This is a genomic window from Pseudomonas sp. PDM01, from assembly GCF_014852325.1.
GTDB lineage: Bacteria > Pseudomonadota > Gammaproteobacteria > Pseudomonadales > Pseudomonadaceae > Aquipseudomonas > Aquipseudomonas migulae.
Window position 1 is genome coordinate 287,240 of the sequence record NZ_JACVBK010000004.1, and the last position, 57,671, is coordinate 344,910.

Sequence of the window (57,671 nt, forward strand, 5' to 3'; positions counted from 1 at the left end):
CAACAAATACTCCACTTGCGAAAATTGCGACTCCGTAAAGGATGCCGTTGAAACAGACTGCGAGTAGACTCTTTTCCCGTTCAGCATCAAAAAGTTTCCGTACAAAATACTTTCATACCACCCCTCCCCGCCGCCATTACCAACGCGTTGCCAATTCGTGTCCCAGCCACTAGGAAACCTTCCACTTTTTACCAGATTGCGACCACGGATTTTTTCTTCACTCATGATGCTCACCTTTCTCTGTTAGCTGCTGTTGTAGTATTCGAAACGCTTCGAATTTGATAGGGCCACTCAGCCGGGCAACAGGTCCATCACAGCATTTGTGTAGTCGTTTCCTCCCGCCTTCGCCAGATAACGAACCTCGACAATGATATCTGTCAAGCTGTCAATCAAGGCCTTCTGTCGCGTGTCGTGCCGTGTAAAGTGCAGTTGCCATCTGGATACCGCACCTGTCCCCTCAAAGGGCAAATAGCGCTCATCACCAAACATCATTTGATGCAAACCGGCATCCTCAATTCCGCGGCTGACGCCTATTTGTTGATGGCTGCGCAGATTTAAAAGAACATACGGTGGCGGCATTTGATCCTTGTCGCCATAAAAGTAATCGAGTATCCCAATGTCTGGTTTAAGCACCGTGGTACTGGCGATTTGCGTCAGTGTTGCGCATACATCCCTGTAAGGGCCAAGTACAACCGGGAGAGTTATCGAAACGCTGACAATCTGGCGACAGTAGTGCCCTGGATAATCGCAGTCAAATAATTGCTGGGTAAATTCAAAGTCGAATTTCCCTGTCTCTTTTATTCCTTTAAGTACGTTATCCCAGTCTTTTTTCGGCTTAATAAATTCGCCCGCTTCAAACAGCTGACGCAGAGAAACTGTCTTGATCAATTCCAGGCGACGCTCGTTTCGACTGAGGAACTCCTTCTCAAGCGACATCAAGTCAAACAGCATGGACTCGCCAGCGCACAAGCCGTAGTAGTTATCCATCCACATATTGGGGCGAATGATCTGCGAATCGAAGTCGCCCATTTCGTACTGAAAACCGGTTTCGGCACTCAGGCACAATCCGGCGACTGCATCGTATGCCTGGAAGTACAGCACAGCCATCTGGCTCAATAGCCAGCGGTACAGTTCGACATTGGTTGAACGGGTTTTATAGAACGAGTACACATCCTGAGCATGAGCGTTGGCTCTTTCAGCATGTTCCAGGCTGGCTCGCGCAGCATAGACCGCATGCATCTGTGCTGCTATTTGCGCGTCCAATACTTGCATTTCACGTTCACCTTGATTGAGCGCCAGTCCCCACTCTTCCGATCTGCGTCCATAGTGAGAGCTGGTTGCTGACCTGTCCGCGGCAATCAGTTCTTTTTCCGCCGCGCCTCCCAGCAATAGTCCCATTGCTCGAAATGAACTGCCGAATATGATGCCGCCGGTACCCGCAGCAAAGCCCATGATCACCATATTCGGCGCATTATTAGCGTAGCCTTCTGCGACGTAAGCCTGGCTCGCATCGCTCATATCAGTCCTGGCTGCCATTTGGTCCTCAAGCGCAGCTACTTCCCCCGCAGACACGTTCTGATCAAGCAACTGGCGATAATGATCGATGCGCCCATCAATCACTTTCTTGCTTTCCTGCAGCGACTTCAGCGACTCTTCCTGTTGTTTCAGCGACTCCTGTTGGATCGCCCTGGCGTAGGCGCCCAGTTCAATTTGCTGCTTTTGCAACTGCTCCTCGAGCAAACTTCGGTCACGTGCTTCCATGCATTGTCGGACTTCGCGGCCAAAACCGATGAGTGTTTGCACTGCGTTTTGGGCCGTGCTCAACATGACCCGGAACCGATAGTGCGGAATATTGCGCCAGCCCCCCGCACTACGGGATGCACCGGACGATCCACCTGCCTGAGCTTGAAGCAACTTCTTCGGGTCTGTCGGTGCAGCAAATAGAGGGATAGACGACTGTTTGCCATCAATCGTCAAGTTATTGCGCATATTGCTAAGGCAGTTGTCGATGTATTTCCAGATACCCAGTACATCTTCATTGGCTGTGGGGCGGAAAACATCTTTTCTAATAATTGAAAAGTCAGTTAACCCGGAAATTCGGGCCGGCAAATTCGCCACCTGTACGTCCAGGGTACGACTGAAATTTTCCAATGCACTGTGAGTGCCGGCCTGGCGACGGGCAAGAATCTTGTCCACACTAGTCGGTTCCCAATGGCTCATAGCCTTCGCTTTGGGAGCATCACCCATCAGAAACAGAGCACGGATATACTGCAGTTTTGCCGCCGCCAGACTGTCGCGGGTCAAATGCCGGTAAAGCGAATCGGCATGGGCAATGATGCACCGTACATAAGCGATAAAAATCGCTTTACGGTAATGAATGCGTTTTGCAAAAGCGATGGCATCGGGGTCCACCAAGTCTTTGGCAACAAAACTGATATCACCCGATTCCAGCAAAGGCCGACAGAGCCAATAACGCTCATTGTTAACCATTGCGCCAGGACGGTTCTCCCGCAGCTGTGGATTAAAAATGTAGTGATACCAGTTTTGTGACTCTCGATAGTTGCGCTCTTCAGCCAGTCGATAGGCGATCAAAAACGGCAGGTGAAAAAATAACTCCCAATAAAACATGCCATGGGCACTGTTGAAGTCCATAGGAATGGTCAATGGATTCGGTGCCTTATCGGGCGACTCCCAAGGCGCGGGCTCGTGAGTAAACTGGGTGGATCTGGACAATACTTCGTCAATGGAAATCGCCGCTTTAGCGACAAGTTTATCGCCAAAGGTAGAGTTAAGCTGGACCCATTTCAACTCGGTACCCAATGGCCGCAGGTCCAGAAACTGCCCTCCGGAACCCTGCTTGCTGATCAATGGCACAGGACTGGTATTTGGCACTTGCAACACTTCCAGCTTATAACGATTGCGACCATACTCTTCGTCGCTGCTTCCCCATACTATGTCGAAGCTCTTGTTGACAGGATTACCTGTCCAGCCATGTTCAATCCAACCAGACTGCCCCCAACCACTCAATTCAACGGTGCCTTTCCAGGTATCCGCCGCAATAATGCCTCCATCAATTATTTTCAGCTCCATCTGCGCTGTCTCTGGTTTCTTTTGCACCTCCAACCTATTAACGGAATTGCCTAAAAACACCTCATTGGCAGCGCTGGACGAACCATAAGCGATAAAAAATCCAGCGCCGCTACGAACGCTACTGGATGACAGCATCCATAGTCTTTCCAGTTGAGCATGAGTCAGCGTAATATCTTTTATCAACTTAACGCCAAACGCCGTACTGACAAAATCAGCCTCGGTAATCGATACCAGTACATCGGCGGTCTCCGCACCTTCATTCTCTAAATGCAAAGAAAAACTAAAGCCTATCTTACCCTGATGATGGCAAGTCAGCTTGATGCCTTTCGCCCCGACTTTTGAAAGCTCAAAATAGGTCATCAATGACAGGACATGTGCACTATTAGCAAACACCAAATGATTCAACGTATAGTCAGGTCTATCAACTTCACACACACCCTGGACCTGCAACACATTAGTAATCACCTCCTCCCCACCGACTATATTCAATCGACTTTTTAAACTTATATTGGTCGATATGTACTTACTGATTAATCCTTCCTGTGTGGAGTCACCTGTTGTGGACACCGATGCCGGAACAAGCGACTGGCGTACGAGGGAACGCTCGTTGATGTGCAACTGATGCTGCAATGCCATGGGATTCGCAAATCGCCCATTGATCAATACTTCGAGACTTTCCTCCTGAGCATCTTGCGGTTCGAACCTTGAGTTCAATGACGCAAACATCCACCCGGGCTTCTCTTCGTCAGCCCTCCACATGGCGTCCTTCGACGACTCGATGGGTACATCCGTTGTCGTAAAGCAAACGGCTAATACATCATCCACGTATTTGCGCGCCCCTCCAAAAGTGACCGCCAGCAGACGTGCGGAATCCTTGGGTACAACCGAGAAGTCCTTTTTTCCGAGACTGATGGGAAGTGACCAACGGCCATTGATCGCCAGCTGGGACAGTTTCATTTCCAGATGCCACTGACCCGGAGCGACTGTACCGTTCTCAAAGTGCAGATCCGGATCACGAATGCCCTCGACATACACGACCATCAACCGTCCAGCAAAATAAACAGGCCGGATGGCCAATACGTCAGGGCCTAGCGGTAGATCAATAGGCAGCCATTCACTCCAGCATGCCGGATGCAGATACTTGCTTTCCTGTTTTAGCTCAACAGTTGCCTTACGCCAATAATAACCGCAGGGTTCTTCCCGACGACGACCTAAAAAATAATACACCGCGTTCTTGAACTGCTCGCTGCCATCTTCGGTTTCATCTATATAAGCAGATATCAGATCGAGATTGCAGGTCTCCACAAACCTTTTAAGGTGTTCATAAAGGGCCTTCTGCACAGCCGTATTACTCACACTGGCTTGTGCAAGATCGTCTTCCAGAGCTTTGAAGGAAGCAGTTTTATTCAGGCGCATCACCGGATTTATATAGTTCTCTGCATAATACTCAAGAGTTGAGTAACCCGCCCAATCACTAATATTGCAATAACGCTTATGCCAGGCTTCCAACTCTTCCTTGGAAAAGTCCCTTTGGTGGCCGGGCTCCATACCACAGTAAATAGCGCCAATATAGACCTGCATTGCAGCAATGGCTTCAGCCACTCGGGACGAGTCCACTAATGAGCTGACTTGAGTATCCAGCAACAAGTATTGAAACAGATCTTCAAGCGAAGACAGCTCTGGAATTTCAGGTTTTGCGGGGGCCACCTTTGCACGATAAAAGTCGGCCAGCGCTTCGCTGCGATACTCATCAAGCACACCAATAATGGACTTTTCCATTTTATAATCCCTTTCGAAATACCTTCTTCGGAATTTGAAAAAAACGCTACCGCAGCATTCAGTTGAATACCATTAATCAATTACCCTAATTCAGGCCACACAATATCGCAGCAGCTTGATCAACCTCGATCAACCACCTCTACAACATAATCTTTCAAGTATTCCGACGTTTCACCACTCACACCCAATACCGCTTTGAACGTTAGTACCCCACTCTCGAGCGGCGGAGAAAACTGCACCCTGAAATGACCGTCCTTAGCGACAATGCCTTTGGCAACTTCAACGTCACCCACATTACTCAACAATCGGATTTCCGCCCCAGGCAAGCCCACCCCATCAACCCAGGACGAAGGCCCTACCTTGGCGTTCATCAGCGGACTGATGATGTGTGGTTTATCGATGAAGTTCGTCACCTTGACATGCGCGTCCGGCGCCCAAGCTGTACTTCCATCGAAATGACGTTGCATTACCGAGAACACATGGGAATCAAGAAGTACCGGTTCTGCCAGCCTCACCGACCAACCACCCTGGGCATTCACACTGGTTTGAGCGAGGCGCGTGTTACTGTTCCGCCCTTCAAATACATTTATTTCCGCGTAGGCACTACCAAAGCCGGTCAGCAGTGGCTGGACTTCAACCGCCTGGTCCCCATCTTCTGGATAGGTCAGGACAGGAGGCGGAGCATCCAGGCGCCCCGGTAGTTCCAGACGCTGGTTAAGGCGGTTGCAGAAGAACGTCAGTTTGAAACTGCCGTTGCGTTCATCAGCACACTTGATCAGCCAGCTGAGCATCAGGTCATCGGGTTTGATCTGTACGTATGCGCCTGTCAGGGGTGTGAAATTCAAGCCCAGTGCCTTGGCGGAAAAATCGCCACTCCAACTCAGCATCGCGCGGGCATTTTCAAGGTCCACGTCTTTTGGCAAGTGAATATCAAGGCGGTATTCATGACCTCTGACAAACAACAGAGGCGCCTCCAGGCAAGGTTTATCAGACTGACTTAGATCGACCCACTCATAACGCCAGTCAATGGCGGGCACTACATCCAGCAAGAACGAAACGGTTTCTTCAACTTTGTCCGTGCGCTGCGCGGTGACCTTGTATTTTCCCGGCTCCTTGGCTTCAAACGGATAGGCAGAGCGCCCATTCTCATCCGTCAAGATAATGGTAGAGGCCCAACGCCCAGCTTCAGGTTCATTGATCGGTTCTACCGTCCATGCAATTGAACAATTGGGCACAGGACGGGCCTGATTATCCGCTTTCTCAAGCACTTTCACCCACAGCAAAGTAGAGGACTCTTTTCCGGCTACCGGATAGAGATAATCCGTCGCCTGGCCGTGTATTACTGCGCCATCGGCCACGTAGAGTTTCAAGGCTTGTTCACTTGCTCCGACCGCGGCGGTGAATGTTTGCATGCCTGATGCTTCAAACCCGGGCACGGTGAACCGAACCACTCCGTTTGCATCAGTCTTGAATGGGCCAAGAGTCTTGCCCCCGTACTTGAGCGTTACATCGACATCGGGCGCGACGGCTCCACTTAACAAAATCACATGGCATCGCAGGATCAGTTCCATCCCTCTTACGGCCATGCTTTCTGCCACCAACAATCTGATGGAAGGCAGACCAACGAACGTTAGATTGCGTATCAGTTTCGGGCTGAGCGTGCTGTAACGAACAAGCAACGTCGCTTTCTCAATGGGTTCCATACTTGTGACGCGCACCCTGGCAATCCCTTTGTCATCCGTTGTCGCCGACAACTTATCGGCTAGGATGCCCAGACCGCCAAACTCCACAGTACGACCGACACCGGGATTGGAGTGATCATCTACCAACTTCACTTCGACAGGGATGAAGTCAACGCCACCCGCCAGATAGTCTCTGGTGTCAACGCGAAGGCTGTCCAGATCAAACCCTAGCGATCGCTCATCACAATCGATCACGACTTCGGCAATCGCTACCTGTTGCAAGCCATAGACGGCTTTCACATGCGCGACTCCCATCCAGCTGCCAGCCTTGAACCGCGCCACGGCACGTCCGTCTTGATCAGTAAAGGATTCTTCATCGAGCAAACCTGGCCGATCGCAGCTCCATCTCACGGTGAGATTTACATAAGGTTTATCGGTCAAGTCACGCACTTTCAACTCGATCAAGGCTACCTGCTCACCGGCATTGGCAATAAGCGGAGTACCGATACAGTTGATCTCTGCAGTATTGCTTTGCCCCAACTCGCCAAACGACTGGTCGTCACCCTTGACCGAGGTTTCGGACAAGGACTCCATCATGTGTTCTGCCGCAGCGCGATAAGCAGTCTTGCCACTGTCAGGCGTTAGCTCGCCCAGCTTGATGATGGCCTTCGCATCGAGGCCGCTGCGCGCAGCCAGACCGCGAATACGCAGCAACGTATCCAAAACATCAAAACTTTGAACAACCGGTCTGGCAGGAAGAAGAAACAGGATACATTCGAGAACTTCCCTTACCCCCCACCTCAACACATGGGCCAGCTGAGTTGCAGCAGAGTCGCGAATCAGCCGCAGATCTTCGGCGGTCAAAATACTCGGCAAACTGTTGACCAGCTTTAAATAGTCCAGCAATCGTTCGGCAGGTTGCTCGGTATGAATCACTGCACGCCGATACAACGTTAGTTTGTACATCGTGTGCAGCGTCAGGTCCTTGGCTTGCAGAAGACCGAACCATTTCCAGTTTTCACGGGTGGTCAGCGTGACCAGCATCGCCGAGCTCAAGTCCAGTTTTTTAACAACTGCCGCGCGACGCATCAAATGCGCCAGCAACGACAATACCTCGTCACCGATCCTGACTTTATCGGCACCTGAAGTCACGGCATTCAAGGCTCGTGCTGCCTCCGTGAGCAAGAGCGGAACGCCACCCTGACTCACCCACTTGAGCAGTGGCAACGTCAAGTCCTGAGAACAATCCAGATAGACGGACAACGTTTCCTGTACCACGGCACTTTGGGCAGCCTGGATTTGCAGCAGTATGGCCAAAATGATCGACACCACACGTTCGGCTTCATCACGATGAAGTTTTTCTTCACTCACCGCGAATTCGATTTCTGCGCGGGCAAGCCTCTCGTATTCCTCCCCGTCATTAGCTGCAGAAGCCATCACCAATCCGCGGGCGTCGACCAATTCTTTCAGTAAATCCAGCCAACCTGCATAGTATAAATTCTGGCTAGTAGGGACACCGGCTTCCAGTAATTTGTCTTCTGTGAACAACACTGGCTGCAAACGTTTATGTAAAGTCTCAAGCAAACTTGTTTCGGCTGCGGTAGGCAATTGCGGTGGTGTCAGAGGTGACACCATTTGAACGACAAAGAGCACGCTCAGATCATTCTCCCGGCACCATTGCACACAATCTGCTGCGGCTCGCATCACGCTTAAAATGTCACCATCTCCCGTGATCCCACTTACCGAGATACGCGCCTCTCCGGTGACTTTCTGAAGTACCCCGCCCGCACCACGATCACTGAGGGTTTCGAGCAACGCGACCATTTCAATTGGGGTAACTTTCAGTAAAGAAGCCAACTTCACAATGCGATAGAGCGATGAAAGAACGGGCAGACTGCGCTTTAACTGCGTGGTCAAATTGTGCCCTTTGGCAACCACTCGAGCCAAGTAACGCCAGGCTTCCTGGTTCAGCCCCAAAGCACTGCATATTTGATCGACGGTGCGCCTGTCCGCACGCGTCTGCGCATCGATAAAAAAAGCACCATCGTCAACTATCAACGGAGCATCAAAGTAAGCCTTTTCGTTAAAAATAGAGTCGAACTGAGCGAGTGCCTTTCCAGTACCAAACAGGGACACTTCGTCAATCATCGCTGTGAATTCTTCAACCGTACATTTGAACTCCTTATGGAACTCCTGAAACAGTCCAATCGCCCGTAGCGTATTGTTGGTAATCCGCAATGGCTTGGGTTTCGGATCAGCGCTACTTTGCAAGTCCAGTCGTTGCTCGGCCCTGTTGGCGGCAACCACCAGTTGATCGCACTGTTGGTGGGACAACTTCAGCCAACGTGCCAGACGCAACATTCGGTTGATGCGTTCCAGGCGATTTTCGCGGGTATTGATCAACTGACGGGTCGAACCTTTTACTGCAGGACTCAAACCCAAGGCAGGATCCTGGCCATCATTGATGAAGACAGAACCAAATTGCGCGGACCCGAAGGATGGATTGGTCAGGATTGTCTGATTTTTTGATCGATTGGTTACGTAGTTTTCGATTGAAAGGAAGGCAGTCAACGCCTCGGCATCAATGGACGTTTTATGGCAAAAGTGCACTGAGTCCAGTAGGTCTGAAGGGGTTGTGTCGAAATTCTCTTTTATGAAATCCTCATACGGTGTACCCAGCGTTATCTTTCGCTGCTTGCCAGCATCAGGCGCTGCATCATCATTTTCGGAAGGTTTGGTCTGGGGAAACTTGAAATTCTCTGTCAGCAATAGCTGCCCCACAGGGCCCACGCAACTGGATTGACGCAGTGCCACATCGGAAGACGCCCCGTGCGCGCCTTTCTGTTTGAAATACGGAGCTGATGGATCAATGGTCCGCACCACCTCACCCAACATTATATTGAATTGCTGGAGCACCTGACTCCACTGCACGAAGTACCACTCGAACGGCATACTGGGGAACGGGTACCGCGACTCCAGCATCAAATCATCAACCACATGATCAGCTTGAAGCGGAACAGAGGCTTCAATGATTGATTCCATGACTTCGTTGACGATCGAGATCGTTCGTTTGACCTGATACAGGCTTGTCGGGTCGAGCCGCATAGTGCCGATATCCGGCCTGCGACTGCTGATTTTAATTGGAGTGCCACCCGCAGCAGCTTCCAGCTGACGGGCCAACTCATACAACCTGACCAGATAAGCGCACGGGCCATTATGTGCATCCGGACTTTGCGAAGGCGTGCAGTTTTCCCAGTCAGGCTTGAACAGATCATCGAATGTCGGCGAGTCTCCTGGCGGCTTGATCCCCGTATAGTGGAGCGGATTGGACGGGCCTTGAAGAACCAACTGATGCTCACTGAATTCGCGAGCAGCATGGACCGCCAGGACAGTGGCCTGTTTCAGGAATCCATGGACGTCCTGTAAGTGCACATCGAACTTTTTTACAATGCCCTGTGACCCCATGTCCAATAGGTCGAATACCGTCCCACCTTCCTGAATGAAACCCTGGCACCGACTCATTACCGAGGGTTCGTCAGTGTCAAGAGTAAGTCTGAAAAGCTGCTCAAGGGCAGGGTTGGAATGGTTATTACTCATTGAACTTCTCCTGCGATCGAGGCTGGGAGGAACGGAATGCGAAAGGCAAATCTGTTGTCGTCTTGAGTTGTTTTTTACGCTGCGTGTGCCGCGACTTCTACCTGTTAAAGCTGACAGTCATGACGAACGGTATTGTTAACGCGACGCGCAATAGAACCCCTTACGGGCTACTCCGCAAAATGATGTTTCTGGAGATTCAATTGACCCGCAGATATCTGAAAGAAAAGTTTGCGGGAGTAGAACTAGGAGGGAGGGGTCAAAACATATATATCGAAAATAAATTCCGCTTTTTCCCCTTTATTGCCTTCAGCCCAATTAAAACCTAAATATATCCGCGTAGGACCTGGATCTACTGGTAACGAAATATCATAAGGCGAATCGACTAAGCCGACGACGTGTTGTCGTTCATCTTCGTAATGGACTATTGCTCCGGCAGTTGCATTCGGAGCCCCATAAAAATAAGATTTCCCACTAAATCTAAGCGGATTGGCTACAAACGTATTTGGTTGAGGTAATGAATCGGGCGGGTAGGGATACGGTTCCGCGGAGTTGAATTCTTTAGGTGGCATGACGCGAGGGGTTACCATGGGTTTCTCCTTTTTGCATGCGGTGCTCCGGGAACAAATGCAGCGCACCATTGTTGTTGCTATTTAGCCTCCTTACTAAAGCGTCTGGCTACTGTCAGAAATAACAGGTAGTTACTCGACACCCCAAAAAATAGCTACCGCCTGTCGGTTTTGATCAATGATCAGCAATGTTCACCGATCCGTAAGACCCACTTGCCAGCAAGACTTTTGTTCCCAAAATTCCCTTCTCTGTTCCATCTGGCCGACAGCCTCGACGACAGCGCGGCTTAAAGTCTCCGAGTTCGGGATGCGCCAGGCCTGCTCGCGAAAGCGATCACAAATGCACCGCAGATTTCAGGCAGACGCCGGCAACGGCTGAAAACTGAAGTACTGCTTCAACGCCTCCACCAATTGCCCAAACTCCGGCGGTGCCCATTGCAGGCTGAACCCGGCGTCATAGTGGTGGGGAGTTGCGTCTTCGTGGCACCACAGGCAGCAGGCCTTGAGGTCGATGACCTGCTGGCAGCCATCGGCCATGGGGATTTTCAGGCGCAGATCAAAATCGGCGCCGATCATCATCGGTAACTGGCTGATGAGCATCAGCCCGTCTTCAGAGACGTTGCCCAGGAAACCAATCGGTTTGTCGGTGACACTGTTGAACACTTTCAGAAAATACGGCAGTTGATGCCGCTCGATCCGGCGGTCAGTGAACATGCTGATTTCGCTACGCAAGGCCCTTAAGCAGGGCCGCACTAATGCTTCGGAACGGGCCTGCCTGCCGTTATCAAACAAGGGCCAGGCAATGAACGCGCTCTCCCCGATCCCGGTGCGGCAGTCCATGAAACCGCTGCCACTTACGCCTGCCGATCACAGGTGTTACGTCGATTTAGAAACCAGGCTCTAAACCGGTTTATTCGACTATAGCTCACCACCGCCGGTGAGCCAGTGGTTGAATGACCGATGCAATCAGAACCGCGTAGGGCGCACCGCTGCCGCACTGCGCAGCGGGTAGTGACCCAGCGACTGCAAGGTTTCCAGCCGGGCGCGGGCGCGGTAGGCGTACTCGCTTTGCGGGTACGACGCCTGGATGAACTGGTAGGTTTGCGCCGCATCCACGAACATTTTCTGCCGTTCCAGGCACAAACCGCGCAGCATCGACACTTCCGGCCACACATAAGGCCGCGCGCGGCTGGCGCGTTCGACTTTGGACAGTTCGAGCGTCACTTGCTCGCAATTGCCACGGTCATAAGCGCTGTAGGCATTATTCAAATGATGGTTCATCGAAAAACGGGTGCAGCCCACGACACTGAGGGCAAGGGCGGCTATGAGCACGAATCGCATGGGGGTTCTCCTGTCTTGAGCTCTGTATCGACCCGTGGGCGAAAATCTTCAGGAATGTTCATTTAAAGATAAAAACGAATAAGTAGTGCAAACGAACAATGACTACACCCCAAGAGCATAGTAGCCTCACTCAGCGCTTGAACTCAGGAGTCTTTGCATGTCCGTCCGTCGTACCAAAATCGTCGCTACCCTTGGCCCGGCCAGTAACTCGCCGGAAGTTCTCGAACAGCTGATTCTGGCTGGCCTGGACGTCGCCCGCCTGAACTTCTCCCACGGCACCCCCGACGAGCACAAGGCTCGTGCGAAGCTGGTGCGTGACCTCGCTGCCAAGCACGGCCGCTTCGTTGCCCTGCTGGGTGACCTGCAAGGCCCGAAAATCCGTATCGCCAAATTCGCCAACAAGAAGATCGAGCTGAAGATCGGTGATCAATTCACCTTCTCCACCAGCCATCCTCTGACCGAAGGCAACCAGCAAGTGGTCGGCATCGACTACCCGGACCTGGTCAAAGACTGCGGCGTGGGCGACGAGCTGTTGCTCGACGACGGCCGCGTGGTGATGCGTGTCGATACCGCCACCGCCACCGAACTGAACTGCACCGTGACCATCGGCGGCCCGCTGTCCGACCATAAAGGCATCAATCGTCGCGGCGGCGGCTTGACCGCTCCAGCCCTGACCGAGAAAGACAAGGCCGACATCAAGCTCGCTGCCGAGATGGAAGTCGACTACCTCGCCGTGTCCTTCCCGCGCGATGCCGCCGACATGGAATACGCCCGTAAGCTGCGCGACGAGGCCGGCGGTACTGCCTGGCTGGTAGCGAAGATCGAACGCGCCGAAGCCGTGGCCGACGACGAAACCCTCGATGGCCTGATCAATGCGTCCGACGCCGTGATGGTGGCCCGTGGTGACCTGGGCGTGGAAATCGGCGACGCCGAGCTGGTGGGTATCCAGAAGAAGATCATTCTGCACGCTCGCCGCCACAACAAGGCCGTGATCGTGGCGACCCAGATGATGGAGTCGATGATCCAGAACCCGATGCCGACCCGCGCCGAAGTGTCCGACGTAGCCAACGCCGTGCTCGACTACACCGACGCCGTGATGCTCTCGGCCGAAAGTGCTGCCGGCCTGTACCCGCTGGAAGCGGTGCAAGCGATGGCGCGCATTTGCGTCGGCGCTGAAAAGCACCCGACCAGCAAGACCTCCAGCCACCGCATCGGCAAAGAGTTCCAGCGCTGTGACGAGAGCATTGCCTTGGCGACCATGTACACCGCCAACCACTTCCCGGGCGTGAAGGCCATCATCGCGTTGACCGAAAGCGGCTACACCCCGCTGATCATGTCGCGCATCCGTTCCTCGGTGCCGATCTACGCGTTCACCCCACACCGCGAAGCCCAGGCGCGTGCCGCAATGTTCCGTGGTGTGTACACCATTCCGTTCGACCCGGCTTCGCTGGCTCCAAATGAAGTCAGCCAGGCGGCAATCGACGAACTGGTCAAGCGTGGCGTAGTGGAAAAAGGCGACTGGGTCATCCTGACCAAGGGCGACAGCTACCACACCACCGGCGGCACCAACGGGATGAAAATCCTGCACGTTGGCGATCCAATGGTCTGAGTTTCAGACCGCTGAAACGCAAAAGCTCCGCAGTTAACGCTGCGGAGCTTTTTTTTGTTTAAAAGCAGTCTGATAGATGGTTTACCGCTTCTTACCTGTCAGATCTGACAGTAGACGCCCTTGCGTTCAGCCCCTTTAATCGACTCCGTCCACCTGCTATCGCTGTCATCAAGGTTTTCTCACGCTTGGCTGTTGCGGCCTGTCATTGGCAGTTCTCTATGGATAACTCACTCCGGAAACTCCAAATAAAGGAATAGAACGATGAGCCAGTACACAGCCCTGACCGCTCGCGCCGACGGTGATCTCGACCCGACATTTGGCGACGATAAAGACGGTAAGAAGATTCTACGTTTCCTCGATGCCCGAGATACTTCAGGCGAATGTATTGTCGAAGGCCCCGACGGCAACATCTATGTCGGCGGCGCCGTCGATGCAGACGGCGATGACATCATTCACAAGTTAGGTATTGCCTGCCTGCACAAAGATGGCACTCCGAACGTCGATTTTGGCAACAAAGGGTACGTAATCGTACGTTTTGGCCCTATGCAGGACACCCATCTGCGGCAGATCCTGTTTGTGACGGTCGGGGGTGAAACAAGAATCCTGCTGTCCGGTATCGATACGAAAAAAGGCGAGGTGGTACTTGCTCGCCTTCATCTCGACGGGCGTGTGGATGAACGCTTTGGCGTGAAAGGTCAGCTAACGGTCAAACTGCCCGCCAACCTTTCCGAGAGCCTTGGTCTGGGCTCTACACCGCTGACGACAACCAGCAGCGGCGCCTCGGGGCCTTGCACGGTGGCGGAGGGGAAAATCTATGTGGTCATGGAAATGTACATGCCGATCTGGATTGCCAGGGTCGCGTTACTGATCCGGCTCAACCCTGATGGCTCGTATGATACCGGCTTCAACAAGAGTGGCTATGTCGCCGTGACCAATCAACACTGGGGCAATAGCACCATCAGCGACATTCTGGTGCGCAACGGAAAAATCACCGTGTGCGGAACACTGGCAGGTCATGGCATGGTGGCTCGTGTGAATGAGGATGGCTCTTTCGACCAGATCTTTGCAGACAAGGGTTTCAAAGTATTCGACAACCTTGGCGTCGCGTTCGAAAGGCTCTCCCCGTACTCCGATAGAAGTGTTCTTGTTGCAGGTTGGGGGTTGACTCCACGCCATGGCGTACTGGCCTGCCTCACCGAAAACGGTGAGTTTGAATCCACATTCAATAACGCAAAGGTGCTGCTTCAATCCCTCGGAGAAGGGGTGATGTTTTTTGGTGTTGGACTGGTTGATGGAAAAATCATTGCATCAGGCAGGTTTTGGCAAGAAGACAACACCCCCGAGTTCGTGGTGGTGCGCTACCTGATTAACGGCAAATTGGATACCGATTTTGGCCGCGGAAAAGGCTGGAGCTCAACCCGATTCGAAAATCATTACACGATCGCTAATACTATGACCTTACAAAAAGACGGGAATGTGCTGGTGCTAGGCGATTGGGGCGGCGGCGTCAGCTACGCAGCGCTCATCGCCCGCTTCCTGAACACCACACCATCGGTGGCAGCAACAGCATGAAGATCCTGCAAGCTGGCGATCCGATCGTCTGAGTGATCAGTTGCTGAAAAAAGAAAGCCCCGCCATATGAATGGCGGGGCTTTTTGGTTTCTGATCCGGAAGATGTGTTGTTCTCGCGGACCCCATCGCTGGCAAGCCAGCTCCTACAAGAGCGGTGATAACCCTGTAGGAGCTGGCTTGCCAGCGATGAGGCCAGATCAGGCACCGCAAATTCAATGCCGGTTGATAAACCCCGACAACGCCGCTATCGCTTCCGGCGAGCGCAGCCGCTGAGTGAACAACGCACCCTCCTCTTCTATCACTTTGCGCAGTTGCTCGCGGTCAGGTGCTTTCATCAACTGCTTGCTGATGCGCACCGCTTCCGGTGGCAGGGACTCAAACCGCAACGCCATCTCCCGCGCCTTGGCCAATGCCGCTTCGCCACTGCCCAGCGCTTCGGTCGCAATGCCCCACTCGGCCGCTTGCTCACCGCTGAAACCTTCACCGAGCAACAACAATTGCGCCGCTTTGGCATGCCCGAGCAATCGAGGTAAAAGCAGGCTGGAACCAAACTCCGGGCAGAGTCCGAGGTTGACGAAGGGCATGCGCAATCGCGCATCGCGGGCGACATACACCAGATCGCAATGCAGCAGCAGCGTCGTGCCGATTCCCACGGCGGCGCCAGCCACGGCAGCGACCACCGGTTTGCGGCATTCGAGCAGGTTGAGCATGAAGTGGAACACCGGGCTGTCGAGGTTGCTCGGCGGTTGTTGAATGAAGTCGGCGATGTCGTTGCCGGCGGTGAAGCACTCGGCGGAACCGGTGATCAGCACGGCGTTGATTTCGGGGTCGGTATCAGCCTGTTTCAACGCCTCGGCCAAGTGGCTGTACATCGCACGGGTCAGGGCGTTTTTCTTGTCGGGGCGGTTGAGGCGCAGGGTCAGCAGGCCGCGTTCGCGTTCAATCTGGATGGCATCGGTCATGGTCGGTCTCGCGTCTGGAAATCAGCGCTCAACCGCGGGGCAGGAAGACGTCGGCCAGCAGTTGATTGCGCGGCAGTCCCGCCAGGTACAGGCGCCGGGCGAAGGCGTCGACGCTGTCGGGGGACCCGCAGAGTAAGGCCAGGGTTTGCCGGGAAACAAGCCGCAGTTGCGCCAAAGCCGCGGGCAACTCGGTCGGCGTCCACAGCTCGATGCTGAGGTTCGGGCGGCTGGCGGCCATGGCTTGCAGGGGTTTGGCCAGATAATGCTCATCGGCATCATGGGCCAGGTGAATGACGCGGATGGCGCCCTGGTGATCCTGGCGCAGGGCTTCGCGCAAAACGCCGAACAATGGGCCAAGACCGGTGCCGGCGGCCATCAGCCACAACGGTCGGGTGTGCCAGTCGGCGTCGTAATGCAGCGCGCCGCCACGCAGTTCGCCGAGACGCAGCGAGTCGCCGATCTGCAACTGACGCGCAGCATCACTGAATGCACCGGGTTGGCGACAATCAAGGTGAAACTCCAGAAAGCGGTCTTCTCCCGGCAGGCTGGCCAGGGAATATGGCCGCGCCACGTTTCCGGCCCACAACACCAGATGCTGCCCGGCGCTGTAGCGCAACGGACGCTGAGGGGTCAGGCGCAAACGCAACACGCTGCTGCTCAACCAATCGACGGCGGCGACCTCGGCCGGGCTGCCGTCCTGTAGCGGGTCGAAGGCATGCACCTGCAAATCCTCGACCACCTGACACTGGCACGCCAGGCGCCAGCCTTGCTGACGCTGTTCTGCGCTCAAGGCATCGGGGCGGCTATCGCTCGGCAATCCTTGCGTGCATTGCACAAGGCACGCATGGCAACTGCCGGCGCGGCAACTGTAGGGAACGGACACGCCGTTTTGATTTAACGCGTCGAGCAGGTTGCTGCCCACTGCCACCGACCATTGGCGATCGCCGACCCGCAACTCAGGCATCGACGTTCTCCCACGCCGCCGCGCAACGATTGCGGCCGTCGCGTTTGGCGCGATAGAGCGCCTGATCGGCACGTTGCAAGGCATCGTCGAGATCGTCGCCCGGTTCCAGCAGCGTCATGCCCGCCGACAGGCTGAGATTGCCGACCTTCAGGCCGATCAACTCGACATCGGTGAAGGCAATGCGCAGTCGTTCGCAGCAGGAGGTCAGGCGTTCGCCGCTGCAATCGGGCAGCAACACCACGAACTCTTCGCCGCCATAACGGGCCAGTACATCGCCCTCGCGCAGGCAGGCGCTGGCCACACCGGCGAAGGCTTGCAGCACTTGATCGCCGGCGGCGTGGCCGTGCATGTCGTTGATACGTTTGAAGTGATCGAGGTCGATCAGCGCCAGGCCATGCAGCACGCCGGGTTCCATGGCGTTGAGCTCGCGGGAGGCCAGGCGCAGGAAATGCCGACGATTGAACAGCCCGGTCAGTTCGTCGGTGGCCACCAGGTCTTCGAGCTGGCGCATCATTCCGCGCAGGGTGTCCTGATGCGCCTGCAAGGCAAAGCGGCGCTGCCGCATCCGCAGGCGTGAGGCCTGGACGTAACGGGCGTAAAGCTCCAGCCAGACCAGCACGATAAACAGCACGCACACCTGCAATGCCGCCAGCGCCGGATCGGCCAGCTGGAAGTGGTAACCCTCCCACAGCGTGATTCCACTGAAACTGAAAAACACCAGCAACGCGCACCGCAAAAAGGCCCGACGCGACAGGTGAAACAGCCCGAACAACAGAATCAGCACGTAGAACACCAGGAACGCGCCACGGGCCTCATCCAGGTTGGCGATCAGCCAGGTTTGCCAGCCCAGCCCCAGCAACACTTGTGCTTCGGTCAGGCTGGGGTCGGAAAAACGCAGGTTGCAACCGCTGTAAAATACCGCGAACAGTGCCGCCTGACTGATGACCACCAGGGCGCTGCCGACGGCGACATTCGCCAGGGGTTCATCGTAATGACCGGTGAAAAACGCCAGCCACAGCAGCAGTAGAGCCAGGGCGTAGGTGCCGGCCGCAAGGGCAAAACGTTTGAGCAAAAGGCGCTGGATAGCGTTATGGGTCAATCGTTGACTCACCGTGCGAAAGGAGGCTGACCGAGTGTCCTACTCTACAGACCGAATGCCACTTTAGTGGCGTGTCTGATAAATGACCATTCAATTTTCAGGCCGGAAAACCGGCGTCAAGGGCATGACTTTAGACCCTCCCTGAATTTGTGCACAAACATCACCAAACTGTAGGAGCCGGCTTGCTGGCGATGGCGGTGTAACAGTCGACGTTAATGTTGAATGTCAGACCGCCATCGCCAGCAAGCCGGCTCCTACAGGTGAGTGCGCGTTCGCAAGCTTGACCTGTATGACCAACGATTGACTGCCGGCGCGTGTGCCCGCCTGCGAGGCGCGTTATACTGCCGCGCCTTTTTAGCGTCGCGCCAGCATGCCCGGCGTGCCTTGAAAGGTGCTTGCAACCGACCGATGCACCCAAGCTGCAAGCACCTTATTGAATGTTCCCGTCTTTTAGAGGAGCGCGACTCATGACCGTGATCAAGCAAGACGACCTGATTCAGAGCGTTGCCGACGCCCTGCAATTCATTTCCTATTACCACCCCGTGGATTTCATCCAGGCGATGCACGAAGCCTACCTGCGCGAAGAATCGCCAGCGGCCCGTGACTCGATGGCGCAAATCCTGATCAACTCGCGCATGTGCGCCACCGGCCACCGCCCGATCTGCCAGGACACCGGCATCGTCACCGTGTTCGTTCGCGTGGGCATGGACGTACGTTGGGATGGCGCCACCATGGGCCTGGACGACATGATCAACGAAGGCGTGCGCCGGGCTTACAACCTGCCGGAAAACGTCCTGCGTGCCTCGATCCTCGCCGACCCGGCGGGCGCTCGTAAAAACACCAAGGACAACACCCCGGCCGTTATCCACTACTCCATCGTTCCGGGTAACACCGTGGAAGTGGACGTGGCGGCCAAGGGCGGCGGTTCCGAGAACAAGTCGAAAATGGCCATGCTCAACCCGTCCGACTCGATCGTCGACTGGGTACTGAAGACCGTTCCGGAAATGGGCGCCGGCTGGTGCCCACCGGGCATGCTCGGCATCGGCATCGGCGGCACCGCCGAGAAAGCCGCCGTCATGGCCAAGGAAGTGTTGATGGAATCCATCGACATTCACGAGCTGAAAAAGCGCGGCCCGTCCAACCGTATCGAAGAGATGCGTCTGGAGCTGTTCGAGAAGGTCAACCAACTGGGCATCGGCGCCCAGGGCCTCGGTGGCCTGACCACCGTGCTCGACGTGAAGATCATGGATTACCCGACCCACGCCGCTTCGTTGCCGGTGTGCATGATCCCGAACTGCGCCGCCACCCGTCACGCGCACTTCGTGCTCGACGGTTCCGGCCCGGCCTCCCTGGAAGCGCCACCGCTGGACGCCTACCCGGAAATCGTCTGGGAAGCCGGCCCGTCGGCCCGTCGCGTCAACCTCGACACCCTGACCCCGGAAGAAGTACAAAGCTGGAAGCCGGGCGAAACCGTCCTGCTCAACGGCAAGATGCTCACCGGTCGCGACGCTGCGCACAAGCGCATGGTCGAGATGCTGAACAAGGGTGAAACCCTGCCGGTGGATCTGAAAGGTCGCTTCATCTACTACGTCGGCCCGGTTGATCCGGTGCGCGAAGAAGTGGTTGGCCCGGCTGGCCCGACCACTGCAACGCGGATGGACAAGTTCACCCGTCAGATCCTCGAGCAAACCGGCCTGTTGGGCATGATCGGCAAATCCGAACGCGGCCCGACCGCAATCGATGCGATCAAGGACCACAAGGCCGTTTACCTGATGGCGGTTGGCGGCGCGGCTTATCTGGTGGCACAAGCCATCAAGAAATCCCGCGTGGTGGCCTTCGCTGAACTGGGGATGGAAGCCATCTACGAGTTCGACGTGAAGGACATGCCGGTGACGGTTGCGGTCGACAGCAAAGGTGAATCGGTACACATCACCGGTCCTGCCATCTGGCAGAAAAAGATCAGTGAGAGTCTGGCGGTAGAAGTGCAGTAAGTTGCGCTGAAACGCCCCTGAAAAAACCGGCCTGTTGGTGACGACAGACCGGTTTTTTTTCGCCTGGAGTAATCCCGGAATTTCCCCGGCTAACAGGGCTGACCTGTCAGATATGACAGGTCACAGCCGCCGCAGCCCCTGATAAGTTGAATGCACTTGTGCGTCCTTGTCAGGTGGAAACGGAAATGGCCACGGAAGAACAAAAAGGCACTATCAATATTTCGGCCCCCGCCCAACCGAAAATCGGCGGCGCCATTGCCAGTTTTGGCGGCTGGGGAGCGGTGGGGACTACAGGTTCGGCCTCGTTGGCCATACCGGTGCCCATTTCCCAGGCTCCCAATCGGGAAATGGTGCCGGCTCTTTCGCTGAGCTACAGCAGCCACGTGGGCAACAGTATTTTCGGTATCGGCTGGCATTTGACCGTCAATGCGATAACGGTGCGCACGAGCAAGGGCGTTCCACTGTACGACAAGCGCAAGGATCTGATGGTCGGCGCCGATGGCGAAACCTGGATGCCGGAGCTGGATGCCCAGGGCGAGATCGTTGACAGACCCGTCACTCTCGGGACAACAAACTATCGAGCCATTCGCTATCAGCCACGCATCGAGGGCGGTTTTGCCAAAATCGAACGGCTGATCAGTGACGACGATGCGGCAGGTTTCTGGCTGATTCATAGCGCCGATGGCAATCGCCATGTCTATGGCAAGACGCTGGCCTCGCGCCGGGCGGAACCCAGGGACGAGAACAAACCCCAGGAGCCCGAACGCATCGGGGTCTGGCTGCTGGACGAAACCGTCACCCCCCGGGGCGAGCACATCGTCTATGAATACAAGGCCGAAACGCAGAACCCGGTCGCGCCCGATTTTCGCGACTACCGTGCCCAGCGGTATTTGCAGCGAGTGCTGTACGGCAATGCAGTGGCGGAGTCAGAGCTGTATTCATTGAAGGACGGTGGCTGGAAAGACGTCGATTTCCACTTTCATCTGCTGTTCGATTACGGCGAACGCAGCCACGACTTGACGCAAATACCGGTCTACGGCCCCGAGTACCTGCAGGGAGGCGATCAGCACGACAAATGGCTCGAACGCAGCGACCCGTTCTGGAATCACGATTACGGATTCGAACTGGGCACGCGGCGCCTCTGTCGGCAGGTGCTGATGTTTCACCATTTCCGCAACGAACTGGGTGACTCACCAAAGCTGGTCCAACGGCTTTTTTTGCAGCACCGCCAGGGTACGCTGGAATACAACCACCTGACTGCCGCTCATCTTCAGGCCTACGATCAACAAGGCAAAGTCGAGAGCCGGCCGCCGTTCGAATTCAGCTACGCGCCCTTCGATCTGGAAAAAGCCGATCAACCCGGCTGGAAATCGTTCCCGCAGATGCCAGGCCTCAATGACGGTCAGCGTTACCAGTTGGTGGATTTGTACGGTAAAGGCATGCCCGGCATTTTATGTCGCTACGACAAGGCCTGGTTCTACCGCGAACCGTTGCGCGATAACTACCCCAGCGATGACGTTCGCTACGGCGACCTGACTGAGCAGCCATACACTCCGCTGGCCGACAGCAGTAAATCGCTGCGTCAGACGCTCACCGACCTGAACGGTGACGGCAAGCTCGAATGGGGTGTACACGCGCCGACCATGAATGGCTGCTTCACCATGAACCCTGACCGCCAGTGGTCAGGATTTGTCCCCTACAAAGCCTTCCCGCTGGAGTACTTCCATCCTCAGGCGCAGATGGCCGACCTGGTAGGCGACGGTCGCACTCACGTGGCCCTGATCGGCAGCAACAGTGTGCGTTTGTACACCAATCTGGGCGATGACAAAGGGTTCAGTGCCGGCCGAAATGTAGAGCACGACAACGACGATGCCCTGCCACTGCCGAGCAATTCCGAAACCGAAGTGGTCGGTTTCAGTGACGTGCTGGGCAGCGGCAAACAGCACCTGTTCCGTCTCCGTCACAACAGCCTGGAGTGCTGGCCCAACCTCGGTCATGGGCGCTTCGGGAAAAGAATCGTGCTCAGCGCCCCGACGTTTCCTTACGAGTCATTCAATGCTTCGCAAGTCTTGCTGGCGGATCTGGATGGTTCGGGTGCAACTGACCTGATCTACCTGGAATCCGACCGGATGCGGGTGTTCATGAACCACTGTGGCAAGGGTTTCACCACCGAGTCGATTGATCTGCCCTGGCCTGAAGGCGTGCGCTACGACCGGTTGTGCCAGGTCACCACGGCGGACCTGCTGGGGCTGGGTTGCACCAGCGTGATCCTGACCGTACCGCACATGTCGCCCCGGCACTGGCGCTACGATTTCGTCAAAGCCAAACCGTATCTGGTCAACCGCAGCAACAACAACATGGGCACGCTCAGCCACATCGACTATCGCAGTTCGGCACAGGAGTTCCTTGACGAGGAATACGAGCACCATCAGATCGATAAAGACAAAGTCGTCGAGTCCGGTGTGCCGTTCGCCATGCATCTGGTCAAGCGCCAGACCCAGATCGATGAAATTACCGGCAATAAACTGACCCAGCTCATGAGTTACCGCCAGGGTTATTACGACCCCTTCGAACGGGAGTTCCGCGGTTTTGGCCTGTTATTGCAGACCGATACCGAAGCGACCGAGGCGGAACGCAGAAGCCTGGGCTTCACCGCGCCGATCCTGAGTAAAACCTGGTTTCACACGGGCAAGAGCATTGATCAGCCAAGGGACGGTTATTACAACAACGATGTGCAGGCTGTTGCGTTGAAAGCCACCAAGCTGGAACGTTTTCACGCGCGCGACAGCGCCGGCGAACCGTTTGAGCCTGACGAAGAAACAGCCCGCCAGATCGCACGTGCGCTCAGTGGCTCGACACTGCGCTCTGAAATTTTCGCTCGGGATAACCCGGTTGTGCCGTATGCAGTGACGGAAGCCCGCTATCAGGTACGCCTGTTGCGGGCAAAAAGCGAGCATTACCCCTATGCCGTGCTGCAACCCATGGCGCTGGAATCCATCAGCTATCAGTACGAACCTGAACTGGCGGACGACCCGCGCTGCGAACACAGCCTCAGCCTGAAATGGGACGAGTTCGGCAGCGTACTCCACGCGATGATCGTCTACTACGCCCGGCGCAAAACCGACGCAACGCCGCCCTTTGAAGACGAGCATAAAAACCGCTATTGGAAAGATGCCCACGATGAGGCGCAGCAGTGCTGGTATTTGACCGAGTCCAAGGCCGAATTCATTCACGTGTACGACGAAGCGACCTGGAAGCCGGGTATGCCTTTTCGACTGGGGTTGCCGTATCGGGAGCGCAGTAATGCGCTGGTGCTGGAAAAGGCGCAGTTGAGTATCAAAGATATCCACCACGAGAACTTTCTGGAGTGGAGCAAGGACGAGGGTGAATGGGCGAAGCAGTCGGTGCTCGCGGGCATGTCGATGCAGCTCTACACCGATCCTCTCAACAGTCAGACACTGGAACAAGGCAAGGCGACTGTCCATGCGCTGCTGGCCCATGTGGTGATTGCCGAACTGTATCGCAGGGCCTTGAGCGCTTATGACAAGCTCAAGGACAAAGACGGCAACATGCCCTTCAACCTCAAGGAGAAGCTCGAATCACCCGAGGTGGGTTACCACATCATGAAGTGGTTCTTGCCTGAGGTTGAGCAGTCGGAGCCCACCGACCCGACTGACGCGAAGGAATACCTGTGGTCGATTCACCGAGGGTTTCCGAAATACTATGATTCCGAGGGTTTCTACAACGTCGAATCCTTCCAGCAAACCCGAAGCCACGGCATCACCAAAGTCACCTACGACCCTTACTGGTGCCTGCACACAGCCATCGAATTGCCGGACGGTTGCATCACTCAGATCGTCGACACTGATTACTGCACGTTTCTGCCCGCAGCGATCAAAGACCCCAATCAAAACACCCAGGAAGCGCGCTACAACGCTTTTGGCGAAGTGCTGGTCACCAGTTTTTATGGCACCGAACTGGGTGAGGCGGTCGGCTTCGACCCGCTGAGCGACTACGTGCGCCCCGACGACCGCAGTCCGGCCCATGCCATCGAATCGCCCTTTGTCGCCATCGGCAATTACGCCATGGCCATGTTCAGCGACGCGTTCAGCTGGATGGGCCGTCTGCCGACAACCGAGCCGCCCGCTGAGGAATGGCTGACCTGGGCGCTGGCAGAAGGGTTTGTGCTACCCAGCGGCCACCTTTGTGATCGCGCTCGCGAGCATCTGCACGATCTCGAAGCCCCCACACCCTCCGAGCGACTTCTCCAACAATACGTCGATGCCGCCCATCGTGAGCCGGTGCACATCGCGATCCTGCAAGCAGACCGTTATCCCGGCGATCCGGAGTTACAGATTCGCATCGCCATCAGTCATCAGGACGGCTTCAGCCGGGTACTGCAAACCAAGCAGGAGGTCGAACCGGGCAAGGCTTGGGTGGTGTTGGACGACGGCACCTTGAAACTCAAGGACGATGGCACCCCGGACGAAGCCTTAGCCGCGCGACGCTGGCGGGTCAGCGAGCCGGTCGAATACAACAACAAGGGTGAAAAAGTACGGATCTACCGGCCGTATTTCGCGGATAGGTGGATAAACATCAAAGACCATTCAATGCGTAAACACGCCTATCACGACCAGCAGTTCTACGATGCTGCAGGGCGTCCGACCGAAACCGTGCTGGCGAAAAAAATGCTGCAAGGTGATCCACCGGAGCTGAAACCGCTGCGCCGGGAAATGTGGTACTGGATCTGGTGCACCGTGGCGTTTGACGAGAATGATCTGTTTGAGCCGCCACCACCCGAAAAGCGCCGAACCAACAGAACGCTCCATTGAACATGAGCATCCATTCGCATACGCCACAACTGGCGGTCATCGACAACCGTGGCCTGCCAGTTCGTCAGGTCGCGTACTGGCGGCGAGACGCGGCTGAGCTCAGGCCCGAAGCGCTGGTGACGGCTCAGGAGCATGACGGCGCCGGTCGCCTGGTGGCGCAACGGGATCCGCGCTTCCTCGCGCCCGCGTCCCGCCCGAACATGGCCACGGTTTACAGCCTGTCTGGCGCTGCGTTGTGCACTGAAAGTCGCGACGCCGGATGGCGCCTGGGCTTACCGGACAGGACCGGGCACATGCGCGAGCATTGGGATGGTCGAGGCAGCCATTGGCAGAACGAGTACGACACACAGCGACGGCTGACCGCAGTCCATGAACAAACCCGAGACTCAACCTCACGCACCGTTGAACGCCTGACCTACGCCGACAACGCTGGTGAGTTCGCCGAGCGTAATCAGTGCGGACAATTGATCCGCCACGATGATCGGGCCGGTGTGGTCTGGCTCGACCAGCAAGCGCTCAACGGCGGCGTCATCCGCCAACGCCGACGGTTTCTGCCGGATCAGTCTGACGTTCATCCCCACTGGCCCGTCGTCGAAGCGGAACGCGACGCCCTGCTGCAACCCGGCGCGGGGTACATCACCGCGAGCCGCATCGGGCCGTTGGGGCAAGTGCTTGAGCAGACCGATGCCGGCGGTCATCGACAACACTTCAGCGTTGATCGCGCCGGGCAATTGCAACGCATTGACCTGACCCTCGACTCTCAAGGCCGGCAACCGCTGTTGAAAGCGGCGAGCTACAACGCCGAAGGCCAACTGCTGACTCAGGTGACCGGCAACGACGTCACCGGCAGCGCGACCTACGAGGCGGCGAGCGGCCGGTTGAAGCGCTTGACCGCCACCACCTCGGCATGTGCTCGCTTGCAGGACCTGCGTTATGAGTACGACCCGGTCGGCAACATCCTGCGACTGGTGGACCATACCCAACCCGTCACGTTTTTCGCCAACCAGCGTGTAGCGGCAGAAAACACTTACACCTACGACAGTCTTTACCAACTGATCTGCGCCACGGGTCGTGAGACTGCCAATGCCGGGCAGATCCCCGGTCTGCCGGAACTGATCACGCCCAGTCCCATCGACCCCGGGCGGCTGCTCAACTACACCGAAGACTACGCGTACGACGCCAGTGGTAACCGCACCGAACTGCGTCATGTCAGTGATGGAAATCCGTTCAGGCAACAGCTGCGCGTCGATCCGCAGAGCAACCGCGCCCTGCCCTGGAACGAGGGTGAAGACAAGCCGGACTTCCCACGCAATTTCGACGCAAACGGCAACCAGCAATACCTGGCCCCCGGTGCACAGCCGATGACCTGGGACGCGTTGAATCAGTTGCAAAGCGTGACCACCGTCGGCCGCCCGACCGAGGCCGATGACGCTGAAGGGTTTCGCTACAACGCGGCCGGTGAACGGGTGGCCAAGTTCAGCAGCCAACAGGCCCATGCCGTGGCTCATCGGCGTGTCGTTCATTACCTTCCGGGACTGGAAGTGCGCACCACCGATGACGACGAAGAACTTCACGTCATCTGCGTTCCACTGGCCCGTGGCAGCGTGCGGTGCCTGCATTGGGTCAAGGGCAAGCCCGGGGATATCGAGGCCGATCAGTTGCGCTACAGCGTTGACGATCATCTGGGGTCTTGCAGTCTGGAATTGGATAAACACGCGGGTGTGATCAGCCACGAGGGTTATTACCCCTATGGCGGTACGGCGTGGTGGGCGGCGCGTTCGAAGGTCGATGCGGATTACAAGACCGTTCGGTATTCGGGCAAGGAACGGGATGCGTGTGGACTTTATTATTATGGGTTTCGGTATTTTGCGCCGTGGTTGGGGCGGTGGGTGAATCCGGATCCAGCCGGCTCGGTTGACGGCTTGAACTTGTATTGCTTCTGTGGAAACAACCCTGTCTGCAGGACAGATTCTGATGGGCGTATGTGGGGGCCGTTCGAAGAAGCTGTAGATGCATTTTTGGAGATCGAACCAGTAATCAGAGCGGAGTATGGCCTGCCACCGATCGGGCTGCCTGCTTCAGAGCTGGAAGACGATGAGTCAATGGATTACCAGGACTCACCGGAATCATTTGCAAGCCATGACTCACCGGGCGAATCCAGTCCGGGTTCTGCTGACAGCCCCGTCCCGCCCCCCTCACCAACAAATGATCAAAATACCGTCCTCGATATTTTGAATGCGAACCCCGATAAACCCGTTCACTACTGGAACGATGCAAACCTGCTGGAAAGGACCAGCTTCGGCGGCAAAGTGTACCGGGCAGATCGGCGCCTCCCTGAAGAGGTGCTAAGGGATGGGTTGAACCCCTCAACCGAGTTCACTTCCATTGGCAAAATGATCAGTAGCGAAGCGTTGACTGTCGCGGAGACACTCGAAGGGGTGCTGTTTTATGCAGCACAATCGCAAGATGATTATTACTTTTATGAGATCGATGCCGATGAGGTAGGTGGCGTCTCTTTGCTTGAAAACCTCGTACTCAATACACCAAGAATGCTTCAACACCTTAATGCCGAGCCCACCGGCAGCCCGACCGAACAAACCGGACTCTCAAACAGAATGCGTGAAGCACATTTGAATTTTGATGATCTGAACGATGGCAAACCCAGGATTAAGTCACTGGGTCGACTGCCAGAAGATATGAAACGTGCGCGCGTGACTGTCAACCACTGACCGATAAGGAAGGCAACCGATGGCATGAGATGAGAGCTGGCGCGAGATAACCTACATGCTATCTTGCGCCTCCTATCGCCAGTCCGACTCGCGTTCCATGATTTCGATTTCCCGTACCCTGCGCCTGACGCTGTACACCTTCATCATCCTCGCAGGCGCAGCCCTTGCAGCCACGCTAGCCATGCGCCACGCCGAGCGTCAGGCCCTGGTGGAAGATGCCGCCCGCGCCAATCTGCAACTGGGCTTGTACGCCACGTCCCTGCACACCCTGATCGAACGCTACCGCGCCCTGCCCGCCGTGCTGGCGCTGGACCCGGAGCTGCGTTCGGCGCTCAACGGGCCGGTGACAACGGAACAGCAGGACGTGCTGAACCGCAAACTGGAAAAGATCAACGGCGCCGCCGAGTCTTCGACCCTGGAACTGCTCGATCACACCGGCCTCGCCGTGGCGGCGAGCAACTGGCGTTTGCCCAGCAGTTACGTCGGTCACAACTACGGTTTTCGCCCCTACTTCAGCCAGACCCGCACCCAAGGCACCGGGCGATTTTATGCGGTGGGCGTGACCAGCGGGATTCCCGGTTACTTCCTGTCCAGCGCCGTCACCGATGACGGCGGGAAGTTTCTCGGCGCCATGGTGGTGAAGCTCGAATTTCCCGAACTGGAGCGCGAATGGCGTCAGGGCAGCGACACGCTGCTGGTCAGCGATGCACGCGGGATCATCTTCATCGCCAATCAGCCGGGCTGGCGCTATCGCCAGTTGAAACCGCTGAGTGAAAGCGACCACGCCGAACTCAAGGCCACCCGCCAATACGACAAGCAGCCACTGACGCTGCTCGGCTATCAATCGCTGCGGCGCTTTGACGACAACAGCGAACTGGCCCGGGTCGATGGCCCGGACGGCAAAGCGGATTACCTGTGGGAATCCCTGCCGCTGACCGCCGAGGGCTGGACGCTGCACTTGCTGCGTCGTCCGCAAGTGGCGTTCGAAGACAGTCGCAACGCCGCCCTCGCCGCTGCCGGGTTGTGGCTGACGCTGGTGTTTCTGCTGCTGTTCCTCAACCAGCGCTGGCGCCTGGCCAAGATGCGTCAGCGCAGTCGCGAAGAGCTCGAACAGTTAGTGGAAGAACGCACCCGCGACCTGCGCACGGCGCAGGACGGTCTGGTGCAATCGGCCAAACTGGCCGCCCTCGGCCAGATGTCGGCAGCGCTGGCCCATGAAATCAATCAGCCGCTGACTGCCCAGCGCATGCAGTTGGCGACGCTGCGGTTGCTGCTCGATCACGGCCGTGTCGACGACGCCTACAAGGCACTGAAACCGGTGGATGAAATGCTGACGCGCATGGCCGCCCTCACCGGCCACCTGAAAACCTTCGCCCGCAAAAGCCCCAGCGGCTTGCGCGAACGGCTGGACCTGGCTTCAGTGGTGGACCAATCGCTGCAACTGCTCGACACGCGCCTGCGCGATGAACAGGTCAGCACCGTGCTGCACCTGACACGCCCTGCGTGGGTGCGGGGCGATGCGATTCGTCTGGAGCAGGTGCTGATCAATCTGCTGCGCAACGCCCTGGATGCGATGCAGGATAAACCCTGCAAACGCCTGGAAATTCGCCTCGAAGCCGACGAACAACTGTGGCGCCTGAGCGTCATCGACAACGGTGGCGGCATCGCCGAAGAAAATCTGCCGAAGGTCTTCGATCCGTTTTTCACCACCAAACCGGTGGGCGATGGCCTGGGCATCGGTCTGGCCGTATCCTTTGCCATCGTTCACGAATCGGGTGGACGCCTGAGTGCCGCTAATCACGACAACGGCGCGGTGTTCACCCTCACCCTGCCCATCGATCCGGAGGCGCCTGGCGCATGCTGAATTCTGTGATGGTGGTCGACGACGAAAGCAGCATCCGCAGCGCCGTCGAACAATGGCTGAGCCTGTCGGGTTTCGAGGTGCAGTTGTTCAGCCGCGCCGATGAATGCCTGGCGCAGTTGCCCAAGCACTTCCCCGGGGTGATCCTCAGCGACGTGCGCATGCCCGGCATGACCGGGCTGGAACTGCTCGCCGAAGTGCAGCGCCGCGATGCCGATTTGCCGGTGATTCTGCTGACCGGCCACGGCGATGTGCCAATGGCGGTCGATGCGATGCGCGATGGCGCCTACGATTTTCTCGAAAAACCCTTCAGCCCGGAAACCCTGCTCGGCAGCCTGCGCCGTGCGCTGGACAAGCGCCGACTGGTGCTGGAAAACCGCGCGTTGCACGAGCAGGCCGATAACCGCGCCAAACTCGACGCGACCTTGCTTGGCGTGTCCCGTGGCTTGCAGACATTGCGTCGGCAAGTGCTGGATCTGGCGGCGTTGCCGGTCAACGTGTTGATTCGCGGTGAAACCGGCAGCGGCAAGGAGCTGGTCGCCCGTTGCCTGCACGACTTCGGCCCGCGTGCCGACAAGCCGTTTGTCGCGCTGAACTGTGCGGCGATTCCCGAGCAATTGTTCGAGGCCGAGCTGTTTGGGCACGAGAGCGGCGCGTTCACCGGCGCTCAGGGCAAACGCATCGGCAAGCTCGAATACGCCGATGGCGGCACGCTGTTTCTCGATGAAATCGAAAGCATGCCGCTGGCCCAACAGGTGAAATTGCTGCGGGTGTTGCAGGAGCAGAAGCTGGAGCGCTTGGGTTCCAATCAGAGCATTCGCGTGGATTTGCGCATCATCGCTGCGACCAAACCGGATTTGCTGGACGAGGCGCGGGCCGGGCGTTTTCGCGAGGATCTGGCCTATCGGTTGAACGTCGCCGAGTTGCGCTTGCCGCCGTTGCGTGATCGACGCGAAGACATTCCATTGTTGTTCGAGTCGTTTGCGCACAGGGCTGCCGAGCGGCTGGGCCGCACGTTTGCGCCGCTGAGCGGCCCGCAGTTGAGCCATCTGTTGAGTCACGACTGGCCGGGCAATGTGCGCGAACTGGCGAACGTGGCCGAACGGCAAGTATTGGGGCTGGAAGAGCCCACGCCTGCGGGTATCGATCCGGGGCAGTCGCTGGCAGCGCAGCAGGAAGCGTTCGAAGCGCATTGCCTGCGCGCGGCGTTGACGCGGCACAAGGGCGATGTGAAAGCGGTGCTGGAAGAGCTGCAACTGCCGCGCCGTACGTTCAATGAAAAGATGCAGCGGCATGGCCTGACCCGCGAGATGTTCCTCTAACGGCCAACACAAACCCTGTAGGAGCGAGGCTTGCCCGCGAAGAAGTCAGCGCGGTCTACCTGAAACACCGCATTATCGTTCTTCGCGGGCGAGCCTCGCTCCTACAGGATCACGAAGATGCGCGGATTTTCGCTCGTTACTCCGCCAACCATAAGCGGATTTCCGCTCACTCAAACCTCAACCCCCCTCTAAACCGGCCCTCCCCCCGTTGGCACACCTCCTGCTATAGCCCTCGCAGGCTGCGTTTAAACGCGCTCCACAAAAACAATTAAACGAAGGATCCTTCAATGGATAACTCCAACGCCCTGCCCCTTGGGTCGGCTGCCGTGCCGGTCAAAGAAAGAACCACCGCCAGTCGTATCAAATCGATCTTCAGCGGTTCGGTCGGCAACATGGTCGAGTGGTACGACTGGTACGTCTATGCCGCCTTCTCCCTGTATTTCGCCAAAGCGTTTTTCCCCAAAGGCGACACCACCGCCCAACTGCTGAATACCGCCGCGATCTTCGCCGTGGGCTTCCTGATGCGCCCGATCGGTGGCTGGCTGATGGGCCTCTACGCCGACAAGGCCGGGCGTAAACGCGCATTGATGGCCTCGGTGTACCTGATGTGCTTCGGCTCGCTGCTGATTGCCCTGAGCCCCGGTTATGAAACCATCGGCATCGGCGCGCCGATCCTGCTGGTGTTCGCCCGTCTGCTGCAAGGCCTGTCGGTCGGTGGCGAATACGGCACCTCGGCCACCTACCTCAGCGAAATGGCGACCAAGGAGCGTCGCGGTTTCTACTCCAGCTTCCAGTACGTGACCCTGATCTCTGGCCAGCTCATCGCACTGGCGGTGCTGATCGTGTTGCAACAAGTGCTGACCACCGAAGAGCTGTACGCGTGGGGCTGGCGTATTCCGTTCGCCATCGGCGCGCTGTGTGCCGTGGTCGCGCTTTACCTGCGCCGTGGCATGGAAGAGACCGAGTCGTTCACCAAGGTCAAGAAAGAGAAAAAAGAAAGCGCCATGCGCACGCTGATGCGCCATCCCAAGGAACTGATGACCGTGGTCGGCCTGACCATGGGCGGCACCCTGGCGTTCTACACCTACACCACGTACATGCAGAAATACCTGGTGAACACCGTCGGCATGAGCATCTCCGACTCCACCACCATTTCCGCTGCCACGCTGTTCCTGTTCATGTGCCTGCAACCGATCATCGGCGGGCTCTCGGACAAGGTCGGTCGTCGGCCGATCCTGATTGCCTTCGGCATCCTCGGCACGCTGTTTACCGTGCCGATCCTCACCACCCTGCACACCATCCAGTCGTGGTGGGGCGCGTTCTTCCTGATCATGGCGGCGCTGATCATCGTCAGCGGCTACACCTCGATCAACGCCGTGGTGAAAGCCGAGCTGTTCCCGACCGAAATCCGCGCCCTGGGCGTTGGCCTGCCGTACGCCCTGACCGTGTCGATCTTCGGCGGCACCGCTGAATACATCGCGCTGTGGTTCAAGAGCATTGGCATGGAAACCGGTTACTACTGGTATGTCACCGCGTGTATTGCCGTGTCGTTGCTGGTGTACATCACCATGAAAGACACCCGCAAACATTCGCGGATCGAGACGGACTAAGCTCGTCAGCGCAACAAAAAAATGGGGCAGACCTTAGCGGGTCTGCCCCTTTTCTTTGCCCGACACATTCCCTTGTAGGAGCCGGCTTGCCGGCGATGGTGTGTCAGCGACAAAAGTGTTGGCTGACACTCCATCGCCAGCAAGCTGGCTCCTACAGGGATAGAGTCGACTGGAAATAAGGTGGTCGTCCTTGCACTATGAACGCCACACCAACAGGAATCCCTTCATGCCCGACGACATCCACTACTACGAACCCGCCAACGGCCACGGTCTGCCGCATGACCCGTTCAATGCCATCGTCGGCCCGCGCCCCATCGGCTGGATTTCTTCGCAGGATGCCGACGGCCGCCTGAACCTAGCGCCCTACAGTTTCTTCAACGCGTTCAACTACATTCCACCGATCATTGGGTTTTCCAGCGTCGGACGCAAAGACAGCCTGAACAACATCGAGCAGACCGGCGAGTTCGCCTGGAACCTGGCAACCCGGCCGCTGGCCGAACAGATGAACCAGAGCTGTGCGATGGTCGGGCCAGAGGTCAACGAGTTCGAGTTGTCCGGGCTGACGCCCGTCGCGTCGAAAATCATTCAGGTGCCACGGGTCGCCGAAAGCCCGGTGTCCTTCGAGTGCAAGGTCACGCAGATCATCCAGTTGCAGCGCGCCGACGGCAACGTGGTGCCGAGCTGGCTGATTCTCGGCGAAGTGGTCGCCGTGCACATCGCCAAATGGCTGTTGAAGGACGGGGTGTACGACACCGCCGCGGCAGAACCGATTCTGCGCGGTGGCGGACCAGCGGATTACTTTCAACTGGGCCCGGAGGCCTTGTTCAAGATGTTCCGCCCGGGAGCGGTCAGATAATTACCAGATCAGCTCGCCGTCTTCGCCGACGCCCTTGAGGTGCGTCAGTTGCAGGGCGGCAGCTTCGTCCGCTTCTTTGGCGGTCTTGAACGTCTGGTCTTCCAGCAATTTGTTGAAGCGCGGTGCGCCCGAACCACCGATGGCTTTGGTGGCAATCGCCGCATAGTAACCGCCCTCGCGGGGCACTACGGCGGATACGGCTTCGAAGGTTTCAAAGGCTTTGCGTGCCATGTCGCGGATCCTGGCTAATTGAGAATGGCGTCATTAAACCCTCAACCCGCCAGTTTGTGTACCCGCGACCGGGACTGCCACTGCGCCTGGGCCGCCGACACGTCCTTGAAGGTATGGAAATCCAGGCTGTTGACCACCAGCTCTTGCACCAGCTCAGCGAAAATATCCATGGCCGGCGTACTGAAATAGGCCGTCATGGCTTGCTGATGGGTCCAGAAACCGGACACCAGCCACAATTCCGGATCGCACTGCGAATGCTGCAGGGAAAAACTCAGGCAGCCAGGCGCGGTGCGCGACGGCTCGATCAAGGCGCTGAGGCGCGCACCGAGTTCCGCCGAACACCCGGCGCGGGCCCGGACGAAGGCCATATGACTGACGGGGATCTGCTTAGACATGTTCAACCCTCCCAGGTACTCGAGTGGCAGCCGTGGGACGGGCTGCGACAGGATCCAAGATTAAGCCCCTGCACGCCGCCCCGTTAGTCGATTCCTGCCGGCTTGTTGCACAATCCTGCGAGGCTGCATTCCGTACCTGTAACAATGTGTGAATAGTGTCACAGGCCTGAAACACGAGGTTCGAGCAAGTTTTCTCTGCCATAGACTGCCTTGGCAGCACGCCTCTTCAACCCCGTGCAGAATCAGGCAAGCTTTTCGCAGGATGTGTCTACCGCTGTGCCTTGCACAAATTTAAGCTCAGCTCATTCCCATTGCTTCGCCGAGGATGCCCTGCATGTCGTCGCTCGATCACTTTCAAGCCCCGCTGGACGCCGACATGGAGAAACAGCGCGCGGAACTGGCCGCTATCATCCGTCGCAACACGATGGAGGATGGCACTTATGCCACTGCCGTCGCCTCGCTGTTCATGGGCAAACACAGCCAGTCCCATGAATTCGCCCCGGTGCTGGCGCAACCGGCGTTGTGCATCATGGCGCAGGGGCGCAAAGAGGTCAGACTGGCCGACGAATACTTCAATTACGACCCGCTGAATTACCTGGTGGTGTCGGTCTCCATGCCCCTGAGCGGGCGGATAGTGAACGTCACCTCTGAAGAACCGATTCTCTCGGTGCGGCTGGACATTGATCCGGCGGAAATCACCGCGTTGATTGCAGACGCCGGTCCATTGAGCGTGCCGACCCGCCCCACCGGTCGCGGTTTGTATGTCGAACGGATCGACACCGCGATGCTCGATGCGGTGTTGCGCCTGGCGCGATTGCTGGACACGCCGAAAGACATCGCCATGCTCGCACCGTTGATTCGCCGGGAGATTCTCTATCGGTTGTTGCGCAGTCAGCAGGGCCATCGTTTGTATGAGATCGCGATTGCCAATAGCCAGAGCCACCGCATCAGCCAGGCGATCAAATGGCTCAACGGCAACTATGAGCAACCGCTGCGCATTGATGATTTGGCCAAGGAAGTGAATCTGAGCGTGTCGACCTTGCATCACCGGTTCAAGGCGATGACGGCGATGAGTCCGTTGCAGTATCAGAAGCAACTGCGCTTGCAGGAAGCGCGGCGGTTGATGCTGGCCGAAGGGCTGGAAGCGTCGGCGGCGGGGTATCGCGTCGGGTATGAAAGCCCGTCGCAGTTCAGCCGGGAGTACAGCCGGTTGTTCGGGGCGCCGCCGCTGCGGGATTTGGCGCGGTTGCGGTTGACGGTTTAGCCGAATTCAACCGCACACCTGTAGGAGCGAGCGGGCGGCGATCCGACTTGCCCGCGAAGGGGTCACCGCGGTCATATCTGAATGACCGCGTTATCGTTCTTCGCGGGCAAGCCTCGCTCCTACAGGGGGTGCGCTTTTTACGCGCCGAGTACTCGGCAAGCTTCTGCCGGCAACGTCACCGACACCGGGTTGCCAATGCTCAACCCGAACCCCTGGCACGGCGTGCTCAACGCGGTAAACGACACCCCGGAACACTCCACGGTCGTCTCGATCGTCGCGCCGATATCACGCACGAACGTCACGGTGCCCAACAAGCGATTCCCCGCCGTCGCCTGCGGATGCGACAGTTGCAGGTCCTCAGGGCGGATCAGCATCTTGACCCTCTCTCCCGCCGTAATGCTCGTGCAGATCGGCACTTGCAGTGCATCGCCCCCCGGCAGGCTGACCTGGCCGTTACCCAGCGCGGTCGCCGGGAAGATGTTGCCCGAACCGATGAAGTCCGCGACAAACTCGTTGGCCGGATGACGATAGATCTCGATCGGCGTGCCGACCTGCTGCACGCGATGCTCACCCAGCACCACGACGATATCGGCCATGGTCATCGCCTCACGCTGGTCGTGGGTGACCATAATGGTCGTGATGTTCAGGCGTTGTTGCAGCTGACGGATTTCCACCTGCATCGACTCGCGCAGCTTGGCGTCCAGCGCCGACAGCGGTTCGTCCAGCAGGAGGATTTTCGGGTGGTTGGCAATCGCCCGGGCAATCGCCACACGCTGGCGTTGACCGCCAGACAGTTTCGCCACCGGGCGGTCAATCATTTCCTGCAACTGGATCAGTTCCAGCAATTCCACTACGCGCTTGTGCTGATCAGCCTTGCTGACCCCACGCAATTTCAGCGGATAGGCGATGTTTTCCCCAACGGTCATGTGCGGAAACAGCGCCAACGATTGAAACACCATGCCGAAATTACGCAGATGCGCCGGGGTTTGGCCGATGTCTTCACCGTCCAGGCGAATCTCGCCGCCGGTCAGGGTTTCGAGGCCGGCAATCATCCGCAGCAAGGTGGTTTTACCGCAGCCCGAAGGGCCGAGGAAACACACCAGCTTGCCTTCCGGCAAATGCAGGTTCACATCCTTTACCGCGCAGGCCGAGCCGTAATGTTTCTCGACGTTTTCCAGAATCAGACCAGACATATGAATCACCTCAAGAATCAGAACGAAACGCCACCTTCACCGACCAGCTTCTCCAACGCCCAGATCAGGACGAAGTCGATCAGCACGATCAGCACGGCAAACGAAAATACGGTAGGGTCGAGCGACGACACGGTGCGGCTGTACATCCAGATCGGCACGGTCATCACGTCAATGGTGTAAAGGAAATAGGTCACGGTGAATTCGTTGAACGAGACGATGAACGCCAGCAGCATCCCCGCCAGAATCCCCGACTTCATCAGCGGCACCACCACATCGATGATCGCCCGCGTTGGCGAAGCACCGAGCATTTGTGCGGCCTCTTCAACTTCGCTGCCGATGGAGAGCATTGCCGCCGTGCAGTTTTTCACCACGAACGGCAGCGCCAGGATCACGTGAGCGATCACCAGCCGCGAGGTGGTCATCTGGAACGGCAGGCTGTCGAACACCAGCAGCAATGCCAGGCCCAATACCACCATCGGAAACACCAGCGGCAGCGACATTAGTTGCAGCGCCACCGCTTTGCCGCGGAACTCGCAACGGGTCAGCGCATAAGCCGCCGGCACCGCGATGATCGTGGCGAAGACCATGGTCAGGCACGACACCATCAGGCTGGTGGTCATGGCTTTGCCGAGGCTCAGCACATCACTCGCGTCCGGCGACACGAAGGTGTGCCAGGCGGCCTTGTACCATTGCAGGCTGTAGCTGCTCGGCGGGAAGTCGAGGTTCGACGCACCGCTGAACGACATGACGATCATGGTCAGGATCGGCAACACCGCCAGCAGCAAAATGAAACCCGAAAGGATGCCGGCAAACTTGCCGGTTTCGCCTGGCAGCAGCGAATAACGCTTCTTGATCACAGAGCTCATTGCGAAGCCTCCAGCATGCGCCGACGACGGCCAGTGATGTATTCGGACAAAGTCATGATCGCGAGCGTGGTGACAATCAGCACCACACCGGCGGCGGACGCGGCGGGCCAGTTCATCAGCGGGGCGATCTGGTCATGGACCATCACCGCCAGCATCGGCACACGTCGGCCACCCAGCAGCAACGGCACCACGAAGCTGCTGGCGTTGTATGCGAAAACCAGGGTCGCGCCGGTGATGATCCCCGGAAAACTCATCGGCAGAACCACCTGGCGGAACACCTGAAAGCGACTGGCGCCCAGCGTAGCGGCGGCCTCTTCATAAGTGCGGGCGACGCCGCGCATGGCGCTGGCAATCGGCAGCACGGCCAACGGGAACGCGGTTTGCACCAGGCCCATCAACACGCCGTTCTGGTTGTACAGCAACATGATCGGGCGCTTGATCAGGCCCAGGCCCATCAGTGCCTGATTGAGCATGCCGCCCGGGCCGAGAATCACCAGCCAGCCGTAGCTTTGCAGCAGCAGGTTGACCAGCAATGGCAGCAGCACCGCAGCGAGGAAGATCCTGCGCACAAACGGCGACGTCAGGCGCGACATGGTGTAGGCCACCGGGATCGCCAGCACCACGGCGATTACTGCGCTGATCAGCGCCAGGCGCAGGGTCAGCAGCAAGGATTTGAGGTAATACGGTTCCAGCAATTGGGCGTAGCTGGCCAGGCTGAACCCGGTCCATTCCGCGCCTTTGGTGCCGACGCTCATGCGCAGCACCAGCAGGCTGGCGGCAATCAGCACGCCGAGAAACAGCATCGACGGCGTCAGAAAAACCCAGGCGCGGGTCGTCGGCGAAACACCCCGATTGGCGCGCACAGGAGCTGCATCGACCGGATGAGTCAGAGGTTGGTGTTCCATAGCAAGGGTCTCGTCAATGGAAAGCAGCTGGCAAACACAGGATCTTCAACCACTGAAGATCCCTGTAGGAGTGAGCCTGCTCGCGATGGTGTGTCAGTCGACACTGATGTGGCTGACACACCATCGCGAGCAGGCTCGCTCCTACAGGGGGTTACGGCGTTTGGAAGGCCTGTGTTCGCCACTCGATCAGGAAGAAAAGATTTCCGTGTAGCGACGAATCCATTGGTCATGCACGGAGGCCAGGAAGGCGTTGTCGTGCATGATCGCCTTCTCGGCAATCTGCTCCGGCGTGAGGATGTACGGGCTCTTGCGCGCTTCGGCGGAGATGATCGCCTTGGCGTTGACCGGGCCGTTGTAAATGTCCTCAGCCATCTTGCCCTGCACCAGCGGGTCCAGAGAGTGGTTGATGAACGCGTAGGTCAGGTCGGTATCGCCCGGACGGTTTTTCGGCATCACCGACAGCATCAGGTCGGTGTAGAAACCTTCTTTCATGCCGAACGTGGCGCCCAGGCCGTAGGCCGGATCGCGGATCTGTTTCGGGAAGAAGGCCGGTGCGTACAAGCCGCCCATGTCCAGGGAACCGGTGCGGAACAGCTCGGCGATCTGGTTCGGGTTTTCACCCAGGGTCACCACACGATCCTTCAGCTCGGCGAGTTTCTTGAAGCCGGGTTCGATGTTGTGTTCGTCACCACCGGCCAGTTTGGCGGCGATGATGATCAGGTCCATCGCTTCGGTCCAGTTCGGCGGCGGCAGGAAGATGTTCGGCGACAGCTCCGCGTCCCACAGGGCGGCGTAACTGTCCGGTGCTTCCTTGATGGTACGGGTGCTGTAGACCAGGCTGTTGCACCAGAGCAGGTAACCGATCCCGTGGCCATTGGCGCCGGTGCGGTATTTCTCCGGGACATCCAACAGGTTGGGGATGCGGTTGAGGTCAGGTTTTTCCAGCAGGTTGGCGGCGGCCAGACCTTCGGCGCCAACGCCCGCCAGGGTGATGATGTCGTATTGCGGACGATCACCGCCGGCCTTGAGTTTGGCGACCATTTCCGAAGTACTGCCGGTGCGGTCAGCGATGACCTTGCAGCCGTACTTGTCTTCGAACGTTGCGGCGATGTTGCGCAGTGCGGCCAGGCCTGTGTCATCGGACCAGGTCAGCAGGCGCAGGGTCTTGCCCTGGAAGCGCGTGTCGCTGGCATTGGCCTTGACGAAGGGCAAGCTCATGGCTGCCGCGGCAACCGAGGCCACGCCTACGGTTTTGATGAATTGACGTCTGTTCAGATCATGCTCGCCCATTACGGACTCCCTTTGTTTTTGTAGGTATAAGGCAGGTCGAAACTGTTGCATCCGCGCGGCCGGATCAGTGTTATCCCCCGTATTTTCGGGGTCTTGGCTGAACCAGTGAGTTCATCCTGAGGTCGTGTAAAACACCTGACTATCGATAAAAATTCATTGAAGCCATGACGCCAGCGCATGCCTCATGTAGGAGCGAGCCTGCTCGCGAAAAGTGCATGAACGACGCGGGTTTTCTGACTCCCCGCGTTATCGTTGACGTCCATCGCCGGCAAGCCGGTCTCGCTCCCACAGAGATACGCGTCAGACGGCGCGAATCACGTGTTTGATTTCCTGGAAAGCCTGCAAGCCCCACGGCCCCAATTCGCGGCCGATGCTGCTTTGCTTGTAGCCGCCCCAGGCGGTCTGCGGGAAGATCACTTGCGGCGCGTTGATCCACACAAGCCCCGCCTGCAAAGCGTTGGCAACCCGATCCGCCGCCTCGGCATCGCGCGTCACCACGCTGGCCACCAGGCCGAACTGGCTGTCGTTGGCCAGGGCAATCGCCTCGGCTTCGGTGGCGAAACTGCGCACGCAGATCACCGGGCCGAAAATCTCTTCACACCACAGCGCACTGTCGAGGGGCACTTCGGTGAAAATCGTCGGCTGCAAAAAATAACCGCGCGGCAGGTCTGCGGGGCGATTGCCGCCGCAGATCAGCTTGGCGCCAGCACTCAAACCGCGATCGATGTGGCCGAGCACGCGTTGGTATTGCGCCTGATTGACCAGTGCGCCCATTTCCACGTTCGGATCGAACGGGTCGGCCACGCGGATGGCTTCAGTACGCGCCTTCAGGCGCAGGAGGAATTCGTCGGCCAGTTCATCGGCGACCAGCACGCGGCTGGTGGCGGAACACATCTGCCCGGCGTTGAAGAAACCACCGCCACAGGCCACTTCCACGGCCAGTTCAATGTCGGCATCGGCCAGCACCAGCAGCGAGGATTTGCCGCCCAGTTCCAGGCTCACGCCCTTCACGGTTTCTGCCGCGCGCTGCATCACCTGCACGCCGACCGCGTTGCTGCCGGTGAAGGAAATCTTGGCGATGCGCGGGTCCGCCGACATCGGCGCGCCGACCGCCAGACCGGTGCCGCAGACCACGTTGAACACGCCCTTCGGCAAACCGGCCTCGGCGATGATCGCCGCCAGTTCCAGCTCCGGCAGCGGCGTCACTTCGGAAGGCTTGAGCACCACACAGCAACCGGCGGCCAGGGCCGGGGCGAGTTTCCAGGCGGTGGTGACCATCGGGAAATTCCACGGCACGATCAGGCCGACCACACCACACGGCTCACGGCGCACACGGGCGCTGAAGTCGTCGGTGGGCAGCTCGACGTTGCTGTCCTGTTTGGCGTCGAGGCCTTCGGCCAGGCCTGCGTAGTACTCGAACGTAGCGATCATGTCATCGACGTCGATGGCCGCTTCGAACAACGGTTTGCCGTTGTTGCTCGACTGCAAGTGCATCAACTTGTCGCGACCGGCCTGCACGCCCGCAGCGATTTTGCGCAGGATTGCACCGCGCTCGGCACCGGTGGTTTGCGACCAGGCCTTGAAGGCTTCGGTGGCTGCATTTGCGGCTTGATCGACGGAGTGCGCATCACCGCCATTCACGGTGGTCAGCAACGCTTCGGTGGCCGGATTGATCACGCGCAGGTGTTCGCTGCCGGCCGACCATTTACCGTCGATGAACAGACCATCAAGAGTGGTGGGGAAAGTCATTTCGACACCGCCTGCATCCACAGAGTCTGATCGATTTCAATCAGGGTCGGGCCTTGGCGATCGGTGGCTACACGCAAGGCGCTGCGCAGTTGTTCAACACCGTTGACCGCTTCAGCCGCACAGCCCAATGCCTTGGCGACACCGATGAAATCCGGGGTGTAGATGTCTACGCCGACCGGCTCGATGGCGCGGTTGACCATGTATTTCTTGATCTCTTCGTAGCCCTGGTTGTTCCACAGCAGGACGATCACCGGGGTACGCGCTTCAACGGCGCTGGCCAGTTCCGGCAGGGTGAATTGCAGGCCGCCGTCGCCGATCAGGCACACCACCGGAGGACGCGCGCCGTTTTCAACGCTACCGCCGAGCCAGGCGCCAATCGCTGCCGGCAAGGCATAACCGAGGGTGCCATAGCCGGTGGACGAGTTGAACCAGCGGCGCGGACGCTCCGGGTTGAAGGTCAGGTTGCCGGTGTACACCGGTTGGGTCGAGTCACCGACGAACACCGCGTTCGGCAATTCGTGCAGGACGGTTTCGAGGAAACGGGTCTGGGCCAGAGTCGGCGCGTCCCAAGTGGCGGCGAGGTCTTCGCGCAGACGTGCGGCGCGGACCTGGCCCCAATCGTTGCGGCGCTCGGCCAGCGATTTGTGGGACAGCGCGCTCAGCAAGGCTTGCGCTGCGTTGCGCGAATCGGCCACCAGTGCGATGTGCGGCGGGTAGTTGCGCACGGTCTGGTCCGGGTCGATATCAACGCGCAGCAGCTTGCCGGGAATTTCGAAACCACCGGCGAAAGTGACGTCGTAGTCGGTCTCGGCCAGCTCGGTGCCGATGGCCAGAACCACATCGGCCTCGGCAACCAGGGCGCGAGTCGCGACCAGGCTCTGGGTCGAACCGATCAACAGCGGATGGCCGGATTCGAGCATGCCTTTGGCGTTGATGGTCAGCGCGACTGGCGCGTCCAACAATTCAGCCAGTTCAGTCAATTCCGCAGCGGCATCGATGGCACCGCCACCGGCGAGAATCAGTGGGCGCTTGGCGCCGGCGAGCAGTTCGGTCATGCGGCTGATCGCGCTTGGCGAAGCACCGGCGCGGTCGATATTGACCGGCAGGCTGCTGAGCAGGTCGTCGGCTTCTTCAACCAGAACGTCCAGTGGGATTTCGATGTGAACAGGACGCGGACGACCGGCCTGGAACAGCGCGAAAGCGCGGGCCAACACGCCCGGCAGTTCGGACGCCGACATCAGGGTGTGGGAGAACGCCGCCACGCCGCCGACCAATGCGCTCTGGTTCGGCAGCTCGTGGAGCTTGCCGCGACCACCGCCCAACTGGCTGCGGGTCTGCACGCTGGAGATCACCAGCATCGGGATCGAATCGGCGTAGGCCTGGCCCATGGCGGTGGTGATGTTGGTCATACCCGGGCCGGTGATGATGAAGCACACACCCGGTTTGCCGCTGGTGCGTGCATAACCGTCGGCCATGAAACCGGCGCCCTGTTCGTGACGCGGAGTGACGTGGTTGATGCTCGAACGGGCCAGCCCGCGATACAGCTCCACGGTGTGAACCCCAGGGATGCCGAACACCTGCTCAACCCCGTAATCTTCGAGTAACTTGACCAATACTTCGCCGCACGTCGCCATGTCTTTTGCCCTTTTTGTTCGTTTGAGACGCCGGGCCTGCGCAGTGTTTATGATGAGCGGGCAGGTCCAGGGATGGCCTCATTGGAACGGGCGACACGTAGCCGCAACAATGGATAAAAAGTCATACTAGCCATGTCCTCACGTCATACCTTGGATCCCAATGAAACGATTGCCTCCCCTGCCGGCGCTGCACACTTTTCTGATTACCGCGCAGTGCTGCAACTTCACCCGTGCCGCCGAACAGCTGTTCATCACCCAGGGCGCGGTGAGTCGACAGATCGCCGGGCTGGAAGAACATTTGGGTTATGAGCTGTTCATTCGCCAGGCCCGCGGCCTGGATTTGACGGCTGAAGGACGGGAGTGGCTGCCACGGGTGCAGCAGATTTTCGGCTTGATCGACGAGGCGGTGGAGCAGATCGGCGAGAAGCGCGAAACCCTGCAACTCAAGGCGCCGACCTGTGTGATGCGCTGGTTGTTGCCGCGCCTGTTGCAGTGGCAGCGGGAGCGTCCGGATGTGCCGGTGGAGCTGACCACCACGGTCAAGCACGGCGTGGATTTTCATCGCGAGCAATTCGACGCGGCGGTGATGTATGGCGCGCCGCCGGACAACGCGCTGACGTCTTATCTGCTGTTCGATGAGCAACTGACGCCGGTGTGTTCGCGACCGATGCTGGAAGGGCCACAGGCCTTGCAGTCACCGGCGGATCTGCAACAGCACTTGCTGCTGCACCCGACGCGGGATGAGCGCGACTGGAATGCCTGGCTGAAAGCGGCGGATCTTCAACTGAGCAATGTCAGCAAGGGTCAGCATTTCGAAACCCTGGACCTGGCGATGTCGATGGCGTCTCAGGGGACAGGTGTGGCGATTGGCGATTGGTCGTTGATTGGCGATGACCTGAGTGCCGGGCGGCTGGTCATGCCGTTTGAATTGAAGGTAAAAACCGGGTTGGCGTATTACCTGGTATTCCCGGAGAAACCTGCACCTTCGCCGAAGTTGCGCGAATTGATGGGGTGGTTGGTGGAGCAGGCGCAGAGTCGGTGAAAACCCAAAAGCATCGCCGGCAAGCCGGCTCCTACAAGGGCAAATCCCTGTAGGAGCCGGCTTGCCGGCGAAGGTTTAAGCCGCGCCATCAATACCCGACAGTAAACCGCTGACGGGAGTGCTTCGGCGCTTCCACTTCATCCAACATCGCAATCGCATAATCAGCAAACGTAATCCAGCTGCGCCCCGCGCCGCTCACCAGCAAATCATCCTTGCCAACCCGGAACGTACCCGTACGCTCACCTTCGACAAACTCCGCCGACGGCGACAGGAAGGTCCAGTCCAGTTCCTGTTCCTTGCGCAGGTTTTCGAGAAACAACGCACCGGCGCTGGCCTCTGCCTTGTATTCCGCCGGGAAGCCTTCGCTGTCGATGACGCGGGTGCCGTCCGGCAGCAACAGCGAACCGGCACCGCCCACCACCAGCAGACGTTTCACCCCGGCCTTCTTCACCGGCGCCACAACGGCAGCGGCGGGAATCGTGGCGAAATGTGCCGCGCTGATGACCACATCATGCCCCGTCACAGCGGCTTGCAAGGCGTCGCCATCCAGCACGTCGACATTCTTGCTGACCACCCCGGCACGCTGGCCGATTTTCGAGGTATCGCGCGCGATGGCCGTAACGCTATGACCACGACGCAGGGCTTCTTCCAACAGTTGGCTGCCGGCACGGCCGGTGGCACCGATGATTGCGATGTTGCTCATGACGTTCTCCAGTGTGGATCAGTGTGAGTGGGTGAATCGGGTTACCACTTCATCTCGCCCTTGGCGACTTTGGCGCTCAGCTCCAGCGAGCTTTCTTCGCCCAGTTTCGGGTAGCGTTTTTTCATCGCGGCGATCAGCGCGGCGGCGTCTTTGGCCTTGGCGGTTTCTTCGTCGAAGGCTTTGATGTAATCCGCGGTGAACTGCACGGCGGCCAGGGAGCGGGCACTTTTGCCGAGGTAGTGACCCGGCACGAGGGTGTGCGGTTTCAGGGTTTCGATGGAGTGCAGCGTAGCCAGCCAATCAGCGTGGGACTGCGCGGTTTGGGTATCGGCCATCCACACGTGAATGTTTTCTGCGACGACCACGCCACCGACCACTGCCTTGATCGACGGGATCCACACAAAGGTACGATCCGGTTGTTTGCCCTCAAGACCCACCACCTGCAACTTCTGCCCTTCGAGCATCAGGCTGTCGCCCTTGAGTACGTCCGGCACGATGGTTTTGGCCGGCACGTCGGCACCCATTTTCGGCCCCCAGAACGCCAGTTTGCCGTCGACGGTTTGCTTGATGTGGTCCACGGTCGGTTGCGAGGCGAGCACCTTGGCGTTGGGGAACGCGGCGGTCAGGGTGTCGAGGCCGAAGTAGTAATCCGGGTCACCGTGGCTGATGTAGATGGTGGTCAGTTGCTTGCCGCTGGCGCGGATTTTTTCCACCACTTGCTCGGCCTGGGATTTGCCGAATTGCGCGTCCACCAGAATCGCGTCTTTCTCGCCGCTGACCAGCACCGACGTCACCGGGAAGATCGCTTTCTCGCCGGGGTTGTAAACATCCAGCGTCAGCGTCGATGCCGCCGCGTGGGCCGCGAAACCGAGGGTGGCCGTGGCCAGCAAAATACGCTTGAGGTTGAAACCGATCATCTGTTGCTCCGTTGTTTGATAGACGCCCTTTGTGTAGGAGCCGGCTTGCTGGCGATGGATTTGAAGACGCCGCGTTTATCCAGGAACTACGCGTTATCGTTAACGACCATCATCGGAACGCCGCCCGCAGCAAGCCGGCTCCTACAGAATATGGACAGAGCTTAGTTGCCTTATTCATTACAAAAAATGCGATGCTTAGACATAGTTTGTTTCTGAAAGCGGGCAAATCATGGATCGTCTACAAGCAATGCGCGTATTCGTCACGGTGGTCGACCTCGGCAGCCAGTCGGCCGCCGCCGATCACCTGGACCTGTCGCGGCCAGTGGTTTCGCGGTATCTGGCGGAACTGGAAGACTGGGTTGGCGCGCGCCTGATGCATCGCACCACACGTAAATTGAGCCTGACCGCCGCCGGCAGTGAAATCCTGCCGCGCTGTCGACAGATGCTCGACCTGTCCACGGACATGCAAGCCGCCGTCAGCGAGCCGGACGATGCGCCGCGGGGCCTGCTGCGGATCAGCGTCAGCACCTCGTTCGGCCAGGCGCAATTGGCGGATGCGATGGCCGCCTACGTCAAACGTTACCCCGGCGTCAGCATCGACCTGCAGATGCTCGACCGCACGGTGAACCTGGTGGATGAGCGCATCGATCTGGCGATTCGCACCAGCAATGACCTGGACCCGAATCTCATTGCGCGGCGGCTGACGGTCTGCCGCTCGGTGATCTGCGCCGCTCCCGCTTACCTGCAGGAGCACCCGACGCCAATGCGGGTGGAAGACCTGAGCCAGCACAACTGCCTGACCCACTCCTACTTCGGCAAAAGCCTGTGGCATTTCGAGCAGGACGGCGAACCGGTCTCGGTGCCGGTGCAGGGCAACATCAGCGCCAACGAAGCGAGCACCCTGCTGCGCGCAACAATCGCTGGCGCCGGGGTGGCGATGTTGCCGAGTTATCAGGCGGGTGTGCATATCCACAGCGGCGAACTGATCCGCCTGCTGCCCCAGGCCGAACCGCGCCAGATGAACATCTACGCGGTGTATGCCTCACGCAAGCACATGCCGGCGGCATTGCGCAGCGTGCTGGATTTTCTGGTGCTCAGGTTTCCGGAAGAACCAGAGTGGGATGCAGGATTGTAGATACGCCCCCCTGTAGGAGCCGGCTTGCCGGCGATGGTCGTTAACGATAACGCGGGCTTACCGGATGAACGCGGTGCCTTTACGTTCATCGCCAGCAAGCTGGCTCCTACAGGGGGTAATGCATGACTGGCAACTCACTGCCGCTGACCTATGCTGAACTTAGTACCGAAGGGTATTCGTTCAGAGGTCAACGCCATGAACACGAAAACAAGAAGATACCTCGCCATTTTCATCACCTGCGCGGTGACGCTGGCGCTGTACGGCACCGCGGCGTGGCGCGTTGAGCAATTGCGAAACCTGCCCCGTGAGTACGCGAGCTGCAACTTCGAGCGCTGCATTCCCCACAACGCGACCCTCAACGCCCTCCGGTGATGAAGGGGATCAGGCCTCGTTGTCCTGATCGGCCTTCAAGCGGTCGCGGAACGCCTTGGGTGAGATCCCCACACGACGCCGGAACAGGCGCGTGAAGTTGGTCGGATCGGAAAACCCCAACACATCGGACATTTCATAAATGGTCATGCTGGTGTAGGTCAGCAAACGCTTGGCCTCCAGCAATTGCCGTTCGTGCATGATCTGCAACGCCGGTTGTCCCGCCAGTTCACGGCACGTGCCGTTGAGGTGCGACACCGAAATCCCCAGCCGATGCGCCAGGTCTTCGACCTTGACGTGCTGGCGATACGTCTCTTCCACCAGTTGGATAAACCCGTTGAGGTATTCCCGCGCACGCTGCGGACGCTGACTGGCCGAGCGACGCTGCAACGCCTGCCGGCTGACCCACACCATGATCACGCTGACCAGCGAATGCATGAGCATTTCCCGGGCCGGTTGATGGCCGGTGTATTCGGTTTGCAGCGCAGAAAACAGACTGTTGAGGTACTCGCTGTCGTTGCCGGCCGGATAACTTTCGGCCTGGGCCAGAGCATTCACCGAGTTTCCCAATTGTGCCTGAAGATGGGCGACCAGCGGCGCGGCGAGGGTCACGACAAAGCCTTCGACATCCTCGGAAAAACGATAACCGTGCACCGACAATGGCGGCAGAACCAGGATCGCCGGTTCGCCCAATTGCGTACGTTTGCCTTCGATTTCAAGCTCTGCCTGACCTTTGAAAACGAAGAGTAATTGGCATAAATCGGCGTGGCGATGGGGTTTGATTTCCCACTGGTGTTCGCGGCTGCGTTTGGAAATGGTTTCACAGTGCAGCAAGTCCGGGGTCGGCCAGTCCAGGCTTTCACCGTAGAGCTTGAACACCGGTATCGAAGGCAGGGCAGGCTTGTTCATAACTTCAATCCAGGCCTCGGGAAGTGACGGGCGATAATCGCACCGATTGGCAGAAAGTACAGCTATCGGCTCAGTTTTCACCTTCAATTGACAGACCCGCAAGTGAAAAATGCAAGCACTCGATCCATAAAAATAATTCACCGACGCAGGTCGTGTGGAGCTTGCGAGTCATAAAAACAATGAAAACACTGAAAACCCAAGTCGCCATCATTGGCGCCGGCCCCTCCGGTTTGCTGCTCGGCCAATTGCTGCACAACGCCGGTATCGACACCCTCATTCTCGAACGCCAGACCCCGGACTATGTGCTCGGGCGAATCCGTGCCGGTGTCCTCGAACAAGGCATGGTAGAGCTGCTGCGTCAGGCCGGCGTCGGCCAGCGCATGGACGCCGAAGGACTGGTTCACGGCGGCTTCGAACTGGCCCTCGACGGGCGCCAGGTGCACATCGATCTGCACGCCCTGACCGGGGGCAAAACCGTGATGATCTACGGGCAAACCGAGGTCACTCGCGACCTGATGGCCGCTCGTCGGGAGGCCGGCGCGCAGACGATCTATGAAGCCGGCAACGTCGTGCCTCACGGCATGAAAACCGATGAAGCGTTCGTGACGTTCGAAAAGGACGGCGAAGCGTATCGGCTCGATTGCGACTACATCGCCGGTTGCGACGGTTTCCATGGTGTAGCGCGGCAATCGATTCCCGCCGAGAACCTGAAGGTGTTCGAACGGGTTTATCCGTTCGGCTGGCTGGGGATTCTCGCCGACACGCCACCGGTTCACGATGAACTGGTCTACGCCCGTCACGAACGCGGTTTTGCCCTGTGCAGCATGCGCTCGGCGACTCGCACCCGGTATTACCTTCAGGTCCCTGCCGACGAGGCTGTCGAGAATTGGTCCGATCAACGCTTCTGGGATGAGCTCAAATCCCGGCTGCCTGCTGCGCTGGCCGAATCTTTGGTGACCGGGCCGTCCATCGAAAAAAGCATCGCGCCGTTGCGCAGTTTCGTGGTCGAACCGATGCAATACGGACGGATGTTTCTGGTCGGCGACGCCGCGCACATCGTCCCGCCGACCGGCGCCAAAGGTCTGAACCTGGCGGCCAGCGACGTCAGTACGTTGTTCAATATCCTGCTGAAGGTTTACCGCGAAGGCCGTGTCGACTTGCTGGAGAAATACTCCGAAGTCTGCCTGCGCAGGGTCTGGAAAGCCGAGCGATTTTCCTGGTGGATGACCTCGATGTTGCACCGCTTTGACGATCACGACGGGTTCAGTCAGCGCATCAGCGCGTCGGAGCTGGACTACTTCGTCAGCTCCGAAGCGGGTCGAAAAACCATTGCAGAAAATTACGTCGGGCTTCCTTATGAGGCTATCGAATAGCTTCCTACCGACTTACACTGGCGAGCATCCCCGCTCGCCCTTGCCTCCTGCGGGACCCTCACTGCCCGCAGGTTCTCCCGTGACCAATCTCAACCAGCCTGAAACGCCCAAACCGGCCATCCGGAGCGTGCTGATCGCCCTGATGCTGGCCATCTTTCTCGGGGCGCTGGATCAGACGATCGTCGCTGTATCGATGCCCGCCATCTCCGCGCAGTTCAAGGACGTCAGCCTGCTGGCCTGGGTGATTTCCGGCTACATGGTGGCGATGACCGTCGCCGTGCCGATCTACGGCAAACTTGGCGACCTGTACGGTCGGCGCAAGTTGATGCTGTTCGGCATGGGGCTGTTCACGATTGCTTCGTTCTTCTGCGGCATGGCTCAGAGCATGGAGCAACTGGTGCTGGCGCGGATTCTTCAGGGCATTGGCGCCGGCGGGATGATTTCGGTCAGCCAGGCGATCATCGGCGACATCGTGCCGCCTCGCGAACGCGGTCGTTATCAAGGCTATTTCAGCAGCATGTACGCGGTGGCCAGCGTCGCCGGCCCGGTACTCGGCGGTTACATGACCGAATACCTGTCCTGGCGCTGGGTGTTCCTGATCAACCTGCCGCTGGGCCTTGGCGCCTGGCTGGTCGCCCGTCACACCCTGGTCGGGCTCCCGGTGCCGCAGCGCAAACCGATCATCGATTACCTCGGCACCGTGTTGATGATCATCGGTTTGACCGCCTTGTTGCTCGGCATTACTCAGGTCGGCCAGGGGCATTCGTGGCGCAGCGCCGAGGTGCTGGGTTTGCTGGGTTGTGCGGTGGTGGTCCTGGCGTTGTTCGTCGGGCATGAGCGCCGTGCACGGGAGCCGTTGCTGCCGATGCACCTGTTCGCCAACCGCAATGCGATCCTGTGCTGGTGCACGATTTTCTTCACCAGTTTCCAGGCGATTTCGTTGATTGTGCTGATGCCGTTGCGCTTCCAGAGCGTGACCGGCGCCGGGGCCGACAGTGCCGCGCTGCACCTGTTGCCACTGGCCATGGGTTTGCCGATCGGCGCGTATTTCGCCGGGCGCCGAACCTCGGTGACCGGGCGCTATAAACCGATGATTCTCGCGGGCGCCCTCCTCATGCCGATCTCGATTCTCGGGATGGCGTTCAGTCCGCCACAGGCGGTGGTGCTCAGCAGTCTGTTCATGGTGCTCAGCGGGATCGCCTCCGGCATGCAGTTCCCGACGTCATTGGTCGGGACGCAGAATTCGGTGGAACAACGGGACATCGGCGTGGCGACCAGCACCACCAACCTGTTCCGCTCCCTGGGCGGCGCGGTGGGCGTGGCATTGATGTCGGCGTTGTTGCTGGCATTGCTGCAAGACTCGAGTTTCGCCCATCTGGCCGGTTCGACGCTGATTGCCGAGGGCAGCTCCGGGAACGTTTTGCTGGATGGCCTGAACGCCGCGCCGGGGGATGCACAGAACGCCTTGCGCGCCGAGCTGCTGCTGACCTTCCGGCATTTGTTGATGGTCAGTGCGGCGGTGTCGTTGCTTGGGTTGGCCGCGGCGATTGCCATGCCGAACCGGGTGTTGCGTGGGCGGGAAGACAAGGCTCGGTAGTTGAACCGAGTCGCGGCCTTCGCGGGCAAGCCTCGCTCCTACAAGGACTACGCGATCCTGTAGGAGCGAGGCTTGCCCGCGAAGACGTCATCCCATGTGATAGAGATTCAAGGGCTGTAATACCCCACAGCCACCAGAAAATGCCCGACCTTCTTCAGGTACGCATGCTTGTCCTCGACCTTGCCGGTCACCGGGTTTTTCCACCGGTACGCGTATTCGCCATAATCCTGCCCGGCCATCAACGCCAGGATCGGCTCGCCGACCGGCTTGCCTTCAGGGTCCTTGATCTTGCCGAAATCGGTATTGATCAAGCGCAGGTTTGTACCGTGGGCGACATAACGCTGCGTATTCAAGTCTACGACGAACACATACAAGTCATCCTGCAAATAACCGCCCTTGAGCGAGTTGATCGACGTGAGCGTGCCCTTCTCGTCCTTGGCCAGATCGGTCGCCGCTTTGTTCAGCAACGCCATCGCCTGCTCCGCCGACGCCCGTGGCAAGTAGTAACCCACCGCCAGAATCCGCTGGCCGACCCGTTGGTAAAACACATGCTTGCGTTCGACCTTGCCGTCGGACCAGTTCTGCCAGCGATACTCCGCTTGCTGAATGCCATTGCCCTCCGGCACTTTCAACGCGTCCTTGAAAGCCTTCTGCAAATCCGGCCCGAGCACATCCGATACATCACGCCCGATCAACGCCGAAGAAGGCCCACCGCTGGCGAGCATCACGCCTTTGGTATCGAGCACGAACACGTAGCGGTCCTTGTCGACAAACTCGCCCTGACGACTGAAGGCCGCGAACGCCTTGTCGCCATTGTCGTGGTAATAGGCCAGGGCTTTTTCCAGCAAGGCGATGGCGGCCTGGCTGTCGTCCTTCTCGGTCCCGGCGGCTTGCGCCTGCCCAAGACACAGCAACAGCATCCCGCCCAGCAGGGCCAACCTGTGCAAAAACCCCATTGCGCATCCCTCGTTCTCTTCGGTGTTTGAAGAGCGTAGACGGCAATGGGGCATGTATGGATATTCAGCGAACCGCAGTCTGCAAAATGGTATTGCAGCGCATTACCGCGCCTTCAGCCTCAAGGCCTGGCCCGCAACTGCTGCTGCAAATTCTGAATCTGCGCCTGAAGGGTGTTGATGTTACGGGTGACCTGGCTACGGAAGGCGTCGAACTCGGCGGTACTGGACGGGCCTGACGCGGCGGCCGGGCGGTTGTCCTGCTCGCTTTTGAGCACGATCAGGTCTTGTTCCAGGCGTTCGATGGCGGCGCTCGGGTTGCCTTGTTTCTTCAGCGCGGTGATGTCGGCGCCGAGGCTTTTTAGCTGGGCTTCGAATTTTTCAGTGTCCGCCGGGGCGCTTTTCAGGGCAGCCAGTTCGCTGCTCAGGGCTTTGACCTGGGCCTGCAATTGCGTGTTGGCGGTCTGGTGCTCGGTGTTCTGGGCGGTGGCTTGCGCCAGGCGCTTGTCCAGATCGGCGGTTTGCGCAGTCATTTGCGCCAGACGCTTGTCCAGGTCCGACGTCTGGCCGGCAACGCCCTGCTGCTGTTTGCTCTGGTCCTGGAGTTTGCTTTCCAGCTGCCTGATTTGCAGTTTCAGCGCCTCGCTGTCGCTGGTGACGTTGGTCTGACTGGCGACCACCTTGCCGGAAATGTCCTGCAAGCGTCCCGCTGCATCCTCACTGATACGCGCGAAACTTTCCTGGGTCGCCACCAGTTGCTGTTCCATCAGCGAGATCTGCTGAAAGCTCCACCACGCAAGGCCGGCGAACGCAAAGAACAAGGCGCCGACCAGCGCCCACAACGGACCGGTGCTGGCCGCCCTGACCTTGACCACCGGCGGCGTGCGCGAATGCACGGCGGTGCGGGCGGTGGGCACAAAATCATCGTCGTCGAGGCTGTCGGCACGCAGGCTCGGTACATCGTCGAAGTCGTCGTTGGCATCGTTACGCATGGACATTGAGTCAACCTTTGTGGAACGCGGTGATGGCTTGATGGGGCGAAGTATAAACCCGTCAGCCGCATCGATTGACCCTGAACCCCACTCTGCGTTCAGTAACGGGATTTGTCAGTGAATGTCCTGAGCCTTCCACCAGCCGCAGAATTCATCGAGGGCCGTCCAGAGGCTGACCTTCGGGTCGTAGTCCAGATAATGCCGCGCGCGGCTGATGTCCAGGGTGAAATTTTTGTTCATCACTTGCATGCCCAAGCGCGACAGGGTCGGCTCGGGGCGACCCGGCCACAGCTTGCACGCGCCCTCGTTGAGCGCCGCCACGGCGTAGGCCAAGCCGTAGGAACGGTAGCGGGTCACCTGTGGGACGTCCATTTTGCGCATGACGTAATTGACCACGTCCCACAACGGAATCGGCGTGCCGTTGCTGATGTTGTAGGCCTTGCCCAACGCCGAACCGCTGGCCAGCAAGCTGCTGAGCAACGCTTCGTTGAGGTTTTGCACGCTGGTGAAATCGACCTTGTTCAAACCGTTTCCGATGATTGCCAGGCGACCTTTGCGTTGCATGTTCAGCAGTCGCGGGAAGATGCTCATGTCACCGGCACCGGTCACGAAACGCGGGCGCAGGGCCAGGGTTTCGAGGCCGAACTCCTGGGCGCCGAAGACCTTTTGCTCGGCCAGGAATTTGGTCGCGGCGTAGGGATGCTTGAAGCGCTTGGGCACCTGTTCTTCGGTCAATCCGAGGTGATCGCGGCCGTCGAAATAGATCGACGGCGAGGACAAATGCACCAGTCGCCTAACGCGTTGCTTCAGGCAGGCTTCGACCACGTTTTCGGTGACCTGCACGTTGCCTTGATGAAAGTCCTGATAACGTCCCCACACGCCGACAGCACCGGCGCAATGCACCACGGCTTCGGCATCGGAACACAGATCGCGCGCCAGTTGCGGGTCACTCAAGTCGCCCGCAATGAACTCGGCGCCACGGCGCACCAGATGTTCGACGCTTTCGGCCCGGCGACCGTTGACCCGCACGTCCAGGCCCTGCTCCAGGGCGAAACGCGCAAAGCGCCCGCCGATGAAGCCGCTTGCGCCGGTGACCAGAATCTTCATGTAGTGCTCCGAATATTTCGTTTTGCGTAGTGCGTGAGGTCTTGACGCTGCCGGTCAGGTCAACGGCACCAGCCATTGCTTCGACGAGCGCACCAATTGATCGGTCAGCAACCCCAGCAACTGACCGCCATTGCGCCAATGATGCCAGTACAGCGGCACATCGATGGGCTTATCTGGCAAAAGCTCCACCAGAACGCCGCGCTCAAGTTGCTCGCGCACCTGCAATTCCGGCACCAGTCCCCAGCCGAGACCGGCTTCCGTCAGGCGAATGAAGCCTTCGGATGACGGGCATAAATGGTGTTCGAAACCGCCGTCTACGCCGAGGGACGCGAGGTAGCGATGCTGTAGGAAATCGTCCGGGCCAAAGACCAGCGCCGGCGTTTTCGACAACTGATCGGCGCGCACGCCATGCGGAAAATGCCGGGCGATGAACGCCGGGCTGGCCAGCGCGCGATAACGCATGGCACCCAACAGGACGCTGCGCGCACCCGCCACCGGACGTTCGCTGGCACAGACGCACGCAGCCACTTCGCCTGCACGCATGCGTTTGAGGCCGACGGTCTGGTCTTCGACCACCAGGTCGAGCAGCAAATGTTGCTCGGCACAAAAGTCACCGACCGCCTCGGCCCACCAGGTGGCAAGGCTGTCAGCGTTCAGTGCGATGCGCAGACGTTCCGGCAGGCCTTCTTCATCCAGCGCCGGCACCAGCGTTTGCAAGTCCCGCTCCAGCAAGCGCACCTGCTGCACATGGTTGAGCAAACGCCGGCCGATTTCCGTCGGCGCCGGTCGCGCCATCCGCACCAGCACCGGCTGGCCGACCCGCGCTTCCAGCAGTTTGATGCGCTGGGAGATCGCCGATTGCGACAAGCCAAGCACCTTTGCGGCACGTTCAAAACCGGCCTGCTCGATCACGGCGGCCAACGCAGAAAGCAATTTATAGTCGAACATCAGTTTTCCTAATGAGCGATCAGCATGATTGATTTTTCTTATACAGGTTAGCAGCAGAGAATGCGCGGCAAGAACTCTTGAACAAGGATTACCGACATGGCTGGCGAAACTTCACTGGCAACACTGCTACGCAGCATGAGCCCGCAACTCAACGCTGGCGAATACGTGTTCTGCACCCTGCGGGACGGTCAATTGCCATCGAACCTTGAGATTGTCGGCAGCTTTCGCGAGCAGGAAGGTCTGACGGTGATTCTGGAACGTTCCCACGCAGAACGGGCCGGTTTCAGCTTCGACTACGTCGCAGCCTGGATCACCCTCAACGTGCATTCGGCCCTTGAAGCCGTCGGCCTGACCGCCGCGTTCGCCACCGCGCTGGGCCAGGCCGGGATCAGTTGCAACGTGATCGCCGGTTACTTCCACGACCATTTATTCGTCGGCCAGGCCGATGCCGAACGCGCCCTGCAAGTGTTGCGGGATCTGGCAGCCAACGCGGAGTAAAACTTATGTGGCAAAGCTATGTGAACGGCCTGTTGGTGGCCGCGGGGCTGATCATGGCGATCGGCACTCAGAACGCGTTTGTGCTGGCCCAGAGCCTGCGACGTGAACACCACCTGCCGGTGGCAGCGCTCTGCGTGACCTGCGACGCGTTGCTGGTAGCGGCCGGCGTATTCGGTCTGGCGACCGTGCTGGCGCAAAACCCGACATTGCTGGCCATCGCTCGCTGGGGCGGCGCTGCGTTTCTGCTGTGGTACGGCAGCCTTGCGCTGCGCCGGGCCTGCTCGAAGCAAAGCCTGCAACAGGGTGAAAACCAGACGGTCCGCTCACTGCGCGCGGTGATGCTCAGCGCCCTGGCGGTGACCTTGCTCAACCCGCATGTTTATCTGGATACCGTTTTACTGATTGGCTCTCTCGGTGCGCAACAAACCGAGCCCGGGGCTTATGTTGTCGGCGCGGCCAGCGCTTCGCTGCTTTGGTTTTTCACGTTGGCGCTGGGCGCCGCATGGTTGGCGCCATGGCTGGCTCGGCCAAGCACATGGCGGATCCTTGATTTGTTGGTGGCAGTGATGATGTTCGCCGTTGCCGGCCAACTGATCATCGCTACCTGATATTCCAAATGGCTCTGGAACCTCTATTCCACACAGTTGTTGCGTGGTTATGCCGCACCCCCGGTGCTATGATCCGGTTCGATGCGCCGCAAAGAGTACAAACTCCCCGGCGCTTGTCTGGCCGCCCGTGATCGGCCTTGCGCTCACCGCAACTGACCTGATTAGGAGAATCATCATGGCTTTCGAATTGCCGCCGCTGCCTTACGCACACGATGCCCTGCAGCCGCACATTTCCAAGGAAACCTTGGAGTACCACCACGACAAGCACCACAACACCTACGTCGTGAACCTGAACAACCTGGTGCCAGGCACCGAGTTCGAAGGCAAGACCCTGGAAGAGATCGTCAAGTCTTCCTCGGGCGGTATCTTCAACAACGCCGCTCAAGTCTGGAACCACACTTTCTACTGGAACTGCCTGGCGCCAAACGCCGGCGGTCAACCAACCGGCGCACTGGCTGAAGCCATCAATGCTTCCTTCGGTTCGTTCGACAAGTTCAAGGAAGAATTCAGCAAGACTTCCATCGGCACCTTCGGTTCCGGTTGGGGCTGGCTGGTGAAAAAGGCTGACGGTTCCCTGGCCCTGGCCAGCACCATCGGCGCCGGCAACCCGCTGACCAACGGCGACACCCCGCTGCTGACCTGCGACGTCTGGGAACACGCTTACTACATCGACTACCGCAACGTTCGTCCGAAATACGTCGAAGCGTTCTGGAACCTGGTCAACTGGAAATTCGTGGCTGAGCAGTTCGAAGGCAAAACCTTCACCGCTTAAGCTCGACGCCAGTCAAAAAACCCGGCTTTTGCCGGGTTTTTTTATGGGTCTGGAAACGTACAAAGCCAGGTGTTCCCGTAGAACGGGTCGGCTGTCAGGCCGCCATCGCCGGAACGCTGCCCGCAGCAAGCCAGCTCCTACAAGGTTCGGGGACAGCCGTGAAAACAGGTTGGTTGTCAGGCCGTCATCGCCAGCAAGCCGGCTCCTACAGGGGGTGGGTACATCCGTGAAAACAGGTTGGCTGTCACGCCATCGCCGGCAAGCCGGCTCCTACAAGGTTCGGGGACAGTCGTGGAAGCAGGTTGGCTGTCAGGCCGTCATCGCCAGCCAGCCGGCCCCTACAGGGGGTGGGGACAGCCGTGAAAACAGGTTGGTTGTCAGGCCGCCATCGCCGGCAAGCCGGCTCCTACAAGGTCCGGGGACAGTCGTGGAAGCAGGTTGGTTGTCAGGACGCCATCGCCAGCAAGCCGGCTCCTACAGGGGGTGGGTACATCCGTGAAAACAGGTTGGCTGTCAGGCCGCCATCGCCGGCAAGCCGGCTCCTACACAAGCAGACTCGCGCCCACCACCCGCTTCTCACCACTCATCAGGCCGAGCGTTAGCTCGCCTTCAGCTTTTGATCTGAGCGCCCCTTCGGGAGGCCGAGTGGAGGTTCTGCGCAGTGGGCAACCCGGCATGGATGCCGGGTTAGCCGCCCCCGGCCATGGATGGCCGATGGCGGCGGGCCCACGGAGCAGGACCGGAGCGAGGGAACGCCGA

The 57,671-nt window shown here is 58.5% G+C and carries 43 protein-coding genes (1 of these 43 cut by a window edge); 18 read left to right on the forward strand and 25 right to left on the reverse strand.

The features are described from left to right. The 6 genes from IB246_RS12150 to IB246_RS12175 form a co-directional block, all read right to left on the reverse strand. On the reverse strand, positions 1 to 225 hold the beginning of the coding sequence (locus tag IB246_RS12150; protein WP_008041953.1) for a hypothetical protein. The gene continues 315 nt to the left of window position 1, outside the view; 225 of the gene's 540 nt are visible here — the first part of the coding sequence; it begins with the start codon at positions 223 to 225; its stop codon lies off the left edge, out of view. 66 nt (positions 226 to 291) lie between these two features. Further along, positions 292 to 4,869, reverse strand: coding sequence for a neuraminidase-like domain-containing protein (locus tag IB246_RS12155; protein ID WP_008041954.1), 4,578 nt, complete (start codon positions 4,867 to 4,869; stop codon positions 292 to 294). 119 nt (positions 4,870 to 4,988) lie between these two features. After that, positions 4,989 to 10,148, reverse strand: a complete 5,160-nt coding sequence (locus tag IB246_RS12160; protein WP_008041955.1) for a Tc toxin subunit A — start codon at positions 10,146 to 10,148, stop codon at positions 4,989 to 4,991. 242 nt (positions 10,149 to 10,390) lie between these two features. Next, positions 10,391 to 10,735 (reverse strand): hypothetical protein, encoded by a 345-nt coding sequence (locus tag IB246_RS12165; RefSeq protein ID WP_008041956.1) that lies wholly within the window; start codon positions 10,733 to 10,735, stop codon positions 10,391 to 10,393. A 333-nt stretch (positions 10,736 to 11,068) separates the two neighbouring features. After that, positions 11,069 to 11,428, reverse strand: coding sequence for a PilZ domain-containing protein (locus IB246_RS12170; protein WP_032828936.1), 360 nt, complete (start codon positions 11,426 to 11,428; stop codon positions 11,069 to 11,071). A 252-nt stretch (positions 11,429 to 11,680) separates the two neighbouring features. After that, the gene (locus IB246_RS12175) at positions 11,681 to 12,055 is read right to left on the reverse strand and encodes a tetratricopeptide repeat protein (protein ID WP_008031709.1); all 375 of its coding nucleotides are present in this window, start codon (positions 12,053 to 12,055) and stop codon (positions 11,681 to 11,683) included. 157 nt (positions 12,056 to 12,212) lie between these two features. Between IB246_RS12175 and pyk the strand changes: the two genes are divergently transcribed. Both pyk and IB246_RS12185 read left to right on the forward strand, forming a co-directional pair. After that, on the forward strand, positions 12,213 to 13,664 hold the full coding sequence (gene pyk / locus IB246_RS12180) for a pyruvate kinase (RefSeq protein ID WP_008031711.1): 1,452 nt from the start codon (positions 12,213 to 12,215) through the stop codon (positions 13,662 to 13,664). A 261-nt stretch (positions 13,665 to 13,925) separates the two neighbouring features. Next, complete coding sequence (locus IB246_RS12185) at positions 13,926 to 15,236, forward strand: delta-60 repeat domain-containing protein (protein WP_008041961.1); 1,311 nt, start codon at positions 13,926 to 13,928, stop codon at positions 15,234 to 15,236. A gap of 212 nt (positions 15,237 to 15,448) precedes the next feature. Here the strand turns inward: IB246_RS12185 and IB246_RS12190 are convergent, their stop codons facing one another. From IB246_RS12190 to IB246_RS12200, 3 genes are read right to left on the reverse strand one after another with little or no spacing between them, the layout of a single operon-like run. Next, the gene (locus IB246_RS12190) at positions 15,449 to 16,198 is read right to left on the reverse strand and encodes an enoyl-CoA hydratase-related protein (protein WP_008041963.1); all 750 of its coding nucleotides are present in this window, start codon (positions 16,196 to 16,198) and stop codon (positions 15,449 to 15,451) included. Positions 16,199 to 16,226: 28 nt separating this feature from the next. Next, positions 16,227 to 17,162 carry an iron-sulfur-binding ferredoxin reductase gene (locus tag IB246_RS12195; protein WP_008041967.1) on the reverse strand — a complete coding sequence of 312 codons (936 nt, stop codon included), beginning with the start codon at positions 17,160 to 17,162 and terminating at the stop codon, positions 16,227 to 16,229. After that, positions 17,155 to 18,261 carry a GGDEF domain-containing protein gene (locus tag IB246_RS12200; protein WP_008041969.1) on the reverse strand — a complete coding sequence of 369 codons (1,107 nt, stop codon included), beginning with the start codon at positions 18,259 to 18,261 and terminating at the stop codon, positions 17,155 to 17,157. The genes IB246_RS12195 and IB246_RS12200 overlap by 8 nt, the downstream gene beginning before the upstream one ends. A gap of 467 nt (positions 18,262 to 18,728) precedes the next feature. Between IB246_RS12200 and IB246_RS12205 the strand changes: the two genes are divergently transcribed. Both IB246_RS12205 and IB246_RS12210 read left to right on the forward strand, forming a co-directional pair. Next, positions 18,729 to 20,252 (forward strand): fumarate hydratase, encoded by a 1,524-nt coding sequence (locus tag IB246_RS12205; protein ID WP_008041971.1) that lies wholly within the window; start codon positions 18,729 to 18,731, stop codon positions 20,250 to 20,252. Between the two features lie 185 nt (positions 20,253 to 20,437). Beyond that, a complete protein-coding gene (locus IB246_RS12210) occupies positions 20,438 to 25,084 on the forward strand; it encodes a SpvB/TcaC N-terminal domain-containing protein (protein WP_008041973.1) in 4,647 nt (1,548 codons plus the stop codon). Positions 25,085 to 25,476: 392 nt separating this feature from the next. On the opposite strand, the gene IB246_RS28685 is transcribed toward IB246_RS12210, so the two are convergent. After that, positions 25,477 to 25,848 carry a hypothetical protein gene (locus IB246_RS28685; RefSeq protein ID WP_225609056.1) on the reverse strand — a complete coding sequence of 124 codons (372 nt, stop codon included), beginning with the start codon at positions 25,846 to 25,848 and terminating at the stop codon, positions 25,477 to 25,479. Here IB246_RS28685 and IB246_RS12215 point away from each other — a divergent pair. From IB246_RS12215 to IB246_RS12235, 5 genes are all read left to right on the forward strand, one after another. After that, entirely contained in the window at positions 25,816 to 27,813 is a 1,998-nt protein-coding gene (locus IB246_RS12215) for an RHS repeat domain-containing protein (RefSeq protein ID WP_225609057.1), read from the forward strand. The genes IB246_RS28685 and IB246_RS12215 overlap by 33 nt on opposite strands. A 97-nt stretch (positions 27,814 to 27,910) precedes the next feature. Then, a complete protein-coding gene (locus IB246_RS12220; protein WP_032832677.1) occupies positions 27,911 to 29,677 on the forward strand; it encodes a sensor histidine kinase in 1,767 nt (588 codons plus the stop codon). Next, the gene (locus IB246_RS12225; RefSeq protein WP_008041979.1) at positions 29,671 to 30,996 is read left to right on the forward strand and encodes a sigma-54-dependent transcriptional regulator; all 1,326 of its coding nucleotides are present in this window, start codon (positions 29,671 to 29,673) and stop codon (positions 30,994 to 30,996) included. Before IB246_RS12220 ends, IB246_RS12225 begins: the two co-directional genes overlap by 7 nt. Positions 30,997 to 31,283: 287 nt before the next feature. Next, a complete protein-coding gene (locus tag IB246_RS12230) occupies positions 31,284 to 32,606 on the forward strand; it encodes an MFS transporter (RefSeq protein WP_008041981.1) in 1,323 nt (440 codons plus the stop codon). A gap of 226 nt (positions 32,607 to 32,832) precedes the next feature. Next, positions 32,833 to 33,462: a flavin reductase family protein gene (locus IB246_RS12235; protein ID WP_008041982.1), complete on the forward strand. Its 630-nt coding sequence runs from the start codon at positions 32,833 to 32,835 to the stop codon at positions 33,460 to 33,462. On the opposite strand, the gene IB246_RS12240 is transcribed toward IB246_RS12235, so the two are convergent. Both IB246_RS12240 and IB246_RS12245 read right to left on the reverse strand, forming a co-directional pair. Then, positions 33,463 to 33,693 (reverse strand): hypothetical protein, encoded by a 231-nt coding sequence (locus tag IB246_RS12240; RefSeq protein WP_008034307.1) that lies wholly within the window; start codon positions 33,691 to 33,693, stop codon positions 33,463 to 33,465. A gap of 41 nt (positions 33,694 to 33,734) precedes the next feature. Then, positions 33,735 to 34,088 carry a putative quinol monooxygenase gene (locus tag IB246_RS12245; protein ID WP_008034309.1) on the reverse strand — a complete coding sequence of 118 codons (354 nt, stop codon included), beginning with the start codon at positions 34,086 to 34,088 and terminating at the stop codon, positions 33,735 to 33,737. A 334-nt stretch (positions 34,089 to 34,422) separates the two neighbouring features. Between IB246_RS12245 and IB246_RS12250 the strand changes: the two genes are divergently transcribed. Continuing rightward, positions 34,423 to 35,352 (forward strand): AraC family transcriptional regulator, encoded by a 930-nt coding sequence (locus tag IB246_RS12250; protein WP_008041995.1) that lies wholly within the window; start codon positions 34,423 to 34,425, stop codon positions 35,350 to 35,352. A 137-nt stretch (positions 35,353 to 35,489) separates the two neighbouring features. Here IB246_RS12250 and IB246_RS12255 read toward each other — a convergent pair whose 3' ends face one another. The 6 genes from IB246_RS12255 to IB246_RS12280 form a co-directional block, all read right to left on the reverse strand. After that, entirely contained in the window at positions 35,490 to 36,545 is a 1,056-nt protein-coding gene (locus IB246_RS12255; protein ID WP_008041997.1) for an ABC transporter ATP-binding protein, read from the reverse strand. Between the two features lie 17 nt (positions 36,546 to 36,562). Then, on the reverse strand, positions 36,563 to 37,411 hold the full coding sequence (locus tag IB246_RS12260; protein ID WP_008034315.1) for an ABC transporter permease: 849 nt from the start codon (positions 37,409 to 37,411) through the stop codon (positions 36,563 to 36,565). Continuing rightward, positions 37,408 to 38,316 carry an ABC transporter permease gene (locus tag IB246_RS12265; RefSeq protein ID WP_008041999.1) on the reverse strand — a complete coding sequence of 303 codons (909 nt, stop codon included), beginning with the start codon at positions 38,314 to 38,316 and terminating at the stop codon, positions 37,408 to 37,410. Before IB246_RS12265 ends, IB246_RS12260 begins: the two co-directional genes overlap by 4 nt. A 186-nt stretch (positions 38,317 to 38,502) precedes the next feature. Beyond that, positions 38,503 to 39,606: an extracellular solute-binding protein gene (locus tag IB246_RS12270; protein WP_008042002.1), complete on the reverse strand. Its 1,104-nt coding sequence runs from the start codon at positions 39,604 to 39,606 to the stop codon at positions 38,503 to 38,505. A gap of 300 nt (positions 39,607 to 39,906) precedes the next feature. After that, on the reverse strand, positions 39,907 to 41,355 hold the full coding sequence (locus IB246_RS12275; RefSeq protein WP_008042004.1) for an aldehyde dehydrogenase family protein: 1,449 nt from the start codon (positions 41,353 to 41,355) through the stop codon (positions 39,907 to 39,909). Then, the gene (locus IB246_RS12280; RefSeq protein WP_008042005.1) at positions 41,352 to 42,989 is read right to left on the reverse strand and encodes a 5-guanidino-2-oxopentanoate decarboxylase; all 1,638 of its coding nucleotides are present in this window, start codon (positions 42,987 to 42,989) and stop codon (positions 41,352 to 41,354) included. Before IB246_RS12280 ends, IB246_RS12275 begins: the two co-directional genes overlap by 4 nt. A gap of 160 nt (positions 42,990 to 43,149) precedes the next feature. Here IB246_RS12280 and IB246_RS12285 point away from each other — a divergent pair, with 160 nt between their 5' ends. Next, complete coding sequence (locus IB246_RS12285; protein WP_008034326.1) at positions 43,150 to 44,031, forward strand: LysR substrate-binding domain-containing protein; 882 nt, start codon at positions 43,150 to 43,152, stop codon at positions 44,029 to 44,031. A gap of 88 nt (positions 44,032 to 44,119) precedes the next feature. On the opposite strand, the gene IB246_RS12290 is transcribed toward IB246_RS12285, so the two are convergent. Together IB246_RS12290 and IB246_RS12295 are read right to left on the reverse strand one after the other, a co-directional pair. Beyond that, a complete protein-coding gene (locus IB246_RS12290; protein ID WP_008042006.1) occupies positions 44,120 to 44,734 on the reverse strand; it encodes an NAD(P)-dependent oxidoreductase in 615 nt (204 codons plus the stop codon). 41 nt (positions 44,735 to 44,775) lie between these two features. Continuing rightward, entirely contained in the window at positions 44,776 to 45,651 is an 876-nt protein-coding gene (locus IB246_RS12295) for an MBL fold metallo-hydrolase (protein WP_008034330.1), read from the reverse strand. A gap of 229 nt (positions 45,652 to 45,880) precedes the next feature. Between IB246_RS12295 and IB246_RS12300 the strand changes: the two genes are divergently transcribed. Both IB246_RS12300 and IB246_RS12305 read left to right on the forward strand, forming a co-directional pair. Continuing rightward, entirely contained in the window at positions 45,881 to 46,786 is a 906-nt protein-coding gene (locus IB246_RS12300) for a LysR family transcriptional regulator (RefSeq protein ID WP_202949197.1), read from the forward strand. Positions 46,787 to 46,981: 195 nt separating this feature from the next. Continuing rightward, positions 46,982 to 47,158 (forward strand): hypothetical protein, encoded by a 177-nt coding sequence (locus IB246_RS12305; RefSeq protein ID WP_008034333.1) that lies wholly within the window; start codon positions 46,982 to 46,984, stop codon positions 47,156 to 47,158. Between the two features lie 9 nt (positions 47,159 to 47,167). Here IB246_RS12305 and IB246_RS12310 read toward each other — a convergent pair whose 3' ends face one another. Next, positions 47,168 to 48,064: a helix-turn-helix domain-containing protein gene (locus IB246_RS12310; protein ID WP_008042009.1), complete on the reverse strand. Its 897-nt coding sequence runs from the start codon at positions 48,062 to 48,064 to the stop codon at positions 47,168 to 47,170. Positions 48,065 to 48,252: 188 nt separating this feature from the next. Here IB246_RS12310 and pobA point away from each other — a divergent pair, with 188 nt between their 5' ends. Both pobA and IB246_RS12320 read left to right on the forward strand, forming a co-directional pair. Beyond that, positions 48,253 to 49,437, forward strand: coding sequence for a 4-hydroxybenzoate 3-monooxygenase (gene pobA / locus IB246_RS12315; protein ID WP_177318185.1), 1,185 nt, complete (start codon positions 48,253 to 48,255; stop codon positions 49,435 to 49,437). A 79-nt stretch (positions 49,438 to 49,516) separates the two neighbouring features. Beyond that, positions 49,517 to 51,034 carry an MDR family MFS transporter gene (locus IB246_RS12320; protein ID WP_008042013.1) on the forward strand — a complete coding sequence of 506 codons (1,518 nt, stop codon included), beginning with the start codon at positions 49,517 to 49,519 and terminating at the stop codon, positions 51,032 to 51,034. 107 nt (positions 51,035 to 51,141) lie between these two features. Here the strand turns inward: IB246_RS12320 and IB246_RS12325 are convergent, their stop codons facing one another. From IB246_RS12325 to IB246_RS12340, 4 genes are all read right to left on the reverse strand, one after another. Continuing rightward, entirely contained in the window at positions 51,142 to 51,990 is an 849-nt protein-coding gene (locus IB246_RS12325; RefSeq protein WP_008042015.1) for a cache domain-containing protein, read from the reverse strand. Positions 51,991 to 52,109: 119 nt separating this feature from the next. Further along, the gene (locus IB246_RS12330; RefSeq protein ID WP_008042021.1) at positions 52,110 to 52,985 is read right to left on the reverse strand and encodes an ATPase; all 876 of its coding nucleotides are present in this window, start codon (positions 52,983 to 52,985) and stop codon (positions 52,110 to 52,112) included. Positions 52,986 to 53,093: 108 nt separating this feature from the next. Further along, positions 53,094 to 54,086 (reverse strand): NAD-dependent epimerase/dehydratase family protein, encoded by a 993-nt coding sequence (locus IB246_RS12335; RefSeq protein ID WP_008042022.1) that lies wholly within the window; start codon positions 54,084 to 54,086, stop codon positions 53,094 to 53,096. 54 nt (positions 54,087 to 54,140) lie between these two features. After that, positions 54,141 to 55,034, reverse strand: a complete 894-nt coding sequence (locus IB246_RS12340) for a LysR family transcriptional regulator ArgP (RefSeq protein WP_008034351.1) — start codon at positions 55,032 to 55,034, stop codon at positions 54,141 to 54,143. 96 nt (positions 55,035 to 55,130) lie between these two features. Between IB246_RS12340 and IB246_RS12345 the strand changes: the two genes are divergently transcribed. The 3 genes from IB246_RS12345 to IB246_RS12355 all read left to right on the forward strand — a co-directional run bounded on the left by IB246_RS12345 (position 55,131) and on the right by IB246_RS12355 (position 56,912). Continuing rightward, a complete protein-coding gene (locus tag IB246_RS12345) occupies positions 55,131 to 55,532 on the forward strand; it encodes an ACT domain-containing protein (protein WP_008034352.1) in 402 nt (133 codons plus the stop codon). A 5-nt stretch (positions 55,533 to 55,537) separates the two neighbouring features. Continuing rightward, the gene (locus tag IB246_RS12350; protein WP_008034357.1) at positions 55,538 to 56,140 is read left to right on the forward strand and encodes a LysE/ArgO family amino acid transporter; all 603 of its coding nucleotides are present in this window, start codon (positions 55,538 to 55,540) and stop codon (positions 56,138 to 56,140) included. A gap of 175 nt (positions 56,141 to 56,315) precedes the next feature. Beyond that, complete coding sequence (locus IB246_RS12355) at positions 56,316 to 56,912, forward strand: superoxide dismutase (protein WP_008034365.1); 597 nt, start codon at positions 56,316 to 56,318, stop codon at positions 56,910 to 56,912. The last annotated feature ends 759 nt before the right edge of the window (positions 56,913 to 57,671 follow it).

Bases quoted from the DNA above. Each gene is read 5' to 3' on its own strand.
- IB246_RS12300 (WP_202949197.1), top strand. From the start codon at position 45,881: ATGGATCGTCTACAAGCAATGCGCGTATTCGTCACGGTGGTCGACCTC.
- IB246_RS12260 (WP_008034315.1), bottom strand. From the start codon at position 37,411: ATGAGCTCTGTGATCAAGAAGCGTTATTCGCTGCTGCCAGGCGAAACC.
- IB246_RS12205 (WP_008041971.1), top strand. From the start codon at position 18,729: ATGACCGTGATCAAGCAAGACGACCTGATTCAGAGCGTTGCCGACGCC.
- IB246_RS12325 (WP_008042015.1), bottom strand. From the start codon at position 51,990: ATGGGGTTTTTGCACAGGTTGGCCCTGCTGGGCGGGATGCTGTTGCTG.
- IB246_RS12340 (WP_008034351.1), bottom strand. From the start codon at position 55,034: ATGTTCGACTATAAATTGCTTTCTGCGTTGGCCGCCGTGATCGAGCAG.
- IB246_RS12290 (WP_008042006.1), bottom strand. From the start codon at position 44,734: ATGAGCAACATCGCAATCATCGGTGCCACCGGCCGTGCCGGCAGCCAA.
- pyk (WP_008031711.1), top strand. From the start codon at position 12,213: ATGTCCGTCCGTCGTACCAAAATCGTCGCTACCCTTGGCCCGGCCAGT.
- IB246_RS12190 (WP_008041963.1), bottom strand. From the start codon at position 16,198: ATGACCGATGCCATCCAGATTGAACGCGAACGCGGCCTGCTGACCCTG.
- IB246_RS12255 (WP_008041997.1), bottom strand. From the start codon at position 36,545: ATGTCTGGTCTGATTCTGGAAAACGTCGAGAAACATTACGGCTCGGCC.
- IB246_RS12265 (WP_008041999.1), bottom strand. From the start codon at position 38,316: ATGGAACACCAACCTCTGACTCATCCGGTCGATGCAGCTCCTGTGCGC.
- IB246_RS12310 (WP_008042009.1), bottom strand. From the start codon at position 48,064: ATGAACAAGCCTGCCCTGCCTTCGATACCGGTGTTCAAGCTCTACGGT.
- IB246_RS12270 (WP_008042002.1), bottom strand. From the start codon at position 39,606: ATGGGCGAGCATGATCTGAACAGACGTCAATTCATCAAAACCGTAGGC.
- IB246_RS12155 (WP_008041954.1), bottom strand. From the start codon at position 4,869: ATGGAAAAGTCCATTATTGGTGTGCTTGATGAGTATCGCAGCGAAGCG.
- IB246_RS12165 (WP_008041956.1), bottom strand. From the start codon at position 10,735: ATGGTAACCCCTCGCGTCATGCCACCTAAAGAATTCAACTCCGCGGAA.
- IB246_RS12175 (WP_008031709.1), bottom strand. From the start codon at position 12,055: ATGCGATTCGTGCTCATAGCCGCCCTTGCCCTCAGTGTCGTGGGCTGC.
- IB246_RS12305 (WP_008034333.1), top strand. From the start codon at position 46,982: ATGAACACGAAAACAAGAAGATACCTCGCCATTTTCATCACCTGCGCG.
- IB246_RS12210 (WP_008041973.1), top strand. From the start codon at position 20,438: ATGGCCACGGAAGAACAAAAAGGCACTATCAATATTTCGGCCCCCGCC.
- IB246_RS12245 (WP_008034309.1), bottom strand. From the start codon at position 34,088: ATGTCTAAGCAGATCCCCGTCAGTCATATGGCCTTCGTCCGGGCCCGC.
- IB246_RS12355 (WP_008034365.1), top strand. From the start codon at position 56,316: ATGGCTTTCGAATTGCCGCCGCTGCCTTACGCACACGATGCCCTGCAG.
- IB246_RS12170 (WP_032828936.1), bottom strand. From the start codon at position 11,428: ATGTTCACTGACCGCCGGATCGAGCGGCATCAACTGCCGTATTTTCTG.
- IB246_RS12250 (WP_008041995.1), top strand. From the start codon at position 34,423: ATGTCGTCGCTCGATCACTTTCAAGCCCCGCTGGACGCCGACATGGAG.
- IB246_RS12295 (WP_008034330.1), bottom strand. From the start codon at position 45,651: ATGATCGGTTTCAACCTCAAGCGTATTTTGCTGGCCACGGCCACCCTC.
- IB246_RS12330 (WP_008042021.1), bottom strand. From the start codon at position 52,985: ATGTCCATGCGTAACGATGCCAACGACGACTTCGACGATGTACCGAGC.
- IB246_RS12285 (WP_008034326.1), top strand. From the start codon at position 43,150: ATGAAACGATTGCCTCCCCTGCCGGCGCTGCACACTTTTCTGATTACC.
- IB246_RS12235 (WP_008041982.1), top strand. From the start codon at position 32,833: ATGCCCGACGACATCCACTACTACGAACCCGCCAACGGCCACGGTCTG.
- IB246_RS12225 (WP_008041979.1), top strand. From the start codon at position 29,671: ATGCTGAATTCTGTGATGGTGGTCGACGACGAAAGCAGCATCCGCAGC.
- IB246_RS12350 (WP_008034357.1), top strand. From the start codon at position 55,538: ATGTGGCAAAGCTATGTGAACGGCCTGTTGGTGGCCGCGGGGCTGATC.
- IB246_RS12185 (WP_008041961.1), top strand. From the start codon at position 13,926: ATGAGCCAGTACACAGCCCTGACCGCTCGCGCCGACGGTGATCTCGAC.
- IB246_RS12335 (WP_008042022.1), bottom strand. From the start codon at position 54,086: ATGAAGATTCTGGTCACCGGCGCAAGCGGCTTCATCGGCGGGCGCTTT.
- IB246_RS12220 (WP_032832677.1), top strand. From the start codon at position 27,911: ATGATTTCGATTTCCCGTACCCTGCGCCTGACGCTGTACACCTTCATC.
- IB246_RS12160 (WP_008041955.1), bottom strand. From the start codon at position 10,148: ATGAGTAATAACCATTCCAACCCTGCCCTTGAGCAGCTTTTCAGACTT.
- IB246_RS12240 (WP_008034307.1), bottom strand. From the start codon at position 33,693: ATGGCACGCAAAGCCTTTGAAACCTTCGAAGCCGTATCCGCCGTAGTG.
- IB246_RS12280 (WP_008042005.1), bottom strand. From the start codon at position 42,989: ATGGCGACGTGCGGCGAAGTATTGGTCAAGTTACTCGAAGATTACGGG.
- IB246_RS12195 (WP_008041967.1), bottom strand. From the start codon at position 17,162: ATGCCTGAGTTGCGGGTCGGCGATCGCCAATGGTCGGTGGCAGTGGGC.
- IB246_RS12275 (WP_008042004.1), bottom strand. From the start codon at position 41,355: ATGACTTTCCCCACCACTCTTGATGGTCTGTTCATCGACGGTAAATGG.
- IB246_RS12345 (WP_008034352.1), top strand. From the start codon at position 55,131: ATGGCTGGCGAAACTTCACTGGCAACACTGCTACGCAGCATGAGCCCG.
- IB246_RS12230 (WP_008041981.1), top strand. From the start codon at position 31,284: ATGGATAACTCCAACGCCCTGCCCCTTGGGTCGGCTGCCGTGCCGGTC.